This window comes from Cystobacter fuscus (assembly GCF_044360685.1).
Classification (GTDB): Bacteria; Myxococcota; Myxococcia; order Myxococcales; family Myxococcaceae; genus Cystobacter; species Cystobacter fuscus_C.
This window is the reverse complement of sequence record NZ_CP043491.1, coordinates 6091748-6149418: the sequence shown is the minus strand read 5'-3', so window position 1 is coordinate 6149418 and position 57671 is coordinate 6091748. Positions and strand designations below refer to the sequence as shown.

The following is a 57671-nucleotide window of genomic DNA, read 5'->3' as shown; positions in this document are numbered from 1 at the left end:
TGGCGATGGCACTGTCGAGCCGGACCCCCTCCGCCCGGAAGCGCTCGACGATGGCGCGCGAGCCGAAGGCCGTCGCCTCCACCAGGGCCCGGTAGAGCCGCGGGGCGTCCGTGCCCAGGGTGATGCCCGTGAGGGCTCCCTTGAGGCGTTGGTTCGCGTCGGGCGTCCGGCGTCCGTTCATCCAGTCGAGCGCCAGGAGCGAGCCGTCCTCGAGCGGAAGCTCCCTCGCGGCCCGCTCGAGCTCCGGAAGGATGCGATCCATGAGCGCGTCGCCGATGACGCGGCGGGTCTCCGGGTCGGTTCCGGTCTGGGAGGGCAGCAGGGCCTCGAGGGGCCAGCTGAGCAGCCGTTTGAACCAGGCATAGACATCGCCGAAGGCCGACTGTCCCGCCTCGTAGCCCATCATTCCGGGGATGATGGAGCCGTCGACCTGGCCGCAGATGCCCGGCACCAGCCGCTCCGGCCCCCGCGTCCGGGGTGCCACGACCATGTCCAGGCTGCTCGTCCCCATGATCTTCAGGAGTTGATGGGGCTTGATGTTGCCGCCCACCGCGCCCATGTGCGCATCGAAGGCGCCCACGGCGACGAGGGTGTCGTGCGGCAGGCCCAGCTTCACCGCCCACTCCGCGGAGAGCGTGCCAAAGGGGATGTCCGAGGTGAAGGTCTCCTGCCCGAGCGAGGCCTTGAACTCGACCAGGCGCGGATGGAGCCGGGCGAGGAACTCATCCGCCGGGTAGCCGCCAAACTCGGCGTGCCACATCGCCTTGTGCCCCGCGGCGCAGCGGCTGCGCTTGAGCTTGCCGAGATCCTCGCACCCGGTGAGGACGGCGGGAATCCAATCGCACAACTCCAGGATGCTGACCGCCGCCTGGGACACCGCGGGATTGGTCTCCACGACGTGCAGCACCTTCGCCCAGAACCACTCGCTGGAGTAGATGCCCCCCTCGTACTTCGTGAAGTCGGCCCCGCCCCAGGTGCGCGCTGTCTGATTGATGCGCTCCGCCTGCGCCACCGCCGTGTGATCCTTCCACAAGAGGAACATGGCGTCCGGGTCCTCGCGAAACCCGGGCGTGAGCGCGAGCGGCACGCCGCGTTTGTCCGTGAGGACGGGCGTCGAGCCGGTGGTGTCGGCCGCGATGCCACGCACCCGGGACGCGACTTCTCGTCCCGCCCGCGTGGTCGCTTCCGTGACCGCCGCCTGCATCGCCTCCAGATAATCCAGCGGGTGGTGACGGAAGCGGTTCTCGCTCGGTTCGGAATAGAGCCCCCGGGCCCAGCGCGGATAAGGCTGAACCGAGACACTCACCACCTCCCCATCCGCCGCGTCCGCGATCACCGCCCGGACCGAGTCCGTTCCAAAATCAATCCCGATGACAAACGCCCCGCGCTTCATGGGGACCTCCAAGTGGATTTCGAGGGGTGGGAACGTGACCAGGCTTTCCCGGCGAGCACATCCCATGGTCGAGAATTGTGAACGTTCACATGCGGGACGTCAAGCAAGGGCTTCTGGAGGGAAGACATGATGCGTTGCGCCAGCGCATGACACGTGCCAGCCTGTCTGGGCCGAGCCGGGAACAGTCTTGGTGTCGGCGTATTTATTCAGGGACGCGGTCAACCAGACGGGGATAGGCTGTCGAGTATGAGCAGTGGATCGCAGAAGGGAAGTAAGACTCGGAAGGGTGGGCGTGGGCCCGCCGTCATGACGGATGTCGCGAAGCTGGCGCGGGTCTCGCATCAGACGGTCTCGCGCGTGTTGCACGACAGCCCGAACGTGAAGGGAGAAACCCGCGAGCGCGTTCTCGCGGCCATCCGGCAACTCAACTACCGGCCCAACTCGGTGGCGCAGGCGCTGGTCACGGGGCGCTCGCGGGTCATCGGGGTCGTCAGCCTGGACACCGTGCACTACGGTCCCGCGTCGACCCTGCTCGGTATCGAGGAGGCGGCGCACAACGCGGGCTACGCGGTCAGCATCACCAGCCTGCGCTCGCGCAGCCGCACCTCGGTCCTCGACGCGGTGCAGTTCCTGCGGGACCAGGCGGTCGACGGGATCGTGGTCATCGCGCCCTATACCACCGCGCTGGAGGCCCTGCGCCGGTTGCCCGCGGACCTTCCCATGGTCGCGGTCGGTGCCGGCTCCACGAACGCGGTGCCCGTGGTCGCCGTGGATCAGATCGGCGGCGCGAAGGCCGCCACGCAGCACCTGCTGGATCTCGGCCATCGGACCGTCTGGCACCTCGCCGGGCCCGAGGATTGGATCGAGGCCGAGCAGCGCATCTCCGGGTGGCAGGCGGCGCTCAAGCAGGCTGGAGCCCCCATCCCCGCCCTACTGCGGGGGGACTGGAGTGCCCACTCCGGCTATGAGCTGGGCCGGCAGTTGCTGGAGAAGCCCGACGCGACCGCGGTCTTCGTGGCCAACGATCAGATGGCCCTGGGGCTGCTGCGCCGGCTCCACGAGGTCAACCGGGAGAAGCCCCGGCAGATCAGCATCGTCGGCTTCGATGACATCCCCGAGGCGGGTTACTTCACGCCCCCACTCACCACGGTGCGCCAGGATTTCGCCGAGGTGGGGCGGCGCTGCATCCACCTGCTCCTCGGACAGCTCGAGGGCAGCGCGAAGACCAAGGAGCATGTCCTGGTGCCCATCCAGCTCATCCTGCGCCAGAGCACCGCCGCGGCGAAGGCGCGCTGAGGCCGACGGCGGGCGGTGCGCCGCCCGTCATTCCAGCGTGCCGCGCGAGATCAGGGCGAGGAGCGTGTCCTCCTGGCCCAGCTCGTGCGCGAGATCGAAGGTCGTGTAGCGGTTGCGCAGCAGACGGGCATGGCGGACGGGGGGCATCCCGTGGCGCGGGTCGATTCCCAGCTCCTCCAGCGCGAAGGGAAAACCGATGTCACCCAGCAGCGCGATGGCGTCGGCGAGTTCCTTCAGCAGGGGCTCGGCCAGGCCCTGGAGGACATCCCTGTGCCTGGAGAACGCGTCGAGGCGCTGGGCCAGTGCCTGGCGGTCGAAGGTCCGGCCGCGCATCTCCCCTTCCATCTTGTGACGGAAGGGCACCATCGCCGCCTCCAGGCGCTCGTGCCAGGGCGGTGCCTGCTCCAGGGCGGTGAGCCGGGCTTGCACGTCCACCTCCACCCCTCCGAGCTGGCGGTACCAGCCGACGTAGCCGGGCAGCACGAGCCGGCACGCGGCGCCGACCAACAGTCCGTGCAGATCCTTCTCCTCCTCGGCCACCACGCCCGCCATCTCCCAGAAATGCGCGATGGTGTGCTCGGCCGAGGCCGCTGGCCGGGAGCTGCCCACCGCCTGCATCGCGAAGCCCGAGGCGAGCGCCGCCTCGGTGAGGGCGCGAACCGCCTCGAGGGGCCGGGTCCGCCAGGCCCGCGCGGCCTCCAGCGCTTCCCGGGCCGAGTCGAGGGCCAGCCCGGCGAGGGGCGCACAGAAGGCCTCCCGCGTCACGAGCCGGGCGAGGTGCCAGTCCAGATGCGCCAGGTACTTGGCCAGCAGATCTCCCAGGCCCGCCAGGAACAACAGGCGAGGGGCTCGGGCGAGCACTTCCAGGTCCCCCACGATGACCTCGGAGGGCCGCGCGGGGACGGCTTGATGGTACCCCTGGAGGCGGAGCGCCGCGGTCGTCGAGCTGTAGGCATCCACCGAAGGGGCGGTCGCGATGCTCCAGTTGGGCAGGCCGGTGTCCAGGGACACCTTCTTCACCAGATCGCTGATGACGCCGCTGCCCACGCCGACCAGGAGATCCGGCGACGCGGCCCGCACCTCGGCGGCGAGTTCCTGCGCCAGCGCCAGCGTCGGCACCGGCCGGGGTACTCCGGGAAGGATCCGCGCGACGATCCTTCCGGCGTGGACGCTCGTCTTCCAGCGCTCCGCCGCGGCGGCTTCCGTGTGTTCATCGCTCAGGACCCAGATCGCCGGACTCTGCCCCCACTGCCGCCGCAGGAGGCTGGCGGACTGCCGCAGCGCATCCTCCCCGATGAGCACCTGCTTCACCTGGACACCGTGGTGCCTGCCGCACGTACAGGCGAGCACTCCATCGGGGCCGAGGCGGGAGAGGAATTGCTGGAGAGCCGACGAGGTGGACATGCGCCCTCTACTTCTTGCGATTGTAGACATCGACCGACACGGCCGCGAGGAGCACGAGCCCCTTGATGATCTGCTGGTAGTCGATGCCGATGCCGAGGATCGACATGCCGTTGTTCATCACGCCCATGATCAACGCGCCGATGACCGCGCCCGTGACCTTGCCGAAGCCGCCAGCGGCCGAGGCCCCGCCGATGAAGCAGGCGGCGATCACGTCCAGCTCGAAGCCGAGGCCCGCCTTCGGGGTCGCGGTGTTGAGGCGCGCCGCGAAGATAAGGCCGGCGAGTGCCGCGAGCGCTCCCATGTTGACGAAGGCCAGCAGGGTGAGCCGTTCGGTCTTGATGCCGGAGAGCTTCGCGGCCTTCTCGTTGCCGCCGAGGGCGTAGATGCGCCGTCCCATCACGGTGCGGTTCGTCACGAAGGCATACAGGGCGACCAGCAGGGACATGATCAGGAGCACGTTCGGCAGGCCGCGGTAGGTGGCGAGCAGATAGCAGAAGGACAGGACGAGCGCGGCGAGCAGCCCGTTCTTGAACGCGAACAAGGCGAAGGGCACCGTCTCGAGCCCATGCTGCTGCTGTTGGCGGCGCTGGCGAATGCCTCCCCACAGGGTCGCGGCCACGGTCACGGCGCCCAGGAGCAGGCACGTGGCGTTGAGTGCCGCCCCGCCGAACACGTCGGGGATGAAGCCGGAGCTCAGCTTCTGGAACCCGGCGGAGAAGGGACCGACGGACCGGCCCCCGAGCAGCGCGAGTTGCAGCCCCCGGAAGACGAGCATGCCCGCGAGCGTCACGATGAACGAAGGCACGCGCATGTAGGCGACCCAGTACCCCTGGATGCCACCGATGAACCCGCCCATCGCCAGGCAGAGTCCCATCGTCGGCAAGAAGGGCAGGCCGTACTCGACCATCAGCACCGCCGCGAGGCCCCCGATGAATCCGACCACCGAGCCGACGGAGAGGTCGATGTGCCCGGAGACGATCACGAGCAGCATGCCCAGCGCCATGATGACGATGTAGCTGTTCTGCAATACCAGATTCGTCAGGTTGAGCGGTTTGAGGAGCGTTCCTCCGGTGGACACCTGGAAGAACAGCATGATCGCCAGCAGCGCCAGCAGCATGCCGTAGTCACGGAAATGAGCCTTGAGGAAGCTTCCCACCGAGGGAAGCGAACGCGGGGCGGTCCGCAACGCTTGGGATTCTTGGGTCAGCCCGGTATCCATCGTCAGTGTGCTCCCTTGCGCATGATGGCCTGCATGATCTTCTCTTGTGACGCCTGCTCGGCCGTGAACTCCGCCACGAGCGCGCCTTCGCTCATCACGAGGATCCGGTCGCACATGCCGAGCAGCTCCGGCATCTCGGAGGAGATCATCAGCACGCCCTTGCCCGTCCGGGCGAGCTCGTTGATGATCGTGTAGATCTCATACTTGGCCCCCACGTCGATGCCTCGGGTCGGCTCATCGAGGATCAACACCTTGGGATTGGCGAAGAGCCAGCGGCTGAGCACCACCTTCTGCTGATTGCCGCCCGAGAGATTCAAGGTCTCCTGATAGATGCTCGAGGAGCGGATCCGCAGCCGATCCCGGTACTCGTTCGCGACCGCGAGCTCCCGCACCTCGTCGATGACCTGGAAGCGCGACACCCCGTCCAGATGGGCGAGCGTCACGTTCTTGCGGATGTCCTCGGAGAGGATCAGACCATAGGTCTTCCGGTCCTCGGTCACGTAGGCGATTCCCTGGCGGATGGCCTTCTCCACCGTGCTGACGTCGACCTCCCGGCCCTCGACGCGCACGCGCCCGCGGATGTCCCGGCCGTAGGTGCGGCCGAACAGACTCATCGCGAACTCGGTCCGGCCCGCGCCCATCAGACCGGCGATTCCAACGATCTCCCCACGGCGCAGCGTCAGGGAGACGTCCTTGACGACCCGCCGCGCGGGATGGACCGGGTGATGGGCCGTCCATCCCTCCACCTCGAGGAGCACCTCGCCCGGGGCGCGGTCGCGTTTGGGATAGCGGTCCGCCATGCCCCGGCCGACCATGCCCTGGATGATCCGGTCCTCGCTGACCGGCTCGCGGCGGCAGTCCAGGGTTTCGATGGTCGATCCATCGCGCAGCACCGTGATCGAGTCCGCGACCCGGGTGATTTCGTTCAACTTGTGGGAGATGAGGATGGAGGTGATGCCCCGCTCCTTGAACCGCAGCAGCAGGTCGAGCAGCGCGCTGCTGTCGCTTTCGTTCAGACTCGCGGTCGGCTCATCGAGGATGAGCAGCTTGACCTCCTTGGCCAGGGCCTTGGCGATCTCCACGAGTTGCTGCTTGCCCACGCCGAGCTCGGTCACGAGCGTGTCGGGAGACTCCCGGAGTCCGACCCGATCGAGCAGTTGCCGGGTGCGCGCGTGGGTCACGGACCAGTCGATGACGCCGTGCTCCGCCTGCTCGTTGCCGAGGAAGATGTTCTCGGCGATCGACAGCAGGGGGACGAGGGCGAGCTCCTGGTGGATGATGATGATGCCGAGCTTCTCGCTGTCCGAGATGCCCGAGAAGCGCCGCTCCTCGCCCTCGAAGAGGAGTTCTCCCGAATAGGTGCCATGCGGATGGACGCCGCTCAGCACCTTCATGAGGGTGGACTTGCCCGCGCCGTTCTCGCCGATCAACGCATGGATTTCGCCGGCCTGGACCGTGAGGTGGACGTCGTGGAGCGCACGCACGCCGGGAAACGTCTTGGTGATTCCCCGCATTTCGAGCACAGCGGTCATGAGGAAGTCCTGGTGGGAGGGAATGCCCCGTGCGTTTCGTGCACGGGGCCCGTCATGTCGGCCGTCCGGGGCCTCACGGGGCCACGGACGAGGGAGCGGCGGTCTCGATTCGCCAACGATGATCGTCGGTGCCGGTGTCGTGCCATTGCAGCGCGGGGGCCCCCACGGATCGGGACGCGTCCCGGATGCCCAGCACCATCCCGCTTTGGGCGTTCACGAGCTTGGAGTAGCCATTGCCCATGTCCACGATGGACCACAGGTGATCCCGGGTCAGGGTGTCGCCCCACTGCAGCGCGAGGGCGCCCGCGGCCGTGGAGGCGTCGCGGATGCCCAGCACCTGTCCGCTCTGGATGTTGATGAGCTTGGAGAACCCGTTCTCCGCCGGGACCACGTTCCACTGGTGCGAGCGCGCCCCGGTGGCGGCCTGCTGCGACACCTCGGCGCCAAAGGCCATGGAGTCTCCCGTCACCGCCAACTCCAGGCCGCTGTTCTTGTTGACGAGCCTCACGGGCGGCGGCTGGGGGTACCACGACTGCAACTCGGTGACGCCCACGAACTTCCCGCCCTGAGGCGTGAAGACGACGCGCAGCTGAGACGTCGAGAGGACCGGGAAGGTCACCGTGTTGAGGTCATTGCCCACCGGCGTGGCCGGCGTCTTGACCTGGTTGGGAATGCTTCTCCACGTCTGCCCGTCCAGGTACTGAACGTCATACGCGGCTGGCGCGCGGATTCGATCGCGGTCATCGTAGAGGTAGAGGCTCACCTGCTGGAGGGGCCGCACCGCTCCGAAGTCCACGCCGAGGTGGTCGGTGGCATTCGGGGAGCCCAGGTTGGTCCACCGGTTGTCCGGGATGGTGTCATAGCGGATCCACCCGTCGGTGGCCCGCATCGGCTGATCATAGGTGGTCGGCCGGCACGTCTGTCCGCTGTGGCATCGCGGCCCGTTGGACACCGGGTTGGTGTACGAGGCGAACGCGCGCGGGTAGGGCTGGGTGATCGCCCGGTTGAGCCAATCCTGCTCCATGGTCAGCGGATTGGCGGCCACGTTCATCATCCGCTGCCTGGCCGCCGGCAGCACCGTCGGGGCGACCTTGAGGGTCGTCTCACCCAACGTGGCCGCGCTGTGGATCAACTGGCCATCCTGGATGACCCGGAGACCCGAGCCCTGGCCGTAGCGGGTGCCGTACCGGTCGAACACGAGGGTGAGCTTGTGGCCGTGATAGGGCAGATCCTGGACCGCGAAGTAGTCCCAGGACGGTGACACCAGCGGCTTGAGCACCAGGGTGTCATTGGCCTGGGGCTTGATTCCCAGCAGGCCGGTGAGCACCAGATCGATGTAGGAGGAGTGGTTGTAGTGCTCGCTGAAGTTGAAGCCGTCGTAGATCCACTGGCCGGTGTCGCCGTTGGCCGCCTCGGCCACGTAGGGCTTGCCCTCCTTGTACTGCAGCGCCGTGAAGTCGCTGAGCATCTCCCGGTAGTCCGCCGCCGTGATGTAGGACTGGGCCGGGTAGTTCTGGAGCAGATTGGCCAGACCGGCGAGCACCTGGCTGGTCTGGAACGGCCAGCTCGGACCGTTCCAATGGCAGCAGTTCCAGTCCTCGCGATTGGGCTGGGACGGGAGGGCCTGGTAGTTGAAGTAGGGATTGGCGGAGATCTTGTCCAGCTCGGCGTAGCCGGTGCCCTTCTGGAACTTCAAGGCGTTGGACCCGGCGCGCATCGCGACCTGCACCGTCACGAATTGCTGAGCGGAGAACTGGCCCCAGGCGGGGGTCGCCGGGTAGGTGACGGTCTGCGGCGTCGATGCGCCGTTGACGAACAACTGATGCGTGCTGCTGGCTCCCGTCGCGTTGGCGTAGAACACCTTCACCGGGTACGTGCCGTCGCCCGGTGCATCGACCGTGAAGGTGACGCTGCTGGTAGCCAGGTCGATCTGGCCGATGTACGAGCCGTTGGAGGCGGAGCTCGAGGTCCACCGGGTGGCGTTGGCGATGACGGCCTGCTCGGCCTCGAGCGGGTGCATGCGCTCGAGCGTGGTGGGGCCGTAGGCGGCGCCAAAGCCGTCGGGCTGGGTCAGGAACTGCCAGGCGGACGAATACTGCGCGTCCGGAAGGTTGTAGGCCCAGGGCGCGTACCCCATCAGCTCTCGCCAGGTGGTCCGCGTGCCTTTCAAGGCCCCATTGGAGCTGTCATAGGTGGTGTACACCTGGAAGAAGAAGGAGCGCTGGGGATCCCACAGGGCCTTCTGCACGCCGTCCTTGATGGACGCGGCCCTGGACGCGTAATCGTCGGCGGTCGCGGTGTCTCCGGCGGCGCGGGCGAGCTTGCTGATCGCGCTGGCGGCGGCGTACATGTAGGCATTGATGGTCGGGCGGTAGCCGGCACCGCCGCCGAACCAATTGCTGCTCTTCATGGACGTCTCGGTGTACTCCGTCGCGTCCGACAGCGGCGACTGCCAGTACAGCTTCGCGTTCGACGCTCCACCGTTGAGGGGGAAGTTGTCGACGAGCCGGCCATTCCAGCGCTGGTACAGCCCGATGAGCTCCGGGAGGCGGGAGATCAGATCCCGCTGATCTCCGGTCACCAGGGCCCGTTGATAGGCGGCATCGATGATCCACTCGGAGAAGTTCAAGGTCCCGGTGTAGCCGGCACCGCGCAGCCAGAAGTCCAGGTAGTCCCCGGCGTAGTCCGGATTGGCGAGCCACCGTCCATCCTGGATGTGATAGCCGGCCGCATCTGGAAGCGCCGTGTAGGGGTTGCCGGCGTAGCCGATCGGGACGTCATACTCCGTGGAGACATAGCCCGTGCCGGGCACGGTGTAGCGCAGCGCCCGCTTGTAGGTGCTCCAGCGGTAGTAATAGACCTCGTCGAGCTTGTCGTCCGGCGTGTCCAGGAAGGGGATGTTGTCCTTGTACCACTGGGGCTCGTCGAGGCGCTGTGCCGCCAGGATCGCATCCCGGTTCAACGGTCCGGCGATGGCTGACGCGACCGGTTCCGGGGCCACGGGCTCCGCGACGACCGGTTCCAGCGCGGCGGGTTCTTCCTTCACGGTCGTGGCACGCTGGCAGCCCACGTGGGTGAGGCCGGACAGGGCGAAGGTCAGCCCCAGTCCGACTGCTCGTCGGGCGCTGGAACGGGATGCGGGTGTTGCCATGTGCTTTCTCCAGCTCGTCGGGTGAGGGGGGGCCATGCGTCGACGCTCGGTCCTCGCCACCGCGGGCGAGCAGACGGTTCATGGCCCGGATGCCGTGAGCGTTAACACGTCTTGCCGTCGGACCTACTTGAGTTGGTTCTCCTTGTAGTAGCCGCCATCGACGAGGACCTGCTTCCAATTGGTGGCATCGATGCTCACGGGCTTGAGCAGGTAGGAGGGCACGATCTTCGCCCCGTTGTTGTAGGTCTGGGTGTCGTTCACCTCGACCGTCTTCCCGGTGAGGATGGCATCCACCATGTTGGCCGTGACCCGGGCGAGTTCGCGGGTGTCCTTGAACACCGTGGACGTCTGCTCCTTGGCGAGGATGGACTTCACGGAAGGCACCTCCGCGTCCTGACCCGTCACGATGGGCATGGGCTGCGTTGGGGTTCCATAGCCCACGCCCTTGAGCGAGGAGAGGATGCCGATGCTCAGGCCATCATAGGGCGAGAGCACGGCGTCCACGCGCTTGTCGGCGTAGTAGGCGCTCAGCAGGTTGTCCATGCGGGCCTGGGCAACGGCGCCGTCCCAGCGCAGGGTCGAGACCTTGTCCATTCCCACCTGCCCCGAGCGCACCACGAGCTTGCCGCTCTCGAGGTACGGTTTGAGCACGGACATGGCGCCGTTGTAGAAGAAGAACGCGTTGTTGTCGTCAGGCGAGCCGCCGAAGAGCTCGATGTTGAAGGGGCCCTTGCCCTCCTTCAGGCCGAGCGCCTTTTCGATGTAGCCGCCCTGGAGCACCCCCACCTGGAAGTTGTCGAAGGTGGCGTAGTAGTCGACGTTCTTCGAGTCGCGAATCAAGCGATCATAGGCGATGACCTTGATGCCCTGATCGGCCGCCTGCTGCAGCACGTTGGACAGGGTGGTGCCGTCGATGGCGGCGATCACCAGCACCTTGGAGCCCTTGGTGAGCATGTTCTCGATCTGGGCGAGCTGATTCGGGATGTCGTCCTCCGCGTACTGCAGATCGACCTTGTAGCCCTTGGCCTGGAGAGCCTTGACCATGTTGTTGCCATCGTCGATCCAGCGGGCCGAGGACTTGGTGGGCATCGAGACGCCGATGGTCGCCTTGTCCTGGGTACACGCGCCAAGCAGGAGCGCGAGCGCACCCACCGCGACTGCCACCACCATGGAGCCAATTGATTTCATGTCGTTTCTCTCACCTGCGTTGGGGGTCGTGCACCGAGGTGCATGGGAGGGGTTGTCACTCAGCGGGTCAGGGCGAAGGTCGCATCCTCCCGGTCGGTCTGCGGCGAGGAGGCGGTGATGGGGTCGATGCGCAAGCGGAAGCCCTGGTGGCGCAGGACCCGATCGGGGTAGTTCCAGGACCGCAGCGTCGTCCAGGAGGCATTGGCCAGGCCGGCCGTGCGCGTGAAGGTCGCGTCCGCGGCGAAGCTGGCCGAGCCGTCGTCGCGGGCCAGGCGCACCTCGAAGCCCGAGTGGCGCAGGTAGAGGCCCGGATCGGTCACCGACTGCAGCGACACGCCGCTCGAGCTGGCGAGCCCGCCCACCAGGCGGAACTGCGAGTCCGTATAGGGGTCCATGGGGTAGGGGTCCACACGGCCCTCGTAGTTGGCGTGGCGCACGTAGCGGTCGGGGTAGTTGTACGACTTGAGGCGGATCCACGCCGGCGCGCCGTAGCGGCTGAGCAGCGCGGACTTCTCCGCCGAGGTGAGGGCCACGATGGTGGCGTGCTTGGAGTTGATGGGCTGCGTGTACAGGCGCTGGCTCAGCGGCTCCCAGGCGTCCTGGGTGATGTTCCCCGAGCGCCAGGCGAAGAAGCGGCCGTTGACCGGCGTGTAGACGTCTCCCCACATCGTCCACTCGTCGCGGTCGAGCGACTTGACGACGATGGGGGCCTCGGTGGCGCCGAGCCCCTCGAAGGCCCGCGTGTAGATGGACGCGTTGAAGGCGCCCGGCGCCAGCGACGTGGAGCGTGCCCCCATGAGGCGGTTGTCGCTCGTGCGCTTGAAATACAGGTAGTGGACGCCGCCGTGGGAGTGCATCGTCGCGTCGAGCACGTTGAAGCCCGGGTCGAAGTACGTCTGGGCCGCCGAGAAGGTGACGAAGTCGCTCGTGTAGTTGACGAGGATGACGTCGCGCGTGCCGTTGAAGGCGGAGTAGATGACCGCGTACTGCCCGCGCTGGGCGTCCCAGAAGGACTCGGGCGCCCACGAATGGGTCGGCAAGTCATGCAGCTTCACCCGCCGGTAGTTCTCGAAGGACGTCAAGCCGCGGGAGTCCCAGACGTGGATGAACTGGTTCTGCTTGGAGAAGTCGAGCCCGTAGAGGTCCGTGGCCAGGACGACGAAGGTGCCGTCCTGCTTGCGCAGGATGAACGGGTCGCGCAGGCCCTTGGTGCCGAGGGTTGGCGTCACCACGGGCGCGTTCTGGTTGAGCGGCGTCCACTCACGTCCGTCGTCGCTCACCGCGAGGTGCAGGCCATAGTTGCTGGCCAGTCCGTTGGGGGACTCGGTGAAGTAGCCCATGGCGAAAGCGGAAGCGCCCGTCGTCTGGGCCCACGCTCCCGGGCCCGCGAGCACCAGGCACAGGGCGCTCAGTGCGGAGGCCAGCGCGGCGAGGCGGGGAGGGCGTGAGAGCGGGGGGGAGCTGAACATCGTATCTCCAGGGCGGATTGTGAGCGTTCACATCCCTGCGGCGTCGCGAAGGTACCAACGGATGAAACCCGCGTGCAATGACAAACCCGAAGGAGCAGGGAAGCTGTCTCATGACGCGCTGCCCTGAACCCGGCGCGCATGGGCCATGATGCATCGCGCCGTCAGGGATTGAAGGGCTTCGGAGGCCCTGCTGTCACGAGTCAGGAAATGGCTGTCACGAGTCATCCGCTCACGCGGGGTGTGATTTTCCGCTCGGACGCGGCCTGGGGCGGCTGACCGTGGGGCGAACGGAGCCCTTCATGGTATTGTCCGGTGTCGAACATCCACGGCCGCGGGGGGGTTGAGCGCGGAGTCCGGACCCGGAGCCCATGATGCACCGCGCCGTCTGAGATGCGGTTGACAATGTTCGTGGATGAGCGCAGCTTCGGCCGAGGAGATGTGAGCGTTCACATCTCCTGTTCCCGCACCGGACAGGCTGCTCCTTCCGCTGGCATGGCATCCAGGGCGCCTCGTGCCCCGGTGATGGCCAGACCGGCTTCGTGCGCAGGTGTCCGCATTCCCTGATCGAAAGTGAGACATGGCACACCCCCGGGCGTTCACCGCGTTGCTGCTTGGCCTGGCCGTACTGGTTCTCCCCACCCCCCCCGCGCTCGCGGTCGGTGAGACCACCTTCCGCAACCCCTTGCTGGGGGATGGCGCGGACCCCTGGCTGCAGTACTACAACGGCAACTACTACCTGGCGACGACGACGTGGTCCTCGCAGATGATGATGCGCAAATCGCCGACCCTGGCGGGGTTGAGTACCGCGACGCCGGTGGTGATCTGGTCGGACACCACGGCCAGCCGGTGCTGTAACTTCTGGGCTCCCGAGTTCCATCGGCTCAATGGCCCCAATGGGTACCGCTGGTACTTCATGTTCACGGCCGGCACGGGGGGCAACTTCGATAACCAGCACCTGGTGGTGCTCGAGAGCGCGGGAGACGATCCCATGGGGCCCTATGCCTTCAAGAGCGAGCCCCAGGGCACCGGCTGGAACATCGATGGCTCCTATCTCCAGGTCAACGGCTCGCTGTATCTGCTCTCCTCGGCGTTCGAGGGCAGCAACCAGAACATGTGGATCGCCAAGATGAGCAACCCCTGGACCACGAGCGGTACGAAGGTGTTGCTCTCCAATCCCACGTACAGCTGGGAGACGCAGGGCGCCCCCGTCAACGAGGGACCCGTGGTCCTGCAGCGCGGCGGCAAGACCTTCCTCATCTACTCGGCCAGCTTCTGCGGGACTCCGGACTACAAGCTCGGAATGTTGACGCTCACCGGGAGCGATCCGCTGAGCCTCTCCTCCTGGAAGAAGTCCGCCAGCCCCGTGTTCCAGCGCTCCGACGCCAATGGTGTCTATGGGCCGGGTCACAACGGCTTCTTCACCTCGCCGGATGGCACGCAAAGCTGGATCGTCTATCACGCCAACAGCGCCGCCAATCAGGGCTGCTCGCGGACGCGCTCGACCCGCGCGCAGGCCTTCACCTGGAACTCGGATGGTACGCCCTCCTTCGGCACTCCCGTCGCCCTCGGCACGTCGCTCGCGGTTCCCTCCGGGGAGCGCTCGCCCATCACCACCGCCGTGCGCGGCGCTGCCTACAAGCTGGTGAGCCGGTCGGCGAACAAGTGCATGGGGGTCAGCGGGGGCTCGAGCGGCGATGGGGCGAGCGCGGTCCTGGCCTCCTGCTCCAGTGCGGCCACCGGTTGGGTGCTGGATCCGACCGCGGACGGGTACTACCGGTTGGTGAACAGCAGCACCGGCAAGTCCCTGGACGCCGTCAACTGCGGCACCGCGGACGGCACCCGCGTGGGCCAGTGGTCGTGGTTGGGCAATGCATGCCAGCAGTGGATGCCCGTGGCCACCTCGGAGGGGTGGTTCCGTCTGCAGAACCGCAACAGCGGCAAGGTGCTGGACGTGGCCAACTGCGCGAGCGCGGACGGGTCGGCCGTGAACCTGTGGTCCGGGTTGGGCAACACCTGTCAGGAGTGGCAGCTCCAGCCGGTGGGGCCGGTGGCCATCGTCAACGTCTCGAGTGGCAAGGTGCTGGACGTGGCCAACTGCGCGAGCGCGGACGGCACCCATGTGAACCAGTGGAGCTGGCTGGGGAACAACTGTCAGCGGTGGAATTTCACCCCCACCGGGGATGGGTACTTCCAGATCTCGCCGGTCTCCAATTCCGGAAGCTGTCTCGTCATCGAGGGGGCTTCCACCGCCAACTCCGCGCGCACCGTCACGGGCTCCTGCTCGGGCACCCACTCCCAGTGGCGCATCGAGCCGCTGGCGGATGGCACCGCCCGGCTCATCGCCCGGCACAGTGGCAAGGCCCTCGATGTGTCAGGCTGCTCCCTGTCCGAAGGGGGCACGGTCCAGCAGTACAGCTGGCTGGACAACACCTGCCAGCGATTCCACCTGCGGCCCTACTGAACGGGAACAGGCGGAACCGCTGGTTGTGGGATGTTCCGGCGCCGCGCACCTCTTTTATTGATTCGCGCGAAATCCTGGGCCTAACGTGCATTCCATCAACGCCGTACTGGCTGGAGGGAACACATGAAGAACGCGATGTGGGCTGCGGGTTTGTCGTTGACGATGGGTCTGGTGGTGGGCTGCGGCGGTGTCGTCGACGACGAGACCACGCAGGAGTCATCTGAGCTGGAAACCCGTCAGGATGCCATTCCGGACTGCTCGTCTGGCGACTACTACACCATGTATTTCAGCGACGCCACGTACACCACGCTGATCGGTGGCAGGGGCTGTCATTGTGGCACCTACGCCTCGTGGGGCCAGACGAGCACCTACAGACAGTACTCCGTGGATTGCGAGTAGGATCCAGTCCCTCGTGCCCCTCTGGCGAGGACTGTGTGCGCCAGGGCGGCGAGCGGCTCTCCCGTACATCGCAGCGAGTGCCTTCGCCCGCACCGTATTCAGTGGGCCTTCAGGCCGAAGTGAGCCTCGATGCGCTGGGTGGGAGGGTTGCCGCCGCTCTCCTCGAGCACGCCGAGACACCAGCGCGCCGCTTCATCCAGATGGGGCGTGACGAGATGGCGGCCGTTGCGCGGCCGGACTTTGTGGAAGGTGGAGAGCATCAACCGCAAGAAGGGGGAGTTGAGGACCAGGGCATGGCCGAGCACCTGGGTCTCGATCAGGGCCGCGTGCTGCTTGAGCCACTCGGCATGACGCTGGCGGATCTCGGCGGGGAGCATGGGCGCCTGCCTCATGTCGAAGAGGACGACGTGCTTCTCCTGGCGCCGCAGGTAGGTGAGCCGCCGCACGAGATACTCCTCGAAGTGCGCGAGCGGGACCACGCCTCGTGGCTGGACGATGAGCAGGGGCCAGAGGGAGTCGTCCACGAGCAGGGCGGGCGAGGGAGTGTCGTTCGGCATGGGTGTTACAACTCTTCTATGTCCCGTCTAGATGAGTGGCTCACGGGGCCAGGGCCTGATCGATGTCCCGGATGATGTCCGCTGGGGCCTCCAGGCCGATCGACAAGCGGAAGACGCCGTCGCCCGCCCAGGCGCGGTAGCGCGCCAGCAGCTCCGGGGAGAGCTGGAACGAGGTGCGCTGCAACTCGTCGGTGGGCAGGTAGAAGACGAGGCTGTGGGGCTTGCCGAGCGAGACGGCGTAGTGGACGACCTTCAACCGCTCGGCGAGACGGCGCGCCACCGCCGGGGCGTCCTCGGCTTGAAAGGCAATCATGCCGGAGGTGTTGCGCAACTGCCGGCGGGCGAGGGCGGCCTGGGGGTGGGAGTCGAGCCCCGGGTAGAGAACGTGGTGCACGCGGGGGTGTGTCTCCAGGAAGGAAGCCACCTCGCGGGCCGTGGCCGCGTGGGCCGCCATGCGCTGGGGCAGGGTGGCGAGGCTGCGCAGCAGCAGCCACGCGGGAAAGGGATTGAGCACGGCGCCCAGGTGGATGAGCGAGTCCTGGCGGAGCGCGGCCAGCTCGGCCTTCCTCCCGACGACGACTCCGCCCAGCACGTCCCCGTGGCCGCCGATGTACTTGGTCAGGGAATGGAGGACGAAGTCGGCCCCAAGTGCCAGGGGTTGCAGGCCGATGGGCGTCGCGAGGGTCGCATCGACGGCGACCCGGGCCCCGACGCCGTGCGCGAGCGTGGCCACCGCCTCGATGTCGGTCAGCTTGAGCACGGGGTTGCACGGTGACTCCAGGTAGACGAGCCGGGTCGTCGGGCGCAGCGCGGCGCGCACCTGCTCGAGGTCCGAGGTGTCCACGGGGGTGACGTCCACGCCATAGCGCCGCAGCGTCCCGCGGACGAACTCGGCCGTGCCCGCGTAGCAGACATCACTGATGACCAGGTGGGTGCCGGGCCCGAGCAGGTGCAACAGCAGCCCGGTGATGGCCGCCATCCCACTGGCGAAGCACAGCGCGTCCTCGCCGCCCTCGAGGTCGGCCAGGCGCCGCTCCAGGGTCCGCACGGTGGGGGTCGACCACCGGGCGTAGAAGAAGGGCGACTGCTCCCCCATGTCCACGGCGGAGAAACCCACCCCCTCCGGGTGGGCGCGGAAGGTGGTGGAGAGCACCAGGGGGGTGTTGAGCGGTGCGCCCTCCTCCTCGGCCTCGTCGGTCCGCACGAGCCGGGTCCGCACATCCCATTCCGAAGTCATTCGTGTGTTCCTCGCGGTCTGAAGAGGGGGCAGCGCAGCACGGGTTGGGGCGGGTACTTGCCCGGCAGCACGGGGCAGAGGATGAAGGTGGACGTCTTCGTCCGCACGTACTTCGGAGGCGCCGCGCAGCGGTGGCAGAGGCTCGTGGGGAACGGCAAGGGGGACGGTTCGGTGTCGTCCACGGTCGGGCTCCTCCCTCCAGGGAGGCGGTGAAACTACTCCGCCCTGGCTCCTTCTCGTAGAGTTCCTCACATAGAGGGGTGAACTCATGCATGCAGTGCGGCGATTCTCGCTCGCCGGGATGGACTCCGGACGAGGCACCTCTCGGTTGGTCCGTGACGGACAGGTGCTCGACTTCACTGTCGAGGGCTTGCTGCTGGAAGCGCAGCTCGAGCTGGAGGACGGCTCCTGCCTCGTGTGGTTGACCCAGGACTGTCCCTTCGAGGAGCTGCTCTCCGTGTACCTGGTGGGGCGCGAGGGCCAGCTCCTGGACTCCGTCTCGGCCGGCGCACCCTACACCCCCGGCATCCTCTCCATTCGGGCCATGGGACCCGACTGGGTGGAATTCGGCTTCTTCGGAGACTCCCCCTACCGGCTCCAGGTCGAACCACAGGCCCGGTTCAGAAGATGGCTGCCCCTCGGCTGGGGATACCACCGGTGGCTCGCCAGGCACCGTCTCACCGTCCACAAGCTTCGTCCGTAGGTCCATGAGCCAGTCAAATGCACGGTGTCTCGGAGCGATGCCCACATAGAACGTCTTGGTGAGCACGAATGATTGATATGTATTTGAATGACATTGTTTTGTGTATGTCTTTACGTGCCAAATGAAAGCAATTGCCGAGGCATGCAATTAATTAAAGACAAACTCCCATTTATTTTGTGTCTGTCTTTTTCAATAAAACACAAACATGAATTGGGGCTTGCCTTTGATTATGGCAATCATTGTCACGAAACAAGATAGGAATTGATGGAGACATGCGCTCGGCATAGGATGGGTGGCGCATGGCCCCTTCCGACGCCTCATCCGGGACCCTCGAGTTCTCCACTCCGCTCCTCTGCCAACAGCTCTGGAATGGTGACTACCAGGTGTTTCCCGTGGCCGCGCCGGCCCTGACGAGCCATGCGTCCACCCTCGAGGCGTGCCTCGCGGAGCAGCGGCTGTTCCTCGAGGAGCACCTCTCCCGGATCGAGCCCGAGCACCTCGCCCGGTTCTCCTTCCCCGTGCGGATCCGGCTGGAGATGATGGAGATCCGGGCGGCGCGCGCGGATCTCCCCAAGCGGCTCGCTACCTCCACGCTCGTCGAGTTGGCCTCGGTCGTCGTCCCGCTCGCGGCCGAGACCTGGGTCTTCGTCCCCGCGTTGGAGCACACCGTCTTCGTGGGCCCGGCCCAGGACGTGCGCGAGACCGTGCGCGCCGATGTGGAGCGGTTGCTCGCCGCGCGGGAATTGAGTGCTCCCGACTTCCTGCGGCTGTTGCCTCCCCGGACCGTGACACTCGAGACCCTCGTGCTCACGCTCCGGCGCGAGGAGGCGGGCGACAAGGCCCTCAAGGCCCGGAAGAAGCTGGAGGAGAAGCTCCAGCGCGACCAGGCCCATGAAGTGCTTCTCTCCGTGTCCGTGCCGCTGCACGACCGCGAGGACGCGCGCCAGGGGCCACCGCTCCTGGGCCGGGACACCGAGCTCGCCTTGCTGGGCACCCTCGTGGGCGGCGAGAAGCGGCAGGGTGTGTTGCTCGTGGGTCCGGAGCGGGTGGGCAAGACGGAGCTGCTCCAGGCGTGGATGCGCGCCGAGCGCAAGGCGGGCCGCCCGCGGCGGGTGTATGCGACGAGCGGCTCGCGTCTCATCGCCGGCATGTCTGGCTTCGGCCAGTGGCAGGAGCGCGTCCTGCGGGTGATGCGCGCCGCGAGGGAGCTCGACGCCGTCCTCTTCTTCGAGAACCTGGGCGAGCTGCTCGCCCAGCACTCCACGGAGTCCGTCAACATCCCCGGCGTGATGAAGCCCTTCCTGGAGGAGGGCAGGGTGCGGCTGCTCGGGGAACTCACCTCAGAGTCGCTCGACCTCCTGGAGAACCAGCACCCCGGCTTCTTCTCCCTGCTCGCGCGCGTGCGCCTGGAGCCCCTGAGCACGAAGCAGACCCGGGAGGCGTTGCGCGCGCGGGCCGCCTGGCAGCGGCAGGCGGAGCCCTCGCGGCCCCAGTTGGCCGAGGACGCGGTGGAGCCCCTCGTGGAGCTGGCCGAGCGCTATCTCCCCGGTGGCGCGATGCCCGGCAAGGCGGTGCGGCTGTACGAGGAGCTGCGCGCGAGCCTCCATCAGGCGCGCACGGGGGATGGCCAGGTGCCCCTGCTCACCCGGGAGCGGCTGTACTCGCTCTTCAGCCTCAAGACGGGTGTCCCCGAGTTCCTCCTGCGCGAGGATCGCGCGCTGCTCGCCGCGGACGTCGAGGCGTCCTTCCGCCGCCAGCTCGTGGGGCAGGAGGTGGCGGTACGCCGGGTGGTGGAGACGCTGTGCATGGTGAAGGCGGGGCTCCAGCCCCAGGGCAAGCCGCTGGCCACCTTCCTCTTCGTCGGCCCCACCGGCGTTGGGAAGACGGAGCTGGCGCGGCTGCTCGCCACGTTCCTCTTCGGCTCGCCGGAGCGGATGTTCCGCTTCGACATGAGCGAGTTCATGGATGCCTGGGCCGCCGAGCGGCTCATCCGGGGCAGTGCCCGGGGGCCCGGACTGCTCACGCGGCGGGTGCGCCAGCAGCCCTTCTGCGTGCTCCTGCTCGACGAGATCGAGAAGGCCCACCCCGCCGTGTTCGATCTGCTGCTCCAGGTCTGCGGGGAAGGGCGGCTCACCGACACCCAGGGCCAGACGGCCTGGTTCCACAACGCCCTCATCATCATGACGAGCAACCTCGGCGTCGCTCACCGTCGCACCCCCCTGGGCATCGGCGCCGCGCCGGTGGACGACACCGAGCACTACCTGCGCGAGGTGCACCGGCACTTCCGTCCCGAGTTCGTCAACCGCATCGACCAGCTCATCGCCTTCCACCCGCTCACTCCCACCCAGGTGGAGCAGGTGGCCCGGCTCACCGTGGACAAGCTGCGACAGCGGCGCGGTCTGCTCCAGCGGGGGCTCGATCTCCAGGTACCGCCCGAGCTCCTCGCCTCGCTCGCCGCGTCCGGCTACCACGAGGCCCATGGTGCCCGAGCGCTGCGCCGCCATCTGGATCAACAGCTCGTCGTGCCCCTGGCCCGCGCGCTCTCCGCCGCGGGCCCCGAGGCCCAGGGCGGGGAAGTCACCCTCCACTCCGGTCCCCAGGGGCTCTCGGTGGCGTTGTCCCCGGGCAGCCCCAGGCAGGCGCGTCATCAACTGGAGCGGGTGGAGGCCCTCCAGGCGGAGCGGCGAGCACTCGACGCCATCCTCCGCATGGATGCCGTGGAGCGGCTCGTGGAGCAGGTGCGCTTCCTCGTGGCCCAGCTCGCGCAAGGGGCCCGCCCGAACCGGGGTCACGAGGCCATCTCCCTCGGGCAACTGCATCACGAGCACAGCCGGCTCGATCTGCTCTGGGCCCAGGTCCAGCGGCTGCGCGCGGCGCTCTCGGCCGCCGAGGAGCTGGCGCTGCTGGCCCTCTTCGAGCAGCAGGACATCTCCTCCTTCGTGGAGGATGCCCGGGAGCAATCACGCGCCCTGCGCCGGTTGCTGCCCTCGGTGTTGCTCGCCTTGCAGCCCCAGCGTGATGGCATCACGCTCATCGTCCAGGAGGCGGGGGAGACGCGTGCGCTCGACGCCTGGCTGTCGCCGCTGCTCGAGGAGCTGCCCCGCCGCGGGTGGGTGGCCGGTGGCCGCCTCTCCGTCGCCCGTCACCACAAGGACGACAAGCGCCGGTGGCGCGATGAGGTCCTCTCCGCCGAGGCGTTGTCGCGGGCGCTCGGCGAGCCCGGGCGCGCATTCCACGAGGTGTTGTTGTCGGTCAGTGGCCCCTATGCCGGCTCGTTCCTGGCGCTCGAGGCCGGACTGCACCGCTTTCCCCCCACGCCGCGCGACGAGCCCGTCCTGCTCACCGTCCAACCCGTGGCGATGAGGCCCCACCTGTCCCAGAAGGAGCTGGAGCTGCCCGCCATCGCTCCGCCCGCGCCTGTTCCCCTCAAGGAGCTGCGATTGATGCCCGCCGTGCGTGAGCACCAGCCCGGGGGAGACGTCGTCCTTTGCGACGGCGCGCGAACCGTCTCGCTCGGTGCCCGGGGGTATTTCCAGGACTGGGAGCACCTCCTGCTCGAACACCTCCTGCACCTGGAGCGCTCGGGAAGCTTCGATCCCGAGAGCGCTCCCGCCTTCGTCCTCGACGCGCTCCGAGCCGCCACGCCATGAACCTGACCCTCGCCGTCTACCAGAGCCGGAGTGCCTCGGGGGGCATGCGGTGGACCACGCTCGGACTCGGCCCGTATACCCGCAGCCGCGACGGGAAGGGCGCGGTCAAGCTTCAACAGAAGCTCGTGGAGGACCTGCGCGGCCTCCTGGGCGAGCTGCCCCCGCGTGAGCTGGCGTGCTTCCAGATGCCTCGCGGCATCCGGCTGGAGCGCGTGCAATTGGAGCTGGATTTCAAGCGCGTGCGCTCGGGAACCGATACGCCCCGGCTCTCCGGCCTGTTTCCGTTGATCCTCGAGCCGCGCTGGCGCACCCGGAGCGAGCCCCTGTTGATCGCCTACCATCCTTCGCGCCAGCAGGAGTGGTTCGCCGTCGAGGCGGGCCTGTCCCTGGAGGAGCAGGCGAAGGTCTTCTTCACCCACGCCTGGGCGCGGCTGGAGTCCGAGGAACTCGAATCGCTGCGCTCCAACCGCAAGGACAGCCTCAAGGCGTTCTCGTTCGTCGCCCAGCCTCCGTCACTGCTCGACCAGCTCGGCGCGAAGAAGGGCCCCTGGGCGGACCTGGAGGTGGAGGATCGGCCCGGCAAGGGCAAGAAGCGCCCGAAGAAGGGGAGTGGCACCCGGGTACTGCACACCCTGGGCACGAACCTCACGCTCCAGGCGGCCGAGGGCTCGTTGGCGATCGGCATGCCCCGGGTGCCCTATCGCGAGCAGTTGCAGCGACTGCTCGGCGGAGAGCGGCGCACGCCGGTGCTGCTCGTCGGGCCCCCGGGGTGTGGCAAGAGAACCCTGCTCAAGCACTTCGTGGCCGATCAGCTCGACGCCGACGGCTTCCAGACCCACCGCAACCTCGACAAGGTGACCGAGGTGTGGACGATCGCCGGCAAGCGGCTCATCGCCGGCATGAGCTATGTCGGGGACTGGGAGCAGCGCTGCCTCCAGGTGCTGGAGGACGCCAGGGGAGGGCGCCGCATCCTCTTCGTCGAGGATCTCCAGGCCTTTGGTCTCCTGGGCCGCACGCGGGACAGTGACACCCACCTCGCGCTCTTCTTCCAGGGGGCGCTCGCGCGGGGGGAAATCACCCTGGTGGGCGCGGTGACGCCCGAGCAGCTCCAGCGGCTGGAGTCGGACGCGCCGTCCTTCGCCGCGCTCTTCACCCAGGTGCACGTGCGCCCGACGAGCGCCGACGAGACGCTGCGCATGTTGCTGCACGAGGCGCGCGAGCTGGAGTCCAGACACGCACTCTCCTGGCATCCCCTGCTGTTCCCCGTGCTGCTCGAACAGGCCTCGTCCCTGTTCCCCGGCGCCGCGCTTCCCGGCAAGGCGTTGGATCTGCTGCGCGAGCTGGCCACGGGCTCCCAGAGCGAGGGCCGGACGCTCGGCGTGGAGGCGCTTTTCACGCACCTGGCGGGCCGCACGGGCCTGCCGTCCACCCTGCTCAGCGCCCGGGAGCCCCTGGCGCCCGAGGAGGTCCACGCGGCCCTCTCGCGCAAGGTGATGGGCCAGCCGGACGCCGTGCGCGAGGCGTGCGATCTCGTCGCGCGCATCCATGCCGGGCTCACCGACCCCCTCAGGCCCTACGGCGTCTATCTCTTCACCGGTCCCACCGGCACGGGCAAGACGGAGCTCGCTCGCGCGCTGGCCAGCTACCTGTATGGCGATGCCTCGCGAATGATCCGGCTCGACATGGCCGAGTTCCAGACGCCGGACGCCGTTGCCCGGCTCACCGGGGATCCGTGGCGGCCCGAGGGCCATTTGACCCGGCTCATCCGCGAGCAGCCCTTCTCGCTCGTGTTGTTGGATGAGATCGAGAAGGCCCACTCCTCGCTGCTCTACCTGCTCCTGCAGCTCTTCGACGAGGGCCGCCTGACGGATGCCTCGGGCGACACGGCGGACTTCACGCACACCGTCATCGTGATGACGAGCAACCTGGGCGCCCGGCGCAAACCTCCCGTGGGCATCGGGGAGCCGGACGCGCGCACTCTCGCGCTCGAGGCGGACCGGGCCGTGCGCGACTTCTTCCCCCCCGAGCTCTTCAACCGCATCGATCGCATCGTCCACTTCTCGCCGCTCTCGCGCGAGGTGGGGGAGAAGGTCGTCGAGAAGGAACTCGCGCGGCTGCTCGCGCGGCAGGGGCTCACCTCGCGCAACATCTTCGTGTCCGCGGACGACGCGGTGAAGCGGCGCATCGTCGAGGAAGCCTTCGACGCCCGCCTGGGCGCGCGGCCCCTCAAGCGCTACCTGGAGGAGCACGTGGGCCAGGTGCTCTCCGACGCCATCATCCGCGGCCCCCAGTCCCTCTTGCGCCTGTTCCAGCTCTACACCCGAGAGGAGCGCTTCGAGGTCCAGGCCGACGCGCTCATCCCCCGCGAGCCCGTGGCCGAGGGCTTCGCGCTGGAGCCCCTCCTGGAGCTGCCCATCCCGGCCCTGCGCGAGAAGCTGCTCGAGGCCCACGAAGCCGTGCGCGCCATGCGCGAGAGCGAGGCACTCGGCGCCCTGTCCGAGCAGGTCCGCTTCCACCTGGAGCGGTTGCAGGCCGGTGAGCGCGAACACGCCGAGTCGCTCTACACGCTCGACGCCATGCGCATGTACCTGGAGCACTTCGCCACCCAGCTCGAGTCGCTCGCCCGCGCGCCCGAGGAAGAGGCCCGGGAGATGATCGAGGCGCAGCGGTTCAACCTCTTCGATCGCCGGGCGCTCGCCCCGGTGCGGACCGCGACCCGCGAGCAACTGCTCGATGCGCTGGCCGAGGTGTACTTCCTCCAGCGCGTCCTCCGGGGACTCTCCCGGCCGGATCAGCACACCGTGCTGCTGGAGCTGCTCCCGCTGGGACAGTGGCGCCGGGGCGCGGGCTCCGGCTCGCTGCTCACCCGGTGGTTGTGCACGGCCTACGCCCACTCGCGCGGAGCGATCGAGTCCTTCGCCGCGCACCTGCCAGGAGGCGCCGTGGTGTCCGGGGGACTGCGCCAGCTCCGGGAGTTCCTGCACGCCTCCACCGTGGAGCCGGTGCACGCCGCCATCAAGCTGGTGGGTCCGGGGATCCGCCCCTTCCTCGAGGGAGAGAGCGGGCTGCACGTCTGGCAATCCTCGGGGCGGCTGCCGGAGATCGTGAAGGTGCGCGTCCACGAGGCCCAGGCCCCCGCGCCCGCGGTGCTGCTGGCGGGACATGGCGCCCGGCTTCAGGCCTTCCACCAGGCGCGGCAGGAGGGCGTGCGACCCCTGCCCGAGGATCCCGAGGCCGCCATGCCCGTGGTCCGGGCCTACCGCTTCGAGCCTCCCGCGCGACAGGGCCTGGCCGAGCTGGAGCTGGACGACTACCTGCTCACCTACAGCGGCACCCACCGGGTGCGCTCTCCCGCCGAGGCCCTGCCCGTGCTGTGGCGGTTGCGGATGAGCCAGAACCCGGCGGGCCCCGAGCGGGGAGGGCGCCATGAGTGACAAGAGCCTGCGCGTCTACTTCTCCACCCACCACGATGGCCGGCTCACGGGGCAGCTCCTGCCCGTCTGGGACAGCTTCTTCGACAAGCCGCCTCCCTCCGCCTACGGCACGAGCGAGTCCGAGGTCCTCTCGCTGCTGGAGACAAGGGTGCGGCAGTTGCTGCGTGAGGACGACGCCGCGCTCGAGCGCTTCCTCTGGGAGGAGGAGCTGGAGGCCCGGACCATCACCGTGGAGATCCACCCCCAGACGGTGCACAAGAAGCGGCCGGTCATCTCCCAGGCGCTCATTCCCCTGCGGCTCACCTACGTCTACGGACGGATGGAGAGCGGTGCCTGGCGCGTGCGGGTGCCGCGCTTCGACTGGTCCTTCGTGGTGGAGGATCTCTCCATCGCGCGCGATGTGTTGCAGAACGCGCTGAGCACCGCGCTGCTCGGGGAGAAGCCCAAGGGCCTGTATGACTTCCGCCACGAGGGCGAGGAGTACGTCCGGGCGTGGGATCCGCTCGGCCCGCGGCGCGAGGTCCGTGGCGGCGCGCGGCGGGAGCCTCCCCCCGAGGTGCTCGATCAGGTGGGCGAGGAATTGACGTCGCGCGCCCTGGGCGGCCGGCAGCCGGCCCTGGTGTACGACGCCGAGGCGATGCGCGAGTGGATGGAACTCGCCCAGCGCAGGCCCCCTCCGTCGCTGCTGCTCGTTGGCGGCACAGGCACGGGTAAGACGAGCCACGTGTCGATGCTGGCGCGGCGGATCGCCGAGCGGCGGCGCGAGGACAAGACGGTGCGCCTGCCCGATATCTGGCGCACCAGCGCCGAGCGGATTGTCGCGGGCATGGTGTACCTGGGCATGTGGCAGGAGCGATGCCTGAAGCTCATCGACGCGCTGTCGCACGAGGAGAACTACCTCTTCGTGGATCGGCTCACGTCGCTGCTCGCGCCCCAGCCGGATGGCTCGTCGATTGGAGATCTGCTCCTGCCGGCGGCGATGAGCGGGGAGATCTCCCTCATCGCCGAGTGCACCGAGGCCGAGCTCGAGCGCTGCCAGCGGCGCTTCCCGGAGGCGCTGCGGCCCTTCCGCATCCTGCGCATCGAGTCTCCCCCGGCATCGCGGATGCCCGAGTTCATGCTGCGCTACCAGTCGGTGCGGCGCAGCCGGGTGAGCATCCATCCCGTGGGGCTGCGGCAGCTCGTGGCCCACCTGGACACGTTCCAGCGCGACAGCCTGTTTCCGGGCAAGGCCTTCCGCTTCCTCGACTGGTTGGAGCAGCAGGGCGAGCGCGGCCAGTCCCGGACGCTCTATCCGCGCGATGCCTCCGAGGCCTACGCACGCTATTCGGGCCTGCCGCTCCAGCTCATCAGCGACGAGGTCCCCGCCGAGCGCCACGCGCTCGCGGCGCAGCTCCAGAAGGGTGTCATTGGCCAGGAGCGGGCGTGTGGGCTGGCCGCCGGAGTGCTCGCGCGGTTCAAGGCCGGGCTGAATGATCCGGACAAGCCCGTGGGCACGCTGCTCTTCGCCGGACCCACGGGGGTGGGGAAGACGGAGCTGTCCAAGCAACTGGCGCGCACGCTCTTCGGCGACGAGCAGCGGATGATCCGCCTGGACATGTCCGAGTACATGTTGCCCGGCTCGGCCCAGCGGTTGATGGAGGTGGGACCGGGCATCACCAGCCTCGCCGAGCGGGTGCGGCAGCAGCCCCTGTCTCTCGTCCTCTTCGACGAGCTGGAGAAAGCACATCCGGAGGTCTTCGATCTGCTCCTGGGCATCCTGGGGGAGGGGAGACTGACGGATGGGTTGGGGCGCCTGGTGGACTTCCGGATGACGGTGGTGTGCATGACGAGCAATCTCGGCGTGGCGCACTCGGAGCCGGCGGGGTTCGGGGCGGAGCGGGGTGCGGAGGACTTCACGCGGGCCATCCGTCAGGCCTTCCGGCCGGAGTTGTTCAACCGCATTGATCACATCATCCCATTCCGCCGCCTGACGGAAGCGGACGTGCTGCGCATCGTGGACCTGGAGCTGGAGAAGGCGGCGTCGCGGGCGGGGCTCTTGCGGCGCGGGCTGAAGCTGGTGGTGGAGCCGGACGCGCGGGCGTGGCTGGCCCGGCATGGGTATGAGCCTCTGCTGGGGGCCCGGCCCTTGAAGCGGCTCATCGAGGCGAAGGTGATGGCGCCCATCGCCGTGCGGCTCGCGGCCCATCCAGAGCTGGAGGGCGTGCTGCTGCCCGTGGTCGTGGCCGGCAGCGCGGCCGAGCGCGGATTGCGGCCCGAGTACCGTGCCCTCGCCACGCTCCTCGACCAACCCGTCGCGTAGCAGCCGCCCTGGTTCTCTTGGCCCTGGCGCTTGCCCTCAGGCCTTCATCAGTCCGTTCACCTGCGGATAGGGCATCGACTCGGCCGTGACCGGGGCCGACAGCCCATCCTTCAGGAAACCGCCCGCCAGCCGCGCCGCATGGGCGTACATGGCCTCGGAGATCGCGCTGCCCGCCGTGATGCGCCGCACTCCCAGCTTCTCCAACTCGGCGGCGGGGGCGAGGGTGGGGCGGGCCATGATGTTCACCGGCAGGCGGGTGCCCTTCACCATGGCGGCGATATCCCCCATGTCGGTCATGCCCGCGGGGAAGATGCCGTCGGCGCCCGCCTCCTCATAGAGTCCGGCGCGGCGGATACATTCGGCGGCGCGCTGGCCCTCGGGGGCAAGCCCGCGCAGATAGACGTCGGTGCGGGCATTGATGAAGATGTCGAGGCCTTCGCGCTTCAGGGAGGCGCGGATCGCTTTGATTCGGGCGACGAGGTTTTCGGGCGGCAGGTCGGCATCCTCGATGTTGAGATATTTCAAAATCGAGGAAGACAGGTCCGCGGGCTACACAGGCAGCGTTGACGGCATGCACAAGTGGCGGCTTCCGGGCATTCTCGGTTGCCCTACCTGCAAGGCCACCTGGAGTGACAATTCCAAAGCGTACCCCTCGGTAGACCTCACCCCCATTGCATCCCTGGCTGACTTCGAAGAAGCGCGGCCCGAGCCCATCGAGGAGTATGAACGGCTGTGTGAGTTGGTGCGCCCACTCCTCCCACCAGGAGCCGTGCTGACACCCGGTGCAACCTTTGGCCCGCTCGTGGGCAAGGCTCATGGCCGCTTCGGGCAATTCGTGACTCCAGTTCCTTGGTGGCCGCTCGTGCAGCGCGAGGCATTTGAGAAACTCCAGGCCGAGGGCCTGCCAGGTCTTCAGGGCTGTCCCACCCAATTGCGCTTCCGCCAGCGCGCCTCGCCCGTGCTGCTCGAGTTGGAGTTACTCCCCGTGGGCCGAGCGCACCCAGATTGCCTGCCCTCCAACGGTAGACCGCCGTGCCCTCGCTGTGGCCGTTTGGGTCTCTCCCTGCCCAAGCACCTCGTACTGGATGCTGCCTCCCTGCCCAACCACCGGGACGCCTTCCGGCTGGAGGATTTCTCCACTGTGGTCGTCTGCACCGAGCGCTTCGTCGACACCTGCCTGCGCCTGGGGCTCGACGGGGTGGCCTTCCACCCCCTGCCCACGAAATGACCGCGGCATCCCAGGTTCCGCTGGAGCACGGTAGAGCCTGGGCTGAGGTCATTCCCCCGGAGCCTGGGCTCCGGACAGCAGCGCGCGCTCGTCTCGGAAGAGCTCGAATAGATGGTCTCCCACCGCCTTCACCCGGGGCACCCGGGCCGAGTCGCGGCGCATCAATATCCAGACCTCGCGCTCGGGTGGAAGCGGGCCGAACGGGATTCGCACGAGGCCTGGGTAGCTCGCGGCCAGGAAACAGGGCAGCAGCACGATGCCATATCCGACCTGCGCGGCCGCCGCCTGGGCCTGGAGGCTGTTGCTTCGGAAGATGAACCGATGACTGGGAAAGCGGGACGCCATCCAGGCCGCCTCGGCCGCCTGATGGTCCGCTCCATACCCGACGAGGGGTGGCTGCTCGCGGGAAAGAAGCGCATCGCGCTTTCGAGCGGGCGCGAAGAAGGCGTAACCCATCGTGGCGGCCCTCCGGGCCAGCAGGTCGCTGTCGGCGGGCCGACCGAGGCGGATCGCGATGTCCGCCTCCCCGCGGGACAGGCTGAGCACCCGCGTCTCGGCGATGAACTCGACGTCGAGCCCGGGGTGGCGGTCATGGAGCGGTCCCATCCGGTCCACCAGGAAGCCATGAGCCAGGGACCGGGACGTCGTGAGCCGCACCGGTCCCTTTGGACCGTCATCGCCCTCGAGACGACGCTGCACCACCAGCGCGGCCTCTTCCATCGCGGTCGCTTGCGCCAACACGGTCGCGCCATCGTCGGTGAGCCTGAAACCGTCTGGCGTCCGAACGAACAGCGGCCTGCCGAGCCGACGCTCCAGTCCCTCGACACGCCGCGCGATCGTCGAGCGGGCGGCGCCCAGGGCCCGGCTCGCGGCGGCCAGACTGCCGTGCCGGGCCAGGGCCGCGAAGTGACGGAGGTCGTCCCAATCCAACGAGGGTGTGCGTTTTTCGGCAGGCATGGGGCAAAGGTCGACAGTTTACCGGGACCGCGCTCGTCTCGGATGCTCCCTCCCGCGTCCGAGGCCGGCCACCGCACCGGCGGCACTGCCCACGCACGCCTACCGACAGAGGAGAGTTCGCGCCATGACGAGCATACGGGTCGCTTCGGTGCAGTTCCAGCATCTCCCGGGAGACAAGGCCTACAACCTCGAGCGCATCCGGTACTTCGCCGGGCTGGCCTCCGCCAACGGCGTCAAGCTGATCACCTTCCCGGAAATGTGCGTGACGGGCTACTGGCATGTTCGCCACCTCGACCGGGCGGGCATCTCGGCGCTGGCCGAGCCAGTTCCTTCAGGCCCCTCGGTCGACATCCTCCGCGCGCTGGCTCGCGAACAGGATCTCGTACTGGGCGCTGGCCTCATCGAGGAGGGCGCTGACGGCCGCTTCTACAACGCCTATGCCGTCTGTCTGCCGGATGGGACGGTTCATACCCATCGCAAGCTCCACTCCTTCGAGAGCGAGCACATGGCGAGTGGCGATCGCTACACCGTCTTCGACACGCCGCTGGGAATCCGGGTCGGGGTGCTGATCTGCTGGGACAACAACCTCGTCGAAAACGCCCGTGCGACAGCGCTCCTCGGCGCGGATGTGCTCATGGCACCGCATCAGACCGGCGGGACGAATTCGCGCAGCCCGCACGCCATGGGGCGGATCGACCCCGAGCTCTGGCGGCGAAGAGCGGAAGACCCCCGCGCCCTCGAGGCTGAATTCCGCGGACAGAAGGGCCGGGAGTGGCTGATGCGCTGGCTCCCAGCGCGTGCCCACGACAACGGCATGTTCCTCCTGTTCAGCAATGGTGTCGGCCTGGACGACGACGAGGTGCGCACCGGCAACGCGATGATCCTCGACCCCTACGGCCGCATCCTGGCGGAGACCTGGAGGGCGGGTGACGACATGGTGGTCGTGGACCTGGACCTCGGCCTGCTCCCGCTGTGCACCGGACGCCGTTGGATCCGCGGTCGCCGTCCCGAACTGTACGGCCTGCTGGCCGAGCACAGGGGGGACGAGCTGGAGCCCCGGCAGGCCCGATTCTCTTCCGAGCCAACGGCGGCGAGAGCGCTCCTCACCAGAGCGAGGTGAAGGTCCCGGCGGCGATAGTTCCGGTGGAGCCGCGCGGTGCTATGCGCCTCGGGCAGCCTTCGAACGGCCGCCGACGAATGCCGCCAGGTGCTGGCCAGTCAGGGTCGACCTCGCCGCCACCAGGTCGGCCGGGGTGCCTTCGAACACGATCCGCCCGCCGTCGTGGCCCGCCCCCGGCCCGAGGTCGATGATCCAGTCGGCGTGCGCCATCACCGCTTGGTGGTGCTCGATCACGATGACCGACTTGCCGGAGTCGACCAGCCGATCCAGCAGCCCGAGCAGTTGCTCGAGGTCGGCCAGGTGCAGCCCAGTGGTCGGCTCGTCGAGCACGTAGACGCCGCCGTCTTCCCCCATGTGCGTGGCGAGCTTGAGCCGCTGCCGCTCGCCCCCCGACAGAGTGGTGAGCGGTTGGCCGAGCCGCAGGTAGCCAATCCCCACGTCGGCCATGCGCCGCAGGATCGCGTGCGCGGCCGGCGTACGTGCCTCGCCAGCGCCGAAGAAGCCCACCGCGTCGTCGACGGACAGGTCGAGCACCTCGGCGATGTTGAGCCCGCCGAACCGGTACTCCAGCACCGACGCCTGGAACCGCCGGCCCTCGCACTCCTCGCAGACCGTGGTGACGCCGGCCATCATCCCCAGGTCGGTGTAGATCACCCCGGCGCCGTTGCAGGTCGGACAGGCGCCCTCGGAGTTGGCGCTGAACAGGGCGGGCTTCACGCCGTTGGCCTTCGCGAACGCCTTGCGGATCGGCTCCAGCAGGTCGGTGTACGTCGCCGGGTTGCTCCGCCGCGAGCCCCGGATGGGCGTCTGGTCGACCGACACCACCCCGTCCCGGCCACACACCGAGCCGTGGATGAGTGAGCTTTTGCCCGACCCGGCCACGCCGGTCACCACCACCAGCACGCCGAGCGGGATGTCGACGTTGACGTCCCGCAGGTTGTGCGTGCGGGCGCCGCGCACTTGCATCACCCCCGACGGCTTCCGCACCGACGGCTTCAGCGAGGCTCGATCGTTCAGGTGACGCCCGGTGAGCGTGCCACTGGCCCGCAGTCCGTCCACGGTCCCCGCGAAGACCACCTCGCCGCCGGCGGTGCCCGCGCGGGGGCCGAGGTCGACGACGTGGTCGGCGATCGCGATCACCTCCGGCTTGTGCTCGACCACGAGGACGGTATTGCCCTTGTCGCGCAGCCGCAGCAGCAGCTCGTTCATCCGCTGGATGTCGTGGGGATGCAGCCCGACCGTCGGCTCATCGAAGACGTAGGTCACGTCGGTGAGCGACGAGCCGAGGTGGCGGATCATCTTGGTGCGCTGCGCCTCACCGCCCGACAGCGTGCCGGACGGCCGGTCGAGGCTGAGATAGCCCAGCCCGATCTCCACGAACGAGTCGAGCGTGTGCCGCAGCGTCTTCAGCAACGGCGCCACGGACGGCTCGTCCAGATCGCGCACCCACTGGGCCAGATCGTTGATCTGCATCGCGCAGGCGTCGGCGATGTTGATTCCCTTGATCTTGGAGGACCGGGCGGCCGCGCTGAGCCGGGTACCGCCGCACTCGGGACAGACGGTGAAGGTGACCGCGCGCTCCACGAAGGCCCGGATGTGCGGCTGCATCGCCTCGACGTCCTTGGACAGGAACGACTTCTGGACCTTGGGGATCAACCCCTCGTAGGTCATGTTGATGTTGTCGATCTTGACCTTGGTGGGCTCCCGGTAGAGGAAGTCGTGGAGTTCTTGCTTGGTGTAGCGCCGGATCGGCTTGTCCGGATCGAGGAAGCCCGAGGCCGAGAAGATGCGCACCAGCCAGCCATCGACGGTGTAGCCGGGGATGGTGAGGGCGCCCTCGGCGAGCGACTTCGTGTCGTCGTACAGCTGCGACAGATCGATGTCGCTCACCGAGCCCATGCCCTCGCATCGCGGGCACATGCCGCCGGTGACCGTGAACTCGCGTTTCTCGCTCTTCCCGGCGCCCTTCTCGGTCGAGAGCTGCCCGACGCCGCGGACCGACGGGACGTTGAAGGAGAAGGCGTTGGACGAGCCGACGTACGGCTTGCCGAGGCGGCTGAACAGCACCCGCAGCATCGCGTTGGCGTCGGTGGCCGTGCCGACCGTCGAGCGGACATTGGCGCCCATCCGCTCCTGGTCGACGATGATCGTGGTCGTCAAGCCTTCCAGGACGTCGACCTCGGGCCGGGCCAGCGTCGGCATGAAGCCTTGCACGAACGTGCTGTAGGTCTCGTTGATCAGCCGCTGCGACTCGGCCGCGATGGTGCCGAACACCAGCGACGACTTGCCCGAGCCCGAGACACCGGTGAACACCGTCAGCCGCCGCTTGGGGAGCTCGACGCTGACGTCCTTGAGGTTGTTTTCCCGAGCGCCCTGGACGCGGATCAGGTCGTGGTTATCGGCGGGGTGCTGGTTGGAGGAGGCCATGTTCGCGAGCATGGCATCGAGGAGCAGCGGTGTGTGAAGAACTCTCCGCGGGGCAACCCTCACCGACAATGTTCCTGCCCTCTGTCTACCAGAACACCATCACGGACGAGGCGCGGTTGTTCCACGTCTGCCGGTACCACCACGGCCAGAAGTACGGGTAGATGCGGTAGCTGCTCAGGTTGGGGACGGCCCAGTTGCGGCCCAGCCACAGCCGGCGGCCCTGGAAGTTGGGGAACTCGGTGAGCAGCGTCCAGCTGCCGCACCGGGTGCCCCGGGTCGAGGAGATGCGGTTGTCCCAGCGCCCCAGGTTGGCGTGCCCGAAGCCCGGGCGCAGCGTGAAGTACGCGCCAGTGTAGTACGCCCGTGTGGCCGCCTCATCTACACTCCATGCCCATGCGGATACGTCACCCCCTCCATGCAGTGCTCGCGGCGCTCGTCCTGCTCACGTCACTCGTGGGGCTCGCGCAGCCCCGGCTCGAGCGCGTAGGCCCCACGCCCTCGGGGACCGCGGTCATCCACCGAGGAGAGCGCGTCGGCTTCGCCGCGCGGGCCACCAGCCCGACCGGTGGGCTGCTCGGCTCCGAGTGGTACCTCGACGGCGGCTACCTCGGAGCGCAGCACCGCGGCGCGCTGCCCGACTCCACCGCGTACGATGCGACCTTCTGGCGCGGCATCCACTTCCCCACGAAGGGGCGCTTCCACGTGGAGGCCCTGGCCTTCGATGAGGCCAACCGCTACAGCGCCGCCGCCGCATGGACGCTCGATGTCGTCGAGCGCCCGAGGCTGCTCTACGTGGACCAGACGGATGCGCTCCTCGACGCCCCCAAGGCAGAGCAGGACGCCTTCTGGAGCTTCGTCGCCGCCCGCCGCATCAACCAGCTTGGCATCTACCGCCTCAACCAGATCCTGGGAAATACCGGCCGGACGGCGGCACTGCGCGCGTTCATCACCCGGGCCCACGCGGCGGGCGTCTCGCGCGTCTTCGCCATCGTGGCGGCACCGGAGGCGGTCACCGCCGTGCGGACCTACCTCGCGGACTCCGCCACTGCGGCCACCTCCCGGTTCGACGGGTTGCTCACGGAGCACGAGTTCTGGAACGGCACGGAGCCCGCCGACGTGCGCTGGGGCGACTACCTCCGCCTGCTCGAACACATGCGGGCGCTCGCCAACGACGCGGGCCTCGTGGTGGCCACGTACCTGGGATGGTTCTCGGCGGATCAGGCACGCACCCTGAGTGAGCGGGTCGACATCGTCCTGCTGCACGCCTACGTGGCGACGCCCAGCAACGCCTACCCGTACCTCAAGACCCGCCTCGAGTTCCTCTCGCGGGAGTGGAGCCGCCCCGTCCAGGTGTGGCCCATCTTCTCGGCCGAGTGCGATTTCTCCGGGCGCTGGTTCTCCGACAACCGCTCCACGGACGCGCTCGAACTCGCCGAGACCACCGTGCTCGATGCGTACCGCGCCGACGACCGCCCGTTCCGCAACGGTCTGCGCGTCTCGGGCTTCGCCTACTTCGCCTGGACCCACCTCGCCACCGCGCTCGGCACGGCGGCTTGCGCGCCCTGAGCGCCGTGTGCTGGCCACGGCTGGGGCCGCACCGTTGCCGTGGGGCCTCCGCGGCTGGAGGAGCTGACGCCGGACGGAGAACTCGCCCGGCTACGAGCGCGCCACGAGCAGCCATGCCGGTGCCCACCAGTAGGGATAGAGCAACCTGCGGTCGACTCGCGCGAAGCCAGCCTCGTGGAGCAGTTGCTCCCAGTGGGCGATGGGTTGCTCGAAGTTGGTGCGGGTCATGCCGCGATCCGCGTAGCCGAACAGCACCGGCATCAAGAAGCCCTGAGCGACCGTCTCGAAGTCCGCACCCGCGTACTCCGCCAGCCCCTCGCCATAGCGGGCGAGCACATGCCTCACGGTTTCGGGACTCAGCGGCTCGTCCATTCGCGGAGGGTCGAACTCGGCGATCAGCAGCACCTCGCACCGGGCACGTAGCCAGTTCAGCGAAGCGAGCCTGTCGGGTGGAGCGAGGGATTGCAGGCTGAAGGTGGCCTGCGCCACTTCCCAGTGGCGCGGCTGCGCGCGGGGTTCCGCCACGAACTCCCGCAGACCTCCGGCGAAGGCGTCGAACGTCACGCCCCGTGTGGTGAGTTCCTGGGTGGTGCGCGCGAGCAGTGGGGCCGCGGGCTCCACCAGGGTCACCCGCCGGACCGCTGGCGTCAGGGCGGGCAGCATCGCCATCCCGTCGCCGACGCCGATGTCGAGAAGCTCGAAGGGCTCGCTGGGGTAGCAGCGGGCCAGCGCCGCACTCGTCTCCTGGTACAACGGTACGTTGCCACCGCCTCGGATGAAGACACTGAAACCTTCCGCCGACACGTAGACGTCGCGCTTGCCTTCCCGGGCCACCCGGGCGAGGTAGACCGCCGCCGCACGGGGTAGCAACGCCTCCGGGTCAGCCCTCGCCGCGCCTTCCGCGAAGGCAGCTGCCTCGGCGTAGCGCTCATCGGCGAAGGCCAGCAGCGCCAGGTAGAGGAGGCTCTCGGGATGGGACGCCGCGGCGCGAGCGGCGGCTCCGAGGCCCCCGGTGCGGTAGTGATTCCAGATATGGAAGACGTCATCGCTCATGAGTCCCGCCTCTCTTGCACCCAGCGGAGTGACCTACCCGCTATGCCGGACACGCCTCAGCAGCTCCTCGCAGCCAACGCGCTCGACTGCCCCTGAGCGGAAAAGGGGGCTCCGAAGAGCCCCCTTCCGGACGGCCTACATGCTGGAGGACTACACCCTCAACGGGCCGCCTGCAGCGGCTTGCGCTCCTTCACGCAGACCTGGATCAGCTCGAGCACGCTCATGCTGGTGCCGCTGACGTTGAACTTGTGATCCTTGAAGTCGGGATACCGGTTCTCCAGGATGCGCCCTTCCGCGACGCAACCGTTGTACTGATCGAGCGCCTCGTTCTTGCGCCCCTTGGACAGCAGGGACTTCGCCAGATCGTATGCCTTCTTCGGCCCGTCCTCGAACCGGATCTGCACGTCGACCTTCTTCTGGGGCTCCTGCAGCGACGCGGCCTTCTGGGCACACTGCGCCATCACGTCCTGGGGCCGCGTGGGCAGTCCGCCGATGAGCACGTCGATCCCCGCAAGGCCCGCGTTCTCCTTCACCATCCTGGCGCCCTCGTCCTGGCAGGTCTTCAGCTTGTCCATCGCGTTCGCGTACAGATCCTTCTTCTTGCGCAGGTCCGCTGCGGACGCAGCCGCCTCCGACGTCGCGTTGGCGGCGGCCAGGGCCTCACCGGTGGTCTTCCGCAACAGCCGCGCCTGCCGCGCGAAATCGAGCGCCTCCATCAGCTTCACCATGTCGTTGCGCGCCCGCTCCGCGTACGACGCGTAGCCCGCGTCCTGCCGCTCCAGCTCCGCGCGCGCGTCGAACATCTGCATGAGCTCGTCCACGACCTTCGAGGCCGCATCGATGTCGCCGTCGGTGGCGGTAGCGGGCTTGGCGGCCTCGAGCTTCTCCTTCGCCGTGGCCAGGCGCTCGGAGAGCTGAACGCGGGCGTCCGCCGCGGCCAGCACGATCTTCCGCCGGTTGACGCGATCGGTCAGCTCCGCCATGCGCTCCTTGGACTCCTTGGCGTACAGCGCGTAGTCGCGGTCCTTCTTCACGAAGGCCACGCCGGCCTCCAGCACCACGCCGATCTGCTGGATGGCCTTCTCGGCCTCCTGGATCTGCGCGTCCGAGGGCTTCTCCTTCTGGATCCCGGCGACCAGGGCCGTCGCGTTCTTGCGCGCCTCGTCGACCTTCGCGCGCTGCTGCTGCAGATCAACCTCGTACCGGCGCCGCTCGATGGTCGCCTTCCCATCCTTGAGCAGCTGACGCGCTTCGGCGGCGGAGGGGCTGACCGCGGGGTTCTTCGTGTGAGCCGTCTCGAGCGTCTTCTGCAGGATGACCATCGCCGTGTTGGCCTCCTCGAACTGCTCGGGGGTCACGCTCCGCCTCTCGAGATTGCGCAGGGCCTGCGTGAAGTCGGCGCGGGCTGTATCGAGGCCGCGAACCTCGAGTGACACCTCGACCTCGGTGAGCGTGTTCTTCACCTCGGTGAGATACTGGGCGATCGACTGGCTGGCCGCGGCCTGCGGCTCGTACTTCTCCACCAGCTTGCGGACGACGAAGGCCGCGGTCTTGGCCTCGGCGAACTGCTCGGGAGTCGGCTTCCGGGCACGGAGCGCCTTGGCGGCCGCGACGAGCGCTTCCTGGGCTGGCCCCATCTCCGCCTTGACGCGCGAGACACCCGCCTGCGCCACCGACTCCTCCATCTTGCGCCGGGCCTGCGTGATTTCGGCGCGAGCCTTGTCCGCTTCCCCGCGATACGCCCTGTCGCGCTCCTCGAGCGGCTTGCCCTCGTCGATCTGCTTCTGCAGCGCCGTGATCGCCTTGTCGGTGGCCGAGAACTTCTCGTCTGACCAGGCCTTGCCCAGCTCGGCGACCGCGGCGGCCAGCGCCTTGCGGCTGTCGTCCAGGAGTCCGCGCTGCTTCTGCGCCGACTGCGCCAACCACCGGTCATCGATCGCCTTCTGGTGCCGGGCGAGGGTCGCGTCGATCTCGGAGATGTACGCGGCGAACTTCTCATCCTGCTTCGTCAGGGGCCGGCTCTCGTCCGCCAGCTTCTTGAGCGCATCGACCGAGGCCCGAGCCTCGTCCATCTCCTTGGGGCCGGGTTCCTTCCCCGAGAACTTCGCCATGCGCTCGTTCAGGGTCGCCAGCGCCTCATCCATGCGCCGGCGAGAGTCGAAGATGTGCACCTTGGCTCGGCGCCCCTCGACGTACTCGCGCTGCGTCCGGAGCTCCTTGCGCGCCGCGAGGACGGCTCTGGCGTAGTCGAGATCCGCCGTCTCGAAGCTCGCGCCCGCGTCGAGCGCGCTCTTCAGCGCTTCCACCGCCGCGAGGGCCGCATCGAGGTCGGCATTGCTTGGCGGATCCTTCTCGATCCGCTGAACGGCCGTCGTGAGAGCGGCGCGAGCACCCTCGAGCCGCTTCGATGCCTCCGCCACGGACTTCGCGGCAGCCGCCTCGGGCGGCGCGGCGGATGCGTCGAGGGAGGCGAAGGCAAGGAACCCCATGAACACCAGCACTGAAGTACGTACCATTCCCGCCTACTTACTACAGTGAAGCGGTGGGATCCCCGGCATAGTTGCGGGAGCCTTCCAGGTAGGAGGACAGCCCGGCAGCCCCAGGCGAGGCCCCTCCCCAGCCCCGCGCTCTTCCCGGGGGGCCGGGTGCTCCCCTGGGCGCTGGCTACCTTCTTCCCCCTCGGGAACGCGCACGCTTGCGAAGGAACTGGACCAGGGCCTTGAGTTTGAGCGGAATCTGCGCGCGGCTCGGGTAGTACAGGTAGAAGCCCGCGAAGGGTGGGCAGAAGTCCTCGAGGACGGGGAGGAGTTCGCCCCGCTGGATGTAGGGACGGAAGGTATCTTCCATTCCAATCGTGAGGCCGACCCCGTCGCACGCCAGACGCAGCATCAAGTGTTTCTCGTTCGTGTTCACGCGGGCGTCGATGGCGATCTCGAAGTCCTTCCCCTTCTCCGTGAACTCCCAGCGGTAGGTTGCACCATTCGCCATCCGCCATCCGATGCAGGCGTGTGCGTGGAGATCCCTCGGGTGTCGTGGCTTGCCGTGGGCCGCGAAGTAGCCCGGTGACCCGACCACCAGTTGCCGCTGCTCGCTGGAGATGCTGAGGGCGACCATGTCCTTGTCGATGATTTCGCCGAGCTGGACCCCCGCGTCGAAGCCTTGCTGAATGATGTCCGGGGGGCCGTCATCGACGAGGATGTCGAGCTTGATGTCCGGGTACTCCGCCAGGAACTCCGCGAGCGTGCTTTCGGAGAGAAAGTCCTCCGCGATCGACGCCACGTTCAGGCGGAGCGTTCCCGAGGGCCGGCTCCGCAGCTCGTTCAGGGATTCGAGTGTCGCGCGCATGTCGGCGAACGCCGGCTTCAGCCCCTGGTAGAGGCGCTCGCCTGCTTCGGTGAGGCCCACGCTCCGGGTCGTTCGCTGCAGCAGACGGACGCCGAGCCGCTCCTCCACCTGGAGGATCGTCTGACTCACGGCTGATCTCGTCACGCCGAGCTCCGCCGCCGCCGCCTTGAAGCTCCTCTTCTCCGCGACGGACAGAAACGCCTCCAGTCCTCCGAGTTCATCCCTCATTGGTTAGCCACTCTAACCAACGTATCAACCATTGGAAGGTCGCGGTGGAGGCTGGGTCCTCCTACTTTGGCTCCGGGACCACTCGGGAGTAGACCTATGACAGCCGATGGATTGGACCTGGAGCCGGTGACGGTGGTCTCGCGCCTGCGGATCAACGGCCAGGCGCATGACGTCACTCTGGACTCGCGTACGACGCTTCTCGACACCCTGCGCGAACATCTGGCCCTGACCGGAACCAAGAAGGGCTGCGACCATGGCCAGTGCGGCGCCTGCACGGTCCTCGTGAACGGTCGCCGGATCAACAGCTGCCTGACGCTGGCGGCGATGCACGAGGGGGATGAGATCCTCACCATCGAGGGCCTGGGCACGCCCCGGGAACTGCATCCCCTGCAGGCCGCCTTCGTCGAGCGGGACGGATTCCAATGTGGCTACTGCACGCCGGGGCAGATCTGCTCGGCGGTCGGGATGCTGGCGGAGCTCGAGGCCGGATGGCCCAGCCATGTCACCCGGGATGTCAGCGCTCCGCTCGGTGCGGTGACCGACGAGGAAATCCGCGAGCGGATGAGTGGAAACCTCTGCCGCTGCGCCGCCTACCCCAACATCGTGGCCGCCATCCGCGATGCCATGGAGGCCAAACCATGAAGCCTTTCGTCTACGAGCGGGCGACGAGCCCCGAAGCCGCCCTGGCCGCCCGGGCCAGGCCCGGCGCCACCTTCATCAGCGGTGGCACCAACCTCCTGGATTTGATGAAGGCCGGAGTCGAACAGCCGCGCCATCTCGTCGACATCAGCCGTCTGCCCTGGCGGGAGATCGTCCCCAGCGAGGACGGCGGCCTGTTCATCGGCAGCCAGACGGCCAACAGCGAGCTGGCCGGCCATCCGTTGGTGCGCGAGCGCTACCCGCTGCTGTCCCAGGCGCTGCTGTCCGGCGCCTCGGCTCAGTTGCGCAACAAGGCCTCGACCGGCGGCAACCTGCTTCAGCGCACACGGTGCCCGTACTTCTACGACACCCACATGGCCTGCAACAAACGCGCTCCCGGCTCGGGCTGCGCGGCGCTCGCGGGTCACAACCGCATGAGCGCCATCCTGGGTGCCAGCGAAGCCTGTATCGCCGTGCATCCGTCCGACATGGCCGTGGCGCTCACCGCGCTGGATGCGGAGATCGAGATCCTGTCGAGCACGGGAGCGGTCCGGAGCATCCCGATCGCCGATTTCTACGAACTGCCGGGGACGACGCCGCACATCGAAACCCGATTGCAGCCGGGCGAACTCATCCGTGCCGTGCGTCTTCCCGCCGGTGGTCTCGGTCGCCAGCGCTACCGCAAGGTCCGTGACCGGGCTTCCTACGCCTTCGCACTGGTGGCGGTCGCCGCGGTGCTCGAGCTCCGGGACGGCATCATCCAGACCGCGCGTCTGGCGCTGGGCGGTGTCGCCGCTCGCCCGTGGCGCTCCGCGGCCGCGGAATCGGCCCTGGTGGGCCAACGCCCCCGGGCCGCAGCTTTCGAGGCGGCCGCGAACGCCGCACTCGAAGGAGCCCGCGGCCATCACGGCAATGACTTCAAGATCGAACTGGCCAGGCGGACCATCGTGCGCACGCTGACCGAACTGTCGGAAAGCAGGGGAGGGTGACTCGATGATGGGCAAAGGCCTCAGCCGCACCGACGGTCCACTCAAGGTCACCGGTGGCGCGAAATACTCCTATGAGCGGCGGGACTCCGGTGAGCCCGTCGTCGGCCACATCGTCGGAGCGGCGATTGGCAAGGGCCGCATCACCCGGCTCGACACTTCCAGGGCCGAGCGGGCACCCGGCGTGCTGCTGGTGATGACCCATCGCAACGCGCCCGGGCAGGGCAGGCTCGACAACGACAATCCGGTGTCCTTCACCCGGGCCAGGCCGGTTCTTTCGAGCGATCGGGTGGACTCCTTCGGCGAACCCGTCGCGTTCGTGGTGGCGAGGACCCTCGAACAGGCCCGCGCCGCTGCCGGTCTGCTCCACATCGAATACGTGGTCGAGGAAGGCGCCTATGAACTGGCGAGCCACCCGGAGCGCGCCTACGCCCCCAAGACCGCCAACATCGGCTTGGAGACCCGTACCGCGCTGGGTGATTTCGATCGCGCTTTCGCGGACGCCCCCGTCAAGCTCGACCAGTCCTACACGACCCCCCATATGTTCTCGATGCCGATGGAGCCGTGCGCCACGGTCGCGCGCTGGGACGGCGAAGACCTCACGCTCCACGCGAGCTTCCAGGCGCTCGCCTATTCCAGGACATCGATCGCCAACACCCTCGGCATCCCGGAGGAGCGGATCCACATCGACTCCGCCTTCGTGGGTGGCGGCTTCGGCACCAAGCTTTATGTCCACTGCGACAGCATTCTCGCCGCTCTCGCCGCACGCCAACTGGGCTTGCCGGTGAAGGTGACACTGAGCCGGCGTCAGATGTTCTCGCTGGTGGGCCACAGGCCCGAGACCCTCCAGCGGGTGCGGCTCGCCGCCGGGCGCGATGGCCGGCTGACCGCGCTCGCGCATGAGGTGAACATGCAGAGCACCTCGCGCGAGGAGTATTGCGAGCAGACGGCGACCGTCGCGCGCTCGCTCTACGCGGCCCCGAACCGGTTCACGAACCATCGGGTGACCCCCCTCGACCTGCCGGTCGGCGAGGCGGTCCGCGGACCGGGCGAGCTCCCGGGGCTGATGGCCGTCGAATCGGCGATGGATGAGCTGGCCCATCTGCTGGACATGGACCCCATTGAGTTGCGGATCCGCAATGAGCCCGAACTGGATCCCGAGCGCAACGTTCCCCTGACGGGCCGGCGGCTGGTCGAGTGCATGCGTGTGGGCGCGGAGCGGTTCGGATGGAACCGGCGGCCGAAGCGTCCGGGAACCCTGCGCGATGGCCGTTTCCTGGTCGGCTACGGCATGGCGGCGGCGATCCGCATGCACTTCCAGGGACCGACGCGGGTGATCGTCCGGATGGAGCGTGACGGTGGGGTCATCGTGAAGTCCGACATGACCGACATCGGCACCGGCACCTACACCATTCTCGCCCAGTTCGTGTCCGAGAGCCTGGGCGTTCCGCTCGAACGCATCCAGGTGATGTTGGCGCGGTCGGACCTTCCTCGGAGCAGCGGCTCGGGAGGTTCATGGGGTGCCGCCAACACCAGCGTCGCGCTCCATCGCGCCTGTGAGGCCCTCAAACAGAAGATCGCTCGAACAGGGGCGCTGGTCTCCTCGGGCGCGGAGCTCACCGCGGCCGTCGCGGCCCATTTCCCCGACGGCGTCGAGGCAGAAGGCTCCATCGTGGGTCAGTGGGATGACCCCAACTTCACGAAATTCTCGGCGCACACCTATGGTGCGACGTTCGCCGAGGTGGGTGTGGATATCGACACCGGCGAGGTGCGTCTGCGCCGGATGTTGGGGGTGTTCGCCGCCGGCCGCATCCTCAATCCCAAGCTGGCCCGCTCTCAGTTGGTCGGCGGCATGATCTGGGGCGTGAGCGCCGCCCTGCACGAAGCGGGACACGTGGACGCGCGGTTCGGCCATTTCGTGAACGGCGACCTGGGCGAGTATTACGTGCCCGTCCACGCCGACATTCCGGCCCTCGACGCGGTGATGCTCGACGACCTCGACAAGGACGCCAACCCACTCGGCATCAAGGGGGTTGGCGAGTTGGGCATCTGCGGAAGCGGCGCCGCGGTCGTCAACGCGGTATTCAACGCCACGGGGGTGCGCGTGCGCGACTTCCCCATCACACTGGACAAGCTATTCCCCGGACTGCCGGCCCCCTGAACAGCCAGGCAGCGAAATGCCGAGCCCGCTGATCAGAACAAAAAGTGTGAGAGCGCGGCGCATGAACCCTCGATTCCCCAGACAAGCAACATACGCCGGGTTCGGTGGGCGCCTCAACCCGACGTGGTCGATGGCTGGCGGCGATAGTTGTAGCCTCGGAGGCAACAAATCCAGTCGAAGACAACCCTGTCACTCCGGACACGTATGGGGGTCCTTTCCTGGCCAGGGGTTTCTGGGCCATGGTGGATGGATCTCCTTCCGGAAGACAAGGCATCACGATGATGGGTTTCAAGACACGCATGAGTTGGGCCGCCAGCATGCTGGTGGCCTGCTTCCTCTCGGGCTGTGAGCACGACACGCGCCCGCCTCCCGCCGCGCCCGTGGAGTCCGGGGCTCCGGCGGCTCCCTTCGACGTGCAGGAGATCATGGAGCGGGTGCACTTCGCCTTCCGCGCCGAGGGGACGGTCTGGCGGGGAGGCCATGACACCTACGCGGTGCGCGCGGACAGCCTCGGGCTGAGCGTCACGCCCTACCACTACCCGAAGCCTTCAGGGGAGCGCGCGGAGCCGCGGCGCGGCGCCGCTCCAGCCGCCGAGGAAGGCGCGCCGGTGCATCTGGGCGCGGCCCGCGTGAGCCGGGGCGGCATGGTGCTGTCGGGGCCCGCGGGAAGCGGCCGGGTGGAGGACTCGGGCGAGCTGAGCATCCAGCGTGGCGAGGTGGTGGAGCACCTGCGCAACGGCGCGGACGGCGTGGAGCAGAGCTGGCGCTTCGAGCGGCGGCCCGAGGGCACGGAGGCGCTTGAGGTCCGGGTGCCCGTGGAGGGCGGACGGTTCCTTGGCGAGACGGCCGGCGGACTGCACTTCGCCGAGGGCGGCACGGGCCTGGGCGTGCGCTATGGCCATGGCACCTGGGTGGACGCGCGGGGCGAGCGCACGCCCGTGCCCGCCCGCTTCGAGGGAGACGCCATCGTGCTGCGCGTACCGGCGCCCGTGGTGGATGCCTCGGCCTATCCGGCGGTGCTGGATCCCATCGTCTCGCCGGAGTTCGGCATGGACACGCCGGTGTCGGCGTACACGGACAATGACCAGGCCGCGCCCGTGGTCGCCCACGACGGGACGAACTTCTTCATCGTCTGGGAGGACTTCCGCCACGCCGGGTACACCGAGCTCTACGGCGCCCGGGTGAGTGGCGCGGGAAGTCTGTTGGATCCCACGGGCCTGCTCCTCTCCACCGCGCTCCATGACAAGCACGCGCCCGCGGTGGCCCACGATGGAACGAACTTCCTGGTCGTCTGGCAGGGTTGGCCCCAAAACGACATCTACGCCACCCGGGTGAGCAGCACGGGCACGGTGCTCGATCCGGGCGGCATCGCTCTCTCCACCGCACCGGGCGTGCAGCGCGCCCCCGCCGTGGCCCATGACGGCACGAACTTCCTGGTCGTCTGGCAGGACCAGCGCAATGGGAACTTCGACATCTACGCCACCCGGGTGAGCGGCGCGGGCACGGTGCTCGACCCCTCGGGCCTCGCGATCTCCACCGCCGCCAACGAGCAACTCGCGCCCTCCGTGGCCCACAACGGCACGAACTTCCTGGTCGTCTGGCAGGACTCGCGCAGCGGCGTCTTCGACATCTACGGCACGCGGGTGAACGGCTCGGGTACGGTGCTCAACACCAACGGCATTCTCATCTCCGTGGCCGTCAACGCGCAGGAGCGCCCCACGGTGGCCTACAACGGCTCGGACTTCGTGGTGGTCTGGGAGGACTCACGCAACGGCAACGCCGACATTTATGGCGCGCGGGTGAGCGCCACGGGCGTCGTGCGCAACCCGAGCGGCATCGCCCTCAGCACCCATGGCAACAACCAGCGCGCGCCGCAAGTGGCGCGCTCGGGCACGGACTGCCTGGTGGTGTGGCACGACACCCAGGCCTCCACCCTCTCCGGGGCCCGGCTGAGCAACACGGGCGCCGTGCTCAACCCGAGTGATCTGCTCATCGCGCCCATGTTCAGCTTCACGAGCAGGTTGTCGCTGGCCAGCGATGGGACGAACTTCCTGGTCGCCTGGGGAGGCTATGCCAGTGGGGGCCGGAACACCGACATCCTCGCCACGCGGGTGACGAGCGCGGGCGTTGCCTTGGACACCCCCGCCCTCCCCATCTCCGTGGCGGGCAATGGGCAGTACACGCCCGTGGTGGCCCATGATGGGACGAACTTCCTGGTCGTCTGGCGGGACCACCGGCACACCGGCTCGGACATCTACGCGGTGCGGGTGAGCGAGACCGGAACGGTGCTCGACTCGAGCGGCATCCGTCTCTCGCCCAACAATGCCGATCAACCCTTCGATCCCGCCGTGGCCCACGATGGGACGAACTTCCTGGTCGTCTGGCAGGAGTACTACGGGGGCTCGTCCGTCGGCATCCGGGGCGTGCGGGTGAGCTCCACGGGAAGCGTGGTGGACACCACGCCTATCGCCCTCGCCAGCCAGAACACGCACCTGGGACGTCCCGCGGTGGCCCATGACGGCACGAACTTCCTGGTCGTCTGGCAGGACGGCCGCAATGGGGGGAGCCACATCTACGGCACGCGGGTGAGCGGCGCGGGCACGGTGCTCGACACGAGCGGCATCGCCATCTCCACCGCAACCTCCTCCCAGCTGTATCCCAAGGTGGCCCACAACGGCACGAACTTCCTGGTCGTCTGGCAGGACGGCCGCAACGCGGATAACGACATCTACGGGGCCCGGGTGAGCAGCACGGGCACGGTGCTCGACACGAGCGGCATCGCCATCTCCACCGCGGCGGGCAACCAGGAGCACCCCGCCATTACCCACAACGGGATGCACTTCCTGGTGGTCTGGGATGACTGGCGCGTGGGCAGGCCGGAGATCTACGGGGCAAGGGTGAGCGGCGCGGGCACGGTGCTCGACACGAGCGGCATCGCCATCGCCACCCTCACGCTGCCCACCAACGACTACAAGTCCTTCCCCACGGTGACGCATGACGGGGACAGCTTCCTGGTGGCCTGGGAGGACCACCGCACGGACCTGTACCTGGGCGACATCTACGGGGCCCGGGTGAGCGATACCGGCACGCTGCTGGACACCCAGAGCTTCGTCCTCGCGGCCGGAGCGCTCGGAGAGAACACGCCCGCGCTGACCTCCATGGGTGGACAGAGCTCGCTCCTGGTCTACCGGGGCACGGATCTCTCGGCGAACGCACACAGTGAGCGAGTGCAGGCGCGGATCGTCCAGACGCCTTGACTCTGGCATGCCCGGCCTTCCACCGATGGGGGATGGCCGGGCCGCCCGGCACACACTCACTCGCCGTAGGTCAGTGCAGGTGGAACAGCGTCTGGACGTTGGCGCCAAGGATGAGGTCGCGCTCGGCCTCGGACACGGGCAGCAGGTGGATCTTCTTGAGCTCCAGTCCTGGGTGGGACATGGGGAACTCGGAGCCGAAGACAATCTTGCTCGCGCCCGTCTTCTTCACCGTTTCCTGCAGGTGCATGAAGGTGCCCAGGGACGTCTCCAGGAAGAAGTTGTCGAGGCTCGCGGCTGCGTCCACCACGGCCATGTCCGCCTGGGGCCCGCCCATGTGCTCGAGGAGGAAGTACGTCCTGGGAAAGCGCCGGGCGAGCTGGATGAAGTCTCCAGGGGTCGCCCCCGGCCGGAATCCGGTGTGGGAGACGATCGGAATGTCGCGCTCGCCACAGAGCGACGCGAGCGCCGCCATGCTCTCGTCCAGGAACGAGAACGGGTGGACGAGGGGGCTCACGAGCAGGCCCCGGAAGCCCTGGGACACCCATTCCTCCAGCGCCTCCGGGGCGTGCGGCTGGCGCGGGTCCAGGCACGCCACGGCGGCCAGCCCGGGATGGGCGAGCACGGCTTGCTGGATGTAGTCATTGCAGGGGATGGGGTCGGCCTGGCGCCTGCCGGAGGTGAACTCGTTCATCCGGCGGACATCCACCATGCCCCCTGGACAGACGAGGCCCTGCTTGATGCCGCTGCGCTCCAACTGCGAGAGGTAGTGCTCCACCGAGCCATAGGGCTTGGGGCACAGATGCGCGTGTGCGTCGATGATCATGCCGCGACTCCTTTCTGGTGTGGGACCGCCCTTACTCGCGCACGACGCGCAGGGCCTTGGCGCCCGTGCGGGGCAGGTGCTCGACGAACTCGAAGTCCAGGGGCAGGCGCGTGGAGACCTCCATCCTGCTGGCCAACGAGCTGCCCAGCTCACGGGAGGGCCGCACCCCGGTGGCGGGCTCGCATCGGACCTTGATGCGGGCGGTGTCCGAGGCGGGCACGACGAAGTGGAACCAGTTGCCCACCTCGGGCATGCGCATGAGGAATTCCTCCAGGAAGATGGGCGACACGCTCTGGCCCCGGTAATGGAGTTGCTCGAAGGTCCGGCCGCGCACGCGGAAGCGGCTCGCCGTGGCGCCGCAGGTGCACGCGCCCTCCTCGAACACCCCCAGGTCCCCGGTACGAAAGCGCAGCAGGGGACTGTCGTGGCGCAGCAGCGCCGTCACGACGAACTCTCCCACCGAGCCCGGGGGCAGGGGCGCCCCGGTGTCGGGGTCCACCACCTCGAGCAGGGTGTGGCCCTGGGTCAGGTGGTAGCCCTGGCGGGCTTCGCACTCCACGCCCATCATCCCGCCCTCCAGCGAGCCATAGAGGAAGAAGGCAGCGCAGCCCCAGAGCGTCTCCACGCGCCGCCGGAAGGCGGGAGAGCAACCCTCGCCGGTGAGCCACATCCTCCGGGGGGCCATTGACGGCAGGGAGAGGCCCTGGTTGGCCGCCTCCTCCGCCAGGGCGATGGCCCACGACGGACTGGTGATGACGATGCTGGGACGAAGGTCCCGGAAGACCTTGAGGGTCTTCGCGGGCGTGGAGTACGCGCCGCCCTTTCCGGCGGCGATCACCGTGGCCTGGCAGTTCTCGGCGAACTCCCGGTGCATGGCCAACCCCGAGGTGCTCATCTCATAGGGCAACGCATTGAGACACACGTCTCCCGCGGTGACCGGGAGCAGCGAGGGATAGTGCGCGGACATGTGATATTGCAGATCCAACCGGCTCTGGGTGCTGTAGATCTCCTCGCCGCCGCTCGTACCCGTGGAGACCTGGATGATCATGAGGTCCCGGCGCTCGCAGGTGAGCAGCCGCCAGGGGTGTCCGCGCAACTCCTCCTTGGTCAGGAAGGGCAGACGTGGGAGATCCTCCAGGCCCTGGATGCTTCCAGGGCGGACGCCCGCCCGCTCCAGCTTCTCCCGGTAGAAGGGCGAGGACTCCTGCGCCCGGGTAGCCACGGCTCGCAGGGCCGCGGACTGATAGCTTTTCAATGTCTCGGGTTGCATCCGATCTGCTTGCTTCAACTCCGAGGCGTGGCGGGAGATGATCGTGGCGAGTCTTGGATTGTTCATGCCCCGAAACGTGTGGACGGCACGGACATGGATCAAGGACCCCGGGCGCCGTCTGGAACCCAGACATACAAGCCCGGCAATGGCTATCGTCCAGGGAAGCGCCGCTTGGGGATGTCTGGTTCCTGAAGGCCAGACAGTCCCGCGCGGCGTCAGAGAGGCCGCGAGAGTGGGAGCTCGAGCGTGGCCGTGGCGCCCTTGCCGGGGCCTTCGCTCTCCAGCAGCAGGCGGCCCCCCATCACCTGCGCCGCCAGCGCGCTCGCGTGCAGGCCAAAGCCATGCCCTTCCTCGCGGGTGGTGAAGCCGAGCGCGAAGAGTTGCTTGTGGAGTTCCCGCGAGAAGCCCTTGCCGCTGTCCACCACCTGGATCCGGGCCACGCTCCCCTGAACCGTGAGCCGCACGCACAGGTGACGCCGCCCCTCGGGGACCTCGGCCATGGCGTCCTTGGCGTTGCTCAGGAGGTTGATGAGGATCTGCAGCACCTTGTGCTTGTCCACCTGCATCCTGGGGGCGTCGGTGAACTCGCGTGTCACGCAAACTCCGTGGCGCTTCAGCGTGGCCAGCTGGAAGCGCAGGCTGTCCTCGATGAGCTGGGTGAGATCCCACTCACTGAGGATGAGTGACGTCTTGGCGTAGTCCTGCTGCACCCGGATGATGGCGTGGATGTGCTCGAGATGCAGACCCATCTCGTTCAGGTTCGTCTGGAGTTGGAGCCGCTCCTGACGGAGTTCCTCGGTGAGTGCCCGCAGGTAGTCCGGAAGGACGCGGCCCCTCGGGTCGCACGTCAGGAAGCCCACCAGGTCCGCCTGGTGCTCCTTGAGCAGGGCGGAGAGTTGAGCCGCCCGGTCGAAGCGCGAGGCCGAGACCCCGGAGCGCATCAGATCCAGGTTGATGACGGCGCTGGTGAGGACGTTGCCCACGTTGTGCAGCACGTCCGAGGCGACCTCGGCCATGCCCGCCGCACGGGCCGTGTCCACCAACTGGGCCTGGGCCTGCTTGAGTTCGCGCGTGCGCTCCTCCACCCGCCGCTCCAGCTCGTCATTGGCGCCGCGCAGGGCGGCCTCGGTGCGCTGAAGCTCCGCGTACAGCCGGGCGTTCTCGATGGAGATGGCGGCCTGCGAGGCGAGCTGCCCCAGCAACAGGATGCGCTCCGGCGTGAACGCCCCGGAGGCGAACCGGTTCTCCAGGTACATCACCCCCGACAGCGACTCCTGGCGCATCAGCGGCAGGCAGAGCACTGACCTGGCCCCACTGTGCTCGAGGTAGGGCTCGCCCGAGAACGGGTGAGGCGCCGCCGCGTCGCCAATGAGCACATGCTCGCGCGTGCGCCGGACGTAGGAGAGGATCGTCCAGGGCAGGGCGGCCCGCGCGCCACCCGAGGCCTCCGTGTCGACCACGACCTCGAGCTTGTCACCGCGCGGCAGCAGCAGGGCTCCCCGCTGGGCCCCCGCGTTCTCGGTGGCGACCCGGATGAGCGTGGACACCAGCCGCTCGAGGACGATCTCGCTGGAGATGGCCTGCTGAGCCTTGACCACGGCGAGGGCGTCGATCTCCCGGGCCTCCGAGGAGGAGGTGGTGGTGCCACTCGTGGGAGCCGCCGGGCTCACCAGGGATGGCCACAGGGCGTCCAACTGCTTGACCTTGCCCTGGGCTCCCCACCGCGTGTACGCCTCCCGGGCTTGGCGCGCGTAGGCCTCCGCGATGAAGGGGGCCTGCCGCTTGCGGTAGAAGTTCGCCGCCAGCTCGCACACCAGGGCCACGTGGTGGATGAAGCCATGGTCGCGGGCCGAGCGAAGGGCCTCCTCGTACGCGGGGAGCGCCTGCTCCAGGCGGCCCCGGACGCGGGCCAGTTCCGCGAAGACCAGCCGCTCGAGCGCGCGGAAGGTCTCGGGGCAGTTGCAGGCCCACTCCTCGAGCTGTCGCCCGTGTGCCTCGGCGGCCTCGAGGTAGCGCCGCCGCTCCTCCTCCGTCGCGCCCTCGCAGCACGCGACCAGGGTGAGGGCGCGGAAGAGGTGGAAGTCCAGCAGGGGGATGATGCCGATGAAGGACCAGATGAACGCCGCCGCCCTGTCCCCCGCCTCACGGGCCTCCGCGTAGGAGCCGCACATGAAGCGCGCCTGCATCTTGGAGAGCCAGTACTGGCACACCATGCTGCTCATGTGGGCCGGCGACAACGAGGCCTCGAGGGCCTTCTCGTCGAACCCCTCCCCATCCAGCGTGCCGAACGTGGGCGAGTGGCCCCGCAGTGTCTGCATGTAGCGCAGGACGATGAGGGTGGTATCCACCACCCCCACGAAGCCCGTCTTGCGCATGAAGTCCATCCGGTCGAGCGCGTCCTGGTAGACGTCATCGAGGGGGTGCCCCATGGCCTGCCGGTTCCAGACGACGTGGCCGACGATGTAACAGGCGAACAGGTAGTCGTTGCTCTGGACCGCGTGCTGGAAGGCATTCAGCGCGTGTGCGTGCGCCTCGGCCAGGGGCCGGCACCAGTAGCTGATCATCTCCAGGTTGAAGAGCGCCCGGACCCGCTCCTGGCTCAGGTCGTAGCGATCGACGAGCGCGCGGGCGAGCACGCCATAGGCGTAGCCCTCCTGATAGCTCTTGAAGAACGTCCCGAGCAGGATGCCGAGCGAGCTGTATCCGATCGCCGACTCGTTGGTGTTGCCGTAGCGGAGGCTCAGGGAGACCATCCGGCAGACGTGGAGGACGAGCAGGTTGTTGTCGGTGAAGTAGGCGGAGGGGAAGAGGCGGCCCAGGACGCTCATCACCTGCTTCATGTCCGCGTCCGTCATCAGCGGCAGCTCGACGAGGCTCTCGATGGAACGGCCACCCAGCAGGGCCTGGACCTCCTCCCGGGCGGCCACGGCCTCCTCCCAGGAGGGATGCGCGGACATCGGCATGCCCAGCAGGCCCAGTCCCTCCAGGAGGCAGGTGACGGAGGCCTCGATCTCGCCGGAGATGAGGTGCACCTCATACCTCAAGGTATAGGCGGCGGCGATGTCCGCCCGGCTCCGTGCCCGCGAGCACAGCTCCTCCAGCAGTCGGCGGGCCTCGGCGAGATTGCCGCTCATGAGCTCGCTGCTCGCCCGATCCAGCCGCACCTTGAAGGCCAGCGCGGGGTCCAGCTCCCAGGGATCGCCCGGGATGAGCAAGAAGGCCATGGCGAGATAGGCGGCGGCCGAGCCGTGCGCGCTGGAGGCCCGGGCCTTCCAGCCCGCCTCGGCGTTCAGGCGCGCGAGGCGGTGGCGCTCCTCGTGGCCGCTGATGAGCTCCACCCCGGTGTTGAGCTGGCTCACGATCTCGAAGAGCCTCTCGCGCACCTCCTCGGCGGACAGGCGCTCCAGCAGCAGGCGCCCGATGCGCACATGGATCGCCTGGCGCTCGCCTTCGGGGATGAGGGCATGCGCCGCCTGCTGGATGCGATCATGCAGGAACCGGTACTGCTCCGATGCGCTGCGCACCACCAGGCTCGCCTGGAGCGCCGGCTCGAGGCCCCGCTCCACCTCGTCCGCCTCCAGGCCGGCGATGAGGGCCAGCATCCCGAGTGAGAAGCTGTTGCCCACGCACGCCGCCAGGGGGAGCAGGTGCCGGGTGCTCGCGGGAAGCTGGTGCAGGTTGCGAGCCATGAAGTCGACGATGTTGTCGGAGTACCCGCGGGCCCGGACGCCCTCGGCATCCCAGCGCCAGCCCCCTCCGGGCGTGCGGCCGAGGAGGCCATCGTGGTGCAACGCCTGCATCAACTGCAGGAGGAAGAACGGATTGCCACCCGTCTTCTCGTACACCTGTTCCGACAGGGGCAGGATGACCTCCGCCCCCGCGCCCGGGAGCGCATCGCCCACGAGGTGCTGGAGCTGCTCCAGGCTCAGCGGCGTGAGCTGGAGGTCGGCCACCGCGACCTTCGCCTTGTGCACCTCCCCGAGTGTCATCATCAGCGGGTGGGAGGGGCTGACCTCGTTGTCCCGGTAGGCCCCGATCCACAGCGCCGCTGGCGCCTCCTCCGCGGTGAGCAGGGACTGGAGGAGCCGGAGGCTGGCCAGGTCCGCCCACTGCAAGTCATCCAGGAACATGACGAGCGGGTGCTCGGCGGTGGCGAAGACGCCGAGGAAGCGGAGGAACACCTGGTTGAAGCGGTGTTGTGCCTCGGCGGGCGGAAGCTCCGGGACCGCCGGCTGCGGGCCCAGGAGGAGCGTGAGCTGTGGAACCAGCTCCACGAGGACCTGGCCGTTGCCCTCGAGGGCCTCCCGCATGCGCTCTCGCCACCGGGCCACCTCCTCGTCGGTGCCCGCCAGCAACTGGCGCACCAACCCCTGGATGGCCTGGGCCAGGGTGGCGTAGGGAACATCCCGCTGGAGCTGATCGAACTTGCCGCTCAGGAAGAACCCGCGCCGCTGAACCACGGGCTTGTGCAGCTCGTGGACCACCGACGACTTGCCGATGCCGGAGTAGCCGCGGACCAGGATGAGCTCGGGCCGGCCTCCGCGCGCGATTCGCTCGAAGCCCTGGAGCAGGGTGGCGACGTGGGTGTCTCGCCCATAGAGCCGCTGGGGGAGCTGGAAGCGGCTGGGGATGTCCCGCTTGCCCAGCACGAAGAGCTCGAGGGAGCCCCGGCGCAGGCTCTCCCCGCACTCCGCGAGGTCGTGCCGCAGCCCCTCGGCGCTCTGGTAGCGCTCCTCGGCGACCTTGGCCAGGCACCGCATCACGATCGCGGACAGCACGGGCGGGATGCTGGCGACGAGTTCGTGCGGTGGCCTCGGCAGCTGGGCCATGTGCGCATGGAACCACTCGAGCGCGTCACTCCCCTGGAATGGCCGGACGCCCGTGAGCAGCTCGTAGAACGTCACGCCCAGCGAATAGAAGTCGGTGCGGTAGTCCACCACGCGGTTCATGCGCCCGGTCTGCTCCGGGGACATGTAGGGCAGCGTTCCCTCGAGCAGGTGGGTCGGTGCCGCGTCCACATGCTCGGTGCGCTGGAGGGTGGCGGCGCCAAAGTCGATGATGCGCGGCTCGCCCGAGGGCGTGACGATGATGTTGGAGGGCTTGATGTCCTTGTGGATGACTCCCCGGAGGTGAATCTCCGCCAGGGTCGAGGTCAGGGAGACGGCCAGCTCGAGGAAGCGGGCGAGTTCGAAGGGCCGGCCCACCGCCTCGCAGAGGGCCACCCCCTGCACCTCCTCCAGCACCAGGACGGGGCGGCCGTTGACCCGCTCGCAACCATGAGGCCGGGTGACGCCGCGCACGCCCAGCAGCCTCCGCAGGATGTTGTGCTCCCGGCGGTACCGCTCATCCTCGCGCGGGCCAGCGCAGGGGCCCGCGGGCGTCTTGATGATGACCGGCGCACCATCCGCCTCGCGCACCGCCCGGAACAGCAGGTTCGAGTCGGTGGCGCGGATCGGACGATGGAGCGTGTAGCCTGGAAGATTCAACATGGGTGGAGTCCATCCCCAGGGCCGCGCTCATGCAACACCCCCGGGCCCCCCTCAGAAGAGCTCGCGCTGGACGCCCGCCGCCTGGAGGAGGTAGTCCCTGGAGGCTTCGAGGGCGGCGCGCAGGGGGGCCCAGTTCACATCGACGAGGGCGCCTCGCCACTTGCGGATCCGTCCCGCGACGATGACCGTGTCCACGTTGCTGCGGTCCATCAACGTGACGACGGCTCCCGGCACATTGTTGAGCGGGGCCACGTTGAGGGCATCCGCGCGCAGCAGGAGGATATCGGCCTCCTTGCCCGGAGTCAGCGAGCCGATCTTGTGGGCGAGGCGGGCCACCCGGGCGCCCTCGACCGTGGCGAAGCGAATCACGTCGCGACACGTGAGGAGCTCGGGCAGGTTCGTCTCGCCGTTGATCGCGCGCTCGTTGATGAGCGCCCGCTGGAGCGTGAAGACGGTCCGCATCTGGGTGAAGAAGTCCGCGGTCATGGTGCACTCGACATCCGTGCTGAGCGCGGGCTGGACGCCATGATCGAGCGCGGACTGGATCGGCGGCAGGCCGTGCCGCATGGCCATCTCGATCGGGGCCGCGATCGAGACGCTCGCCCCCGACTGGGCGATCGCCCGCCAGGAGCCCTCCGAGATGCGGCTGGCGTGGATGAAGACGAGGTCGGGCCCGAGCAGGTTCTCGCTCGCGAGCTGCTCCACGAGCGTGGCCTGGTCGAGGCTGCCAACGAGGTGCGTCACGATGGGCAGGTCATTCTGGCGCCCGAGCGCCCAATAGGTACGGAACGAGGCGTCGAACACCTCCCCGCCCATCGCCAGGGTCAGGAGCTGATCGGTCGAGGAGAAGTACCGGCTGCGGATCCGCTGGAGATCGCTCGGGAAGAGGTTGCCGGGACCCACTCCCGGTGAGTACACGAAGACCGCGCGGCGGCCCGCGTCATGAAGCCCCTGGATGACCGCATCGGTGTGCGCCGGAGTATGTCCCACCTGCGACGTGTCGACGACCGTGGTCACCCCCGCGTCCAGCTGGCTGAGCGACGAAACGAGCTCGGCGAGGTAGGCGTCCTGAGGCCTGAAGACCGGCGTGATTTTCGTGTGGATGTAGTCGAGGTAGTTCTTCTCGCCGTGCGGCAGCCCATCGTTGAAGAGCAGGCCGTCGGACAGGAAGCTGCGCAGCGCGGTCTGATACTGATGATGGTGGGTGTCCACGAACCCGGGCATGACGATCATGCCCGCGGCATCGATGATCGCCGCACCGGGAGCGTTCAGCCTGGCCCCCACCGCGACGATCCGCTTGCCCTCGATGAGCACGTCGCCCTGGGCGAAGTTTCCCACCTGGGGATCCATGCTGAGGACCGCGCCGCCCTTGAGCAGGTAGCGCCGGTGCGACGCACCGGTGTCCCTGGGCATGTCGTGGTTCCTGGCACCGGCCTCTTGCGACAGGTCCCCCTGCGCGGTCGCCGCCAGCGCCGGTGTGGGGACCGAGGAGGCCACCGCGGCCCCGAGGGCGGAAGCCCCTACCGAGAGAAACTCGCGACGGGAGGAGCCCGCATTCACTGGCTCGCCGTCATGGTTCGAATGGTTTCCGCAGAGCTTCTGGCACATGTGTCGTACTTCCCCCTCTGGACTCACCAGAGCCTGTTGTCGTGCCACCTCACTCACGAGACGGCGACACGGATTTCCCTGGAGCGCTGGCAAGACTAGTGGGTGGCGGGGCGCGACGTCGAGCCTCGTTGCTCGCGGACGCGGATTCTCAATAACACACACTCAATTTTCCCGTGGGTTTGAAGTCCTCGTTGGGGATGGAAAGGGTTCACTCCCGTGCTGGGTGACGAGAGGGAGTGCAACGGATGAGGAATGACTCGCGGTGGGGGTGGGGGTTGGCCGTACTGGTCGCGATGATGGGGGCTGTCGGGCCTCCGAGGAGGTGCCTTCCTCTGGGAGCGCGCACGGGTAGCATGGGGAGGACTCTTTGACGGGGGAAGTTCCATGCACCAGCGCTTGAACCTCATGTCGCCCGAGATCCGGGCCAATCCATACCCTGCCTACGCGGAGCTGCGCCGCACCGCTCCGGTGGCCCAGGTGGACCCGGGCGGGCTGTGGGCCGTGAGCCGGTATGAGGATGTGCTGCACGTCTTCAAGAATCCGAAGCTCTACTCGTCCGAGGGGCTGCGACTGACGGCGGATCCTCCCTGGTTCGGGCGCTCCAATCCCATCTCCGACTCGTTGATCTTCATGGATGATCCGAAGGTGCATGGCCGGATGCGAGGCCTGGTCAATCGCGCGTTGGGTCCCTCCGCCCTGAGCCGGCTCGAGCCGAGCATCCGAGCCACCGCCGAGGAACTCACCACTCGCGTTCTCGACCGCCGCGATGTGGACTTCGTCGCGGACTTCGCCCTGCCGCTGCCCGCAAGTGTCATCGGGGCGCTGCTGGGCCTGGATCCGGCGCTCCACTCGCGCTTCAAGCAGTGGTCGGACGACATCGTGGCCCTCAGCGCCACCCAGCCGGGAGACACCGCGCTGCTGGAGCAGTGCCGGCGCACGGTGGCGGAGATGGAGCAGTATCTGGGTCAGGTGCTGGAGCACCGCCGTCAGACGCCGGGCGATGACATGGTGAGTGACTTGCTGCGGTCCCGAGTGGATGGCGAGGCGCTCACGACCAAGGAGTTGATGGGCTTTCTCTTCCTGCTGCTGGTCGCGGGGCTGGAGACCACCGTGCATCTGCTGGGGCACTCCGCGCGCATCCTCGCCGAGCATCCGGCGGTGCTGAAGCAACTGCGTGGGGACCGCTCCCTCATTCCGCAGTTCATCGAGGAGGTGCTCCGCTTCGAGCCACCGGTGCAGGGCACCGTCCGCCTCTGCACCCAGGACGTGACGCTGGCGGGCGTCTCGCTACCACGTGGCAGCCCGCTGCTGGTGCTGCAGGGCTCGGCCCTGCGGGACGAGCACTACTGCGCGGACGCGGACCGGTTCAGCCTGGAGCGCAAGGGGCCACAGAACCTGGCCTTCGGACATGGCATGCACTTCTGCCTGGGCGCGGCCCTGGCCCGGGTCGAGGCGCGCGTGGCCCTGGAGGCCCTGCTCGCTCGGTGCGGCACCGTGTCCCTCCGCCCGGAGCCCATCGAGTGGAACTTCGCGATGACGGTCCGGGGGATGCGGAATCTGCCGCTCGAGGTGCTCCCCGCCTGAGCTGAGCGCCTCGCGCGCGGAGAGCGCTCGCTCCTGGCTCTCCGTCCCAGTCATCGAGCGAGGCGGCGCGGCGCTGTAACAGGCGCATGCCCTGTCCGAGAAGAGATGAGCATGCCAGTCCGCTCCGCTCAGAGCTCGACGAATCGAGGGCCCGTGAGCGCTGCGGACTCGATGGCCTGCTTGAGGTCCTCAGAGATGACGAGTGCGATGCGCCATCCCCACGTGCGGAAGATCCGAGCGTCACCCACCTTGGATGGATCAATGCGCAAGCCGATGACAGAGCGATACTCACCGACTCTCTCGGGCTCGGCATCCTCGGGTCTCCAATACTGGACCTCGGCACATCGGGCATCATCAATGCAGCGGATGATGCGCAGGGCGTTGAGGATGAAGTACCGCTCCGTGTGGCCTTCTATCTGGACAGGGATGAGCTGTACGTCTTGGACGTGCAGCCGCTGAAAGAGTTGAGCGAAGCGGGCATGAACCACGGGAATGGCGAAGGCGGCCCAGCTGAAGTCCAGGGGCTCCCCCGACA

General features: G+C 68.1%; 36 protein-coding genes (2 of these 36 running past the window's edge). 15 read left to right on the top strand and 21 right to left on the bottom strand.

What is annotated here, in order from left to right:
* Window positions 1-1393, bottom strand: partial view of a ribulokinase gene (locus F0U63_RS25205; protein ID WP_395833184.1) — the 5' portion only. It extends 305 nt beyond the left edge of the window; only the first 1393 of its 1698 coding nucleotides appear in the window; the start codon lies at window positions 1391-1393; the stop codon falls past the left edge of the window.
* A 306-nt stretch (window positions 1394-1699) separates the two neighbouring features.
* Between F0U63_RS25205 and F0U63_RS25200 the strand changes: the two genes are divergently transcribed.
* Window positions 1700-2689 carry a LacI family DNA-binding transcriptional regulator gene (locus F0U63_RS25200; RefSeq protein ID WP_395833182.1) on the top strand — a complete coding sequence of 330 codons (990 nt, stop codon included), beginning with the start codon at window positions 1700-1702 and terminating at the stop codon, window positions 2687-2689.
* A 27-nt stretch (window positions 2690-2716) separates the two neighbouring features.
* On the opposite strand, the gene F0U63_RS25195 is transcribed toward F0U63_RS25200, so the two are convergent.
* The 6 genes from F0U63_RS25195 to F0U63_RS25170 all read right to left on the bottom strand — a co-directional run bounded on the left by F0U63_RS25195 (window position 2717) and on the right by F0U63_RS25170 (window position 12652).
* The gene (locus F0U63_RS25195; RefSeq protein WP_395833180.1) at window positions 2717-4093 is read right to left on the bottom strand and encodes an iron-containing alcohol dehydrogenase; all 1377 of its coding nucleotides are present in this window, start codon (window positions 4091-4093) and stop codon (window positions 2717-2719) included.
* A 7-nt stretch (window positions 4094-4100) separates the two neighbouring features.
* Window positions 4101-5279 (bottom strand): multiple monosaccharide ABC transporter permease, encoded by a 1179-nt coding sequence (gene mmsB / locus F0U63_RS25190; RefSeq protein ID WP_395833178.1) that lies wholly within the window; start codon window positions 5277-5279, stop codon window positions 4101-4103.
* Window positions 5280-5314: 35 nt separating this feature from the next.
* Window positions 5315-6844: a multiple monosaccharide ABC transporter ATP-binding protein gene (gene mmsA, locus F0U63_RS25185; RefSeq protein WP_395833176.1), complete on the bottom strand. Its 1530-nt coding sequence runs from the start codon at window positions 6842-6844 to the stop codon at window positions 5315-5317.
* 73 nt (window positions 6845-6917) lie between these two features.
* A complete protein-coding gene (locus F0U63_RS25180; protein WP_395833174.1) occupies window positions 6918-9995 on the bottom strand; it encodes an MGH1-like glycoside hydrolase domain-containing protein in 3078 nt (1025 codons plus the stop codon).
* A 123-nt stretch (window positions 9996-10118) separates the two neighbouring features.
* Window positions 10119-11183: a multiple monosaccharide ABC transporter substrate-binding protein gene (gene chvE, locus F0U63_RS25175; protein ID WP_395833172.1), complete on the bottom strand. Its 1065-nt coding sequence runs from the start codon at window positions 11181-11183 to the stop codon at window positions 10119-10121.
* 59 nt (window positions 11184-11242) lie between these two features.
* Complete coding sequence (locus F0U63_RS25170; RefSeq protein WP_395833170.1) at window positions 11243-12652, bottom strand: AbfB domain-containing protein; 1410 nt, start codon at window positions 12650-12652, stop codon at window positions 11243-11245.
* A 577-nt stretch (window positions 12653-13229) separates the two neighbouring features.
* Between F0U63_RS25170 and F0U63_RS25165 the strand changes: the two genes are divergently transcribed.
* Entirely contained in the window at window positions 13230-15113 is a 1884-nt protein-coding gene (locus F0U63_RS25165) for an RICIN domain-containing protein (protein ID WP_395833168.1), read from the top strand.
* A 123-nt stretch (window positions 15114-15236) separates the two neighbouring features.
* Window positions 15237-15512, top strand: a complete 276-nt coding sequence (locus F0U63_RS25160) for a hypothetical protein (protein ID WP_395833166.1) — start codon at window positions 15237-15239, stop codon at window positions 15510-15512.
* A gap of 98 nt (window positions 15513-15610) precedes the next feature.
* Here the strand turns inward: F0U63_RS25160 and F0U63_RS25155 are convergent, their stop codons facing one another.
* From F0U63_RS25155 to F0U63_RS25145, 3 genes are read right to left on the bottom strand one after another with little or no spacing between them, the layout of a single operon-like run.
* Window positions 15611-16069, bottom strand: coding sequence for a hypothetical protein (locus F0U63_RS25155; protein ID WP_395833164.1), 459 nt, complete (start codon window positions 16067-16069; stop codon window positions 15611-15613).
* A gap of 40 nt (window positions 16070-16109) precedes the next feature.
* Window positions 16110-17306 carry a trans-sulfuration enzyme family protein gene (locus F0U63_RS25150; RefSeq protein ID WP_395833162.1) on the bottom strand — a complete coding sequence of 399 codons (1197 nt, stop codon included), beginning with the start codon at window positions 17304-17306 and terminating at the stop codon, window positions 16110-16112.
* Window positions 17303-17488: a hypothetical protein gene (locus tag F0U63_RS25145; protein WP_395833160.1), complete on the bottom strand. Its 186-nt coding sequence runs from the start codon at window positions 17486-17488 to the stop codon at window positions 17303-17305. The genes F0U63_RS25150 and F0U63_RS25145 overlap by 4 nt, the downstream gene beginning before the upstream one ends.
* 86 nt (window positions 17489-17574) lie before the next feature.
* On the opposite strand from F0U63_RS25145, the gene F0U63_RS25140 reads away from it, so the two are divergent.
* From F0U63_RS25140 to F0U63_RS25125, 4 genes are all read left to right on the top strand, one after another.
* Entirely contained in the window at window positions 17575-18009 is a 435-nt protein-coding gene (locus F0U63_RS25140; RefSeq protein ID WP_395833158.1) for a hypothetical protein, read from the top strand.
* Window positions 18010-18308: 299 nt separating this feature from the next.
* Window positions 18309-21659, top strand: coding sequence for an AAA family ATPase (locus F0U63_RS25135; protein ID WP_395833156.1), 3351 nt, complete (start codon window positions 18309-18311; stop codon window positions 21657-21659).
* On the top strand, window positions 21656-25093 hold the full coding sequence (locus F0U63_RS25130; RefSeq protein WP_395833154.1) for an AAA family ATPase: 3438 nt from the start codon (window positions 21656-21658) through the stop codon (window positions 25091-25093). The genes F0U63_RS25135 and F0U63_RS25130 overlap by 4 nt, the downstream gene beginning before the upstream one ends.
* On the top strand, window positions 25086-27395 hold the full coding sequence (locus tag F0U63_RS25125) for an AAA family ATPase (protein ID WP_395833152.1): 2310 nt from the start codon (window positions 25086-25088) through the stop codon (window positions 27393-27395). The genes F0U63_RS25130 and F0U63_RS25125 overlap by 8 nt, the downstream gene beginning before the upstream one ends.
* Window positions 27396-27431: 36 nt before the next feature.
* Here the strand turns inward: F0U63_RS25125 and F0U63_RS25120 are convergent, their stop codons facing one another.
* Complete coding sequence (locus F0U63_RS25120) at window positions 27432-27920, bottom strand: isocitrate lyase/phosphoenolpyruvate mutase family protein (protein WP_395833150.1); 489 nt, start codon at window positions 27918-27920, stop codon at window positions 27432-27434.
* Here F0U63_RS25120 and F0U63_RS25115 point away from each other — a divergent pair.
* Window positions 27814-28623, top strand: a complete 810-nt coding sequence (locus F0U63_RS25115) for a double-CXXCG motif protein (RefSeq protein ID WP_395833148.1) — start codon at window positions 27814-27816, stop codon at window positions 28621-28623. The two genes, F0U63_RS25120 and F0U63_RS25115, sit on opposite strands and share 107 nt — an antisense overlap.
* Before the next feature lie 48 nt (window positions 28624-28671).
* On the opposite strand, the gene F0U63_RS25110 is transcribed toward F0U63_RS25115, so the two are convergent.
* A complete protein-coding gene (locus tag F0U63_RS25110; protein ID WP_395833146.1) occupies window positions 28672-29580 on the bottom strand; it encodes a LysR family transcriptional regulator in 909 nt (302 codons plus the stop codon).
* Window positions 29581-29704: 124 nt separating this feature from the next.
* On the opposite strand from F0U63_RS25110, the gene F0U63_RS25105 reads away from it, so the two are divergent.
* A complete protein-coding gene (locus tag F0U63_RS25105; RefSeq protein ID WP_395833144.1) occupies window positions 29705-30700 on the top strand; it encodes a nitrilase family protein in 996 nt (331 codons plus the stop codon).
* Window positions 30701-30739: 39 nt separating this feature from the next.
* Here F0U63_RS25105 and F0U63_RS25100 read toward each other — a convergent pair whose 3' ends face one another.
* On the bottom strand, window positions 30740-33139 hold the full coding sequence (locus tag F0U63_RS25100; protein WP_395833142.1) for an ATP-binding cassette domain-containing protein: 2400 nt from the start codon (window positions 33137-33139) through the stop codon (window positions 30740-30742).
* Between the two features lie 381 nt (window positions 33140-33520).
* Between F0U63_RS25100 and F0U63_RS25095 the strand changes: the two genes are divergently transcribed.
* Entirely contained in the window at window positions 33521-34693 is a 1173-nt protein-coding gene (locus F0U63_RS25095) for a hypothetical protein (protein WP_395833140.1), read from the top strand.
* 90 nt (window positions 34694-34783) lie between these two features.
* Here F0U63_RS25095 and F0U63_RS25090 read toward each other — a convergent pair whose 3' ends face one another.
* The 3 genes from F0U63_RS25090 to F0U63_RS25080 all read right to left on the bottom strand — a co-directional run bounded on the left by F0U63_RS25090 (window position 34784) and on the right by F0U63_RS25080 (window position 39319).
* On the bottom strand, window positions 34784-35746 hold the full coding sequence (locus tag F0U63_RS25090) for a class I SAM-dependent methyltransferase (protein WP_395833138.1): 963 nt from the start codon (window positions 35744-35746) through the stop codon (window positions 34784-34786).
* Window positions 35747-35904: 158 nt separating this feature from the next.
* A complete protein-coding gene (locus F0U63_RS25085; protein WP_395833136.1) occupies window positions 35905-38262 on the bottom strand; it encodes a hypothetical protein in 2358 nt (785 codons plus the stop codon).
* A gap of 148 nt (window positions 38263-38410) precedes the next feature.
* A complete protein-coding gene (locus F0U63_RS25080; RefSeq protein ID WP_395833134.1) occupies window positions 38411-39319 on the bottom strand; it encodes a LysR substrate-binding domain-containing protein in 909 nt (302 codons plus the stop codon).
* A 96-nt stretch (window positions 39320-39415) separates the two neighbouring features.
* Here F0U63_RS25080 and F0U63_RS25075 point away from each other — a divergent pair, with 96 nt between their 5' ends.
* From F0U63_RS25075 to F0U63_RS25060, 4 genes are all read left to right on the top strand, one after another.
* Window positions 39416-39961 (top strand): 2Fe-2S iron-sulfur cluster-binding protein, encoded by a 546-nt coding sequence (locus F0U63_RS25075; RefSeq protein WP_395833132.1) that lies wholly within the window; start codon window positions 39416-39418, stop codon window positions 39959-39961.
* Window positions 39958-40947 carry an FAD binding domain-containing protein gene (locus tag F0U63_RS25070; protein ID WP_395833130.1) on the top strand — a complete coding sequence of 330 codons (990 nt, stop codon included), beginning with the start codon at window positions 39958-39960 and terminating at the stop codon, window positions 40945-40947. The genes F0U63_RS25075 and F0U63_RS25070 overlap by 4 nt, the downstream gene beginning before the upstream one ends.
* 4 nt (window positions 40948-40951) lie before the next feature.
* Window positions 40952-43105 (top strand): xanthine dehydrogenase family protein molybdopterin-binding subunit, encoded by a 2154-nt coding sequence (locus F0U63_RS25065; RefSeq protein WP_395833128.1) that lies wholly within the window; start codon window positions 40952-40954, stop codon window positions 43103-43105.
* A gap of 299 nt (window positions 43106-43404) precedes the next feature.
* Window positions 43405-46362, top strand: a complete 2958-nt coding sequence (locus tag F0U63_RS25060; RefSeq protein ID WP_395833126.1) for a hypothetical protein — start codon at window positions 43405-43407, stop codon at window positions 46360-46362.
* Window positions 46363-46432: 70 nt separating this feature from the next.
* Here F0U63_RS25060 and F0U63_RS25055 read toward each other — a convergent pair whose 3' ends face one another.
* From F0U63_RS25055 to F0U63_RS25040, 4 genes are all read right to left on the bottom strand, one after another.
* Entirely contained in the window at window positions 46433-47185 is a 753-nt protein-coding gene (locus tag F0U63_RS25055; protein ID WP_395833124.1) for an amidohydrolase family protein, read from the bottom strand.
* A 31-nt stretch (window positions 47186-47216) separates the two neighbouring features.
* Window positions 47217-48521, bottom strand: a complete 1305-nt coding sequence (locus F0U63_RS25050; RefSeq protein WP_395833122.1) for a phenylacetate--CoA ligase family protein — start codon at window positions 48519-48521, stop codon at window positions 47217-47219.
* A 149-nt stretch (window positions 48522-48670) separates the two neighbouring features.
* Complete coding sequence (locus F0U63_RS25045; protein WP_395833120.1) at window positions 48671-53944, bottom strand: AAA family ATPase; 5274 nt, start codon at window positions 53942-53944, stop codon at window positions 48671-48673.
* Window positions 53945-53995: 51 nt separating this feature from the next.
* Window positions 53996-55357, bottom strand: coding sequence for an amidohydrolase family protein (locus tag F0U63_RS25040; protein WP_395833118.1), 1362 nt, complete (start codon window positions 55355-55357; stop codon window positions 53996-53998).
* Window positions 55358-55936: 579 nt separating this feature from the next.
* Here F0U63_RS25040 and F0U63_RS25035 point away from each other — a divergent pair.
* Window positions 55937-57136 (top strand): cytochrome P450, encoded by a 1200-nt coding sequence (locus F0U63_RS25035; protein ID WP_395833116.1) that lies wholly within the window; start codon window positions 55937-55939, stop codon window positions 57134-57136.
* Between the two features lie 128 nt (window positions 57137-57264).
* Here F0U63_RS25035 and F0U63_RS25030 read toward each other — a convergent pair whose 3' ends face one another.
* Window positions 57265-57671 carry the 3' portion of an imm11 family protein gene (locus F0U63_RS25030; RefSeq protein WP_395833114.1) on the bottom strand. It continues 157 nt past the right edge of the window, so only the last 407 of its 564 coding nucleotides appear in the window; its start codon lies beyond the right edge, outside the window — the gene reads right to left on this strand; its stop codon occupies window positions 57265-57267.

What these genes read in the sequence shown, in the direction of transcription:
- F0U63_RS25200 (WP_395833182.1), top strand. Translation starts at nt 1,700, where the DNA reads ATGACGGATGTCGCGAAGCTGGCGCGGGTCTCGCATCAGACGGTCTCG.
- F0U63_RS25195 (WP_395833180.1), bottom strand. Translation starts at nt 4,093, where the DNA reads ATGTCCACCTCGTCGGCTCTCCAGCAATTCCTCTCCCGCCTCGGCCCC.
- mmsA (WP_395833176.1), bottom strand. Translation starts at nt 6,844, where the DNA reads ATGACCGCTGTGCTCGAAATGCGGGGAATCACCAAGACGTTTCCCGGC.
- F0U63_RS25180 (WP_395833174.1), bottom strand. Translation starts at nt 9,995, where the DNA reads ATGGCAACACCCGCATCCCGTTCCAGCGCCCGACGAGCAGTCGGACTG.
- chvE (WP_395833172.1), bottom strand. Translation starts at nt 11,183, where the DNA reads ATGAAATCAATTGGCTCCATGGTGGTGGCAGTCGCGGTGGGTGCGCTC.
- F0U63_RS25170 (WP_395833170.1), bottom strand. Translation starts at nt 12,652, where the DNA reads ATGTTCAGCTCCCCCCCGCTCTCACGCCCTCCCCGCCTCGCCGCGCTG.
- F0U63_RS25165 (WP_395833168.1), top strand. Translation starts at nt 13,230, where the DNA reads ATGGCACACCCCCGGGCGTTCACCGCGTTGCTGCTTGGCCTGGCCGTA.
- F0U63_RS25160 (WP_395833166.1), top strand. Translation starts at nt 15,237, where the DNA reads ATGAAGAACGCGATGTGGGCTGCGGGTTTGTCGTTGACGATGGGTCTG.
- F0U63_RS25155 (WP_395833164.1), bottom strand. Translation starts at nt 16,069, where the DNA reads ATGCCGAACGACACTCCCTCGCCCGCCCTGCTCGTGGACGACTCCCTC.
- F0U63_RS25150 (WP_395833162.1), bottom strand. Translation starts at nt 17,306, where the DNA reads ATGACTTCGGAATGGGATGTGCGGACCCGGCTCGTGCGGACCGACGAG.
- F0U63_RS25140 (WP_395833158.1), top strand. Translation starts at nt 17,575, where the DNA reads ATGCATGCAGTGCGGCGATTCTCGCTCGCCGGGATGGACTCCGGACGA.
- F0U63_RS25135 (WP_395833156.1), top strand. Translation starts at nt 18,309, where the DNA reads ATGGCCCCTTCCGACGCCTCATCCGGGACCCTCGAGTTCTCCACTCCG.
- F0U63_RS25130 (WP_395833154.1), top strand. Translation starts at nt 21,656, where the DNA reads ATGAACCTGACCCTCGCCGTCTACCAGAGCCGGAGTGCCTCGGGGGGC.
- F0U63_RS25125 (WP_395833152.1), top strand. Translation starts at nt 25,086, where the DNA reads ATGAGTGACAAGAGCCTGCGCGTCTACTTCTCCACCCACCACGATGGC.
- F0U63_RS25115 (WP_395833148.1), top strand. Translation starts at nt 27,814, where the DNA reads ATGAAGATGTCGAGGCCTTCGCGCTTCAGGGAGGCGCGGATCGCTTTG.
- F0U63_RS25110 (WP_395833146.1), bottom strand. Translation starts at nt 29,580, where the DNA reads ATGCCTGCCGAAAAACGCACACCCTCGTTGGATTGGGACGACCTCCGT.
- F0U63_RS25105 (WP_395833144.1), top strand. Translation starts at nt 29,705, where the DNA reads ATGACGAGCATACGGGTCGCTTCGGTGCAGTTCCAGCATCTCCCGGGA.
- F0U63_RS25100 (WP_395833142.1), bottom strand. Translation starts at nt 33,139, where the DNA reads ATGCTCGCGAACATGGCCTCCTCCAACCAGCACCCCGCCGATAACCAC.
- F0U63_RS25095 (WP_395833140.1), top strand. Translation starts at nt 33,521, where the DNA reads ATGCGGATACGTCACCCCCTCCATGCAGTGCTCGCGGCGCTCGTCCTG.
- F0U63_RS25090 (WP_395833138.1), bottom strand. Translation starts at nt 35,746, where the DNA reads ATGAGCGATGACGTCTTCCATATCTGGAATCACTACCGCACCGGGGGC.
- F0U63_RS25085 (WP_395833136.1), bottom strand. Translation starts at nt 38,262, where the DNA reads ATGGTACGTACTTCAGTGCTGGTGTTCATGGGGTTCCTTGCCTTCGCC.
- F0U63_RS25080 (WP_395833134.1), bottom strand. Translation starts at nt 39,319, where the DNA reads ATGAGGGATGAACTCGGAGGACTGGAGGCGTTTCTGTCCGTCGCGGAG.
- F0U63_RS25075 (WP_395833132.1), top strand. Translation starts at nt 39,416, where the DNA reads ATGACAGCCGATGGATTGGACCTGGAGCCGGTGACGGTGGTCTCGCGC.
- F0U63_RS25070 (WP_395833130.1), top strand. Translation starts at nt 39,958, where the DNA reads ATGAAGCCTTTCGTCTACGAGCGGGCGACGAGCCCCGAAGCCGCCCTG.
- F0U63_RS25065 (WP_395833128.1), top strand. Translation starts at nt 40,952, where the DNA reads ATGATGGGCAAAGGCCTCAGCCGCACCGACGGTCCACTCAAGGTCACC.
- F0U63_RS25060 (WP_395833126.1), top strand. Translation starts at nt 43,405, where the DNA reads ATGAGTTGGGCCGCCAGCATGCTGGTGGCCTGCTTCCTCTCGGGCTGT.
- F0U63_RS25055 (WP_395833124.1), bottom strand. Translation starts at nt 47,185, where the DNA reads ATGATCATCGACGCACACGCGCATCTGTGCCCCAAGCCCTATGGCTCG.
- F0U63_RS25050 (WP_395833122.1), bottom strand. Translation starts at nt 48,521, where the DNA reads ATGAACAATCCAAGACTCGCCACGATCATCTCCCGCCACGCCTCGGAG.
- F0U63_RS25045 (WP_395833120.1), bottom strand. Translation starts at nt 53,944, where the DNA reads ATGTTGAATCTTCCAGGCTACACGCTCCATCGTCCGATCCGCGCCACC.
- F0U63_RS25040 (WP_395833118.1), bottom strand. Translation starts at nt 55,357, where the DNA reads ATGCCCAGGGACACCGGTGCGTCGCACCGGCGCTACCTGCTCAAGGGC.
- F0U63_RS25035 (WP_395833116.1), top strand. Translation starts at nt 55,937, where the DNA reads ATGCACCAGCGCTTGAACCTCATGTCGCCCGAGATCCGGGCCAATCCA.